Below are 49341 nucleotides of genomic sequence, written 5' to 3'. Positions count from 1 at the left end.
TTGAAGTCCGTGGACGACACGCCGCTGTCGATCGTGATCGCGCCGACCGCGATCACGTTGGAGGCCAGCGGGTCGGGTGCGCCGCCCGGCAGCGTGCCACCGCTCGGATCGACGATCACCTGCTGCACCGCCGAAGCCACGGCGATGTTGCCGGCCAGGTCGACCAGATCGGCCTGCAACTGGTACACGCCGCTGTCCAGCGTCGTGCCGGTGTAGTCGTAGGTCCACACGCCACCGACGACCGTGGTGTAGCCCAGGTGCACGCCATTGAGCAGCACGTCGACGTGGGAACCGTCGGGTGCGTTGCTGGTGCCGCTGAAGACCAGCGTCTGGTCGTTGGTGTTGAAGTCGTTGGTAAACACGCCGCTGTCGACCGAGATGGCGGCGATGCCGATGGCCTTAGTGGCCAATGGGTCGGGCGCACCGCCCGGCAGCGTGAAACCGCTGGGATCGACGATCACCTGCTGCACCGCCGAGGTCACGGCGATGTTGCCCGCGACGTCGACCAGGTCGGCCTGCACGTTGTAGATGCCGCTGTCCAGCGCGGTGGCGGTGTGGTCGTAGGTCCACACGCCACCGATGACGGTGGTGTAGCCCAGGTGCACGCCGTTGAGGAACACGTCGACATGGGAACCGTCGGCCGCGTTGCTGGTGCCGCTGAAGATCAACGTCTGGTCGCTGGTGTTGAAGTCGTTCGTGTACACGCCGGTGTCGAGCGTGACGGCGGTCACCGCGATGGTTTTCAGCGACACGGGGTCGATGCCGTCTGGACCCGGCAGCAGCTGGCCGCTGGTGTCGATGGTGACTTGCCGCACGTTCGACGACGCGGCGACGTTGCTGGCGTCGTCGAGGATGTCGGCACGGAAGTTGTAGTAGCCCGACGCCAGGGACACGCTGGTGTAGTCGAAGGTCCAGACGCCGCCCACCACGGTGGAGTAGCCGATGTGGACGCCGCCGAGCCGCAACTCGACCCTGCTGCCATCCGCCGCGCTGCTGGTGCCGCCGAGGACGAGGGTGGTGTCGAAGGTATTGAAGTCGTTGTCGTACACGCCGGTGTCGGCCGTGATGTGCGTGATGGCGATGGTGGCGAGCGACCTCGGGTCGACGCTGCCGTCCGGCATGAGCGCACCGCTGGTGTCGACGACGACGTTCCATGCGGCTGACGGCGCCGAGGACTTGCCGGCCGCGTCGGTCGCGGTGGCGGTGATCGGGTGCGTGCCGAGATTGAGCGCCGATTCAGGCGTGAAGACCCAGGTGCCCGTGGCGTCGGCCATGGTGGTGCCAAGGTACTTGCCGTCGTCGTAGAGCGTGATCTCGCTGCCCGGCGTCGACGTGCCCGAGATGGTCGGCGTGTTGTCGTCGAACGGTTGGCCGCTGGCGACGAGCCCTTGCGGCACGCCGACGTCGTCCTTGACGGACACGATGACCGGTGCATCGGGCCGCGACACCTCGTGGATCGGGAAGGCGGCCGTGGGCGCGCTCTCGCCGAGCGAGGTCGTGACGGTGGCCGTCAGGTTGTGCAGGCCCGGGAGCAGGCTGACCTGGACCGGGATGGTCCATTCGCCGGTGTGGACATCGGCGAAGGTAACGCCCAGCACCGTGCCGTCTCCGTCGTACAGCGTGACCATGCCGCCCGGCCTGGCCTTGCCGCTGACCACGGGGCTCGGGTCGTCGGTGTAGCCGTCGGGTTGCAGCGGGCCGGTGGTGTCACCGACCAGGTCCAGCACCTGGTTGATCGCGATCGGCACGTTGCTGGTGTCGACGGTGAAGTGCAACGCGCTGGTCGGCTGCGACGTGTTGCCGTCCGGATCGGTCGCCGTGGCGACGAACGAATGAGGGCCCGGCTCCAGTACCGGCGTGTAGCTCCAGTTGCCGTCCGCGTCCACCGACACGGTGGCGAGCTTGACGATGCCGTCGTACACGGTGACCGTTCCGTTGGGCACGGCCGTCCCCTTGAAGGTCGGCGTGGCGTCGTTCGTCGTACTGCCTTCCGTGATCGGGCCGACGTCGGCCTCGACGTTGTCGATCAGGGTTCCGAGCGGCGGTGCCGGCGGTGTGATGTCGATGCTGATCGTGTACGGGCCGGTCGGCGGAATGATGTCGCCGTTGGCCGCGATGGAGGTGGCGGTCAGCGTGTGCGTGCCTTCCGACAGCTCGGGCGTGGTGATGATCCAGCGACCGTCGGCGCCCGCCGTGGCGGTGCCCAGGATCTGATTGTTCTCGTCGAGCAGCGTGATGTGCGCGCCCGCCTGCGCGGTGCCGACGACCGTGGGCGTCTTGTCGTTGGTGCTGCCGTTGGGCTGGATCTCGGTGGCGTTCTCGCCGACGTCATCGATGACCGCCGTGATGGCCGTGGCCGTCGCGACACCGCCGGTGAACACCTGGAAGTCGAATTCGGCGGACGGCGTGCCGACGTTGCCCGACGCATCCACTGCGGTGGCGGTGATGGCATGACTGCCGTTGAGCAGCGGCTGCATGGGCGTGAAGACCCATTTGCCGTCGGCGTCCACGTCGGCCCGGCCGATCTCCACACCGTGGTCCTTGATGATCACCTTGCTGTTCTTCTCGGCCACGCCGTGGAACTCCGGCTGGCTGTCGTCGATGACGGTGCCCACGCCGCTGGCGAATTCGCCGTGCGTGAGGCCCTGGTCGTCGTACGCCGTCTTGATCTGCGTGGGTACGTCGGGCGCGGTGACGTCGACCACCACGTTCCAGACGTTCGAATCCAGCGATTTGTTGCCCGCCTCGTCGGTGGCTCTGGCAGTGAGCAGGTGCGACCCTTCCTTGAGCGGGCTGACGACCTGGAACACCCAGTTGCCCAGCTCGTCCGACATGACGCTGCCGAGGCGTGCGCTGCCTTCGTAGATGCTGATCTTGGTCTTCGCCGGCCCGGTGCCGTACAAGGTCGGCGTGGTGTCGTCGCTCGGAGCGCCGGAAGCCACGTAGCCCTTGATGTCGCCCGCGTCGTCCTTGTTCTTGACGATGACGGGCGCATCCGGCGCCGTCAGGTCGACGTGGATCAGGAAGGCCGCGGTCGTGGTGTCGCCGGTGGCGGTCGACACCTTGGCGCTCAGGCCGCGCAGGCCTTCGGCCAGGTCGACGGTGGGCAGGATGCTCCATTCGCCGGTGCTTGCATTCGCGAGGGCGGTGCCGAGCACCCGGCCCTGGTCATCGAACAAGGTGACGAGGCCGCCCGGCGTGGCAACGCCGCTGACGCGCGGACGCACGTCGTCCGTGTACCCGTTGGGCGACAGCAGCCCCTGCACGTCGCCGACCTTGTCCAGCACTTCGTAGATCGCCACCGCCACGTCGCGCGCGTCGACGGTGAAGTTCACGGCAACCGTGGACGGCCCGACCTCGCCAGCCACGCTGGTCGCCGTCGCGGTGATGGAATGCGGGCCGTCTTCGAGCGCACGTTGTGGCGTGAAATGCCAGTTGCCGTTCTCGTCCGCGGTGGCCGTGCCCAGCACGATGATGCCGTCGCGCACGGTGACCAGGGCGTTCGGATCGGTCTTGCCCGCGATGAGCGGTTTGGCGTCGTTCGTGGTGTCGCCGTCGAGGATCGGCCCGGTGCCCGGTGCCACGTCGTCGTCCAGACTGAGGGTGGTCACCGGCAGGTGGAGATCGATCTTGATCAGGTACGGCGTCGTGGGTTCACTGACATGACCGGTCGCCGGATCGGTCGCCGTGACGATCAGCGTGTGCTGGCCCTCCGGCAGGATCGGCGTGGTGATGCTCCACCATCCGTCGGCACCGGACGTGACGGTGCCGAGCACCTGGCCGTTCTCGTTGTACAGCGTGACGGTGTTGCCCGCCGGCGCCGTCCCCTTGACGGTGGGTGTCTGATCGTCGGTGGTGCCACCCGGGGGGATGTTGGTGATCGGCCCCACGTCGTCGAGCACGTTGGTGATGGCCACGCCCGTGGGCACGCCACCGACGAGCACCTTGAGGTCGAATGCGGCCGAGGGATTGCCGGCATTGCCGGCACTGTCCAGCGCGGTGGCCGTGATGTGATGGTCGCCGTTGATCAGCGGCTCCGTGGGCGTGAAGGACCAGATGCCGTTGCCGTCGGCCTTGGTCCGGCCGATTTCCACCGTGCCGTCCTTGATGATGACGGTGCTGCCAGCTTCGGCCACACCGTAGAAGTCGGGGTTGGGGTCGTTGGTGGGCGTGGCCGAGCCGCTGACCAGGAAGCCGGTGTCCGGCGCCTGGTCGTCGGCGACCAGGGTGATTCTGGTGGGCGGGACGTTGGGCGCCGTGACGTCGATGTTCACGATCCAGATGGCCGACGGAAGCGACGTGTTGCCGGCATCGTCGGTCGACGTCACCCTGATGTTGTGCGAACCTTCATTGAGCGGCGGGTTGGGCGTGAATTGCCAGTTGCCCAGCGCATCCGCCTTGACGGCACCGAGCCATAACGTGCCGTCGTAGATGTCGACGATGCTGTTCTTCTCGGCCGAGCCCGACAGGCCCGGCGTCGTGTCGTCGCTCGGGGTGTCGGAGGCGATGTAGCCCTGATAGACACCCACGTCGTCCTTGTCTTTCAGGATCACCGGCTGCAGCGGTGCGATGGTGTCGATCACGATCGTGAAAGACGCGCTTTGTGCGCTTTCTCCTCCGGCCGAGGTCGTGACCGTGGCGGTCAGGTCATGCGTGCCTTCCGTGAAGTCGTAGGCGGGCGTGAGCGTCCATTTGCCGGCGCTGGTGGCCACGGTCTGGCCGACGAGTGCATGGGTTTCGTCATAGACCTTGACCACGCCGTTGGGCGTGGCGGAGCCGCTGAAGGTCGGGCGCACGTCGTTGGAGTGCCCATCGCGCTCCAGCGGGCCGACGATGTTTTCGACGTTGTCGAACACCTCGTCGAGGGACACGACGAGCGCTCGGGTGTCGAGGGTGAAATTGATCGTGCTGGGATCGGACACGTTCCCGGCCCGGTCGGTCGCGATGGCGATGAACGAATGGGGGCCATCGTCCAGGCGCTCGGCGGGCGTGTAGCTCCACTTGCCATCGGCACCCACAGGCACGATGGCGAGCACCTCGATGCCATCCATCACGGTGACGGTGCCCAGAGGATCCGCCGTGCCGAAGAACCGGGGGGTCGGGTCGTCGGTGCTGTCGCCGTTCGCGATGAGACCTGTCTTGACGCCGACGTCGTCCTCCAGGGAAGCGACGGGTGCCGCCGGGATCTGCGTGTCGACGTTGATGAGGTACGGCGACGTCGGAGCGCTGACGTTGCCCGCCGAATTGGTCGCGGTGACGGTCAGCGTGTGCTGGCCGTCCGACAGGTGCGACGACGTGATGCTCCACAGGCCGTCCGCGCCAGCCGTGGCGGTGCCCAGCACCCCACCCTTCTCGTCGTAGAGCGTGACCAGCTCGGCCGGCTGCGCCGTGCCCTTGACAGTGGGCGTGTCGTCGTTGGTGTAGTCGCCGCGGCCGATGTTGGTGATGGCGCCGACGTCGTCGATGACCTCGGTGATGGCCGGCGCGGTGGGGAGCCCGCCCGTGACCAGCTGGAAGTCGAGGGCGGCCGAGGGCTGGCCCAGGTTGCCGGCCTCGTTCATCGCGATGGCGGTGATGTGGTGAATGCCGTTGTGCAACGGTTCCACCGGCACGAAGTGCCAGGTTCCGTCGGCAGCCACCTCTGCGGTGCCGAGCTGCTTCGTTCCGTCCTTGATGATCACGATCGTGCCCGGCTTGCTGTCGGCCGTGCCGTAGATGTCCGGGCGGGCGTCGTCCATGACGGGAACGACGTCGGGATCGCTGTAGTCGAGCGCCCCCTGCTTGGTGCCCTGGTGGTCCACGATGGAGGTGATCGTCGTGGGCGTGGCCGGCACGCTGGTGTCCACCGTCAAGGCCCATTCGGCCGATGGCAGCGACACGTTGCCTGCCGCGTCCGTGGCCTTGACCGTGAGCGGATGATCGCCGTCGTTGAGTGGCGATTTCGGCGTGAAGGACCAGTTGCCCAGCTCGTCTGCCTTGACGGTACCGATCGCGATGCCGCGGTCGTAGATGGTGACCTTCGCATTCCCTTCCGCCGTGCCGTACAGGCTGGGCGTGCTGTCGTCGGTGACCAGCTTGCCCGACGTGGTGATGCCCTCGATCGGGCCCACATCGTCGAGGACTTCCAGGATCGCCGGTCGAGGCGGCGGGACGTTGTCGACATGGATCGGGAAGACGTCCGTCGGCTCGCTCACACCGGCCGCCACGGTCGTGACGGTGGCCGTCAACTCATGGAGGCCTTGCGCCAGTTCGACAGGGATCTTGAGTGTCCATTGACCCGTGTGGATGTCGGCCGTGGTGATGCCCAGCACTTCCAGGCCCGCCCGGTCGTACACCGTGACCTGTCCGCCTGGCGTGGCGTAACCGCTGACCGTGGGGTGACGATCGTCCGTGTATCCGTCGGGCGACACCGGGCCCTGGATATCGCCATAGGCGTCCAGCACCTGGTGGATCACTACGTCGACGCCGCGCGTGTCGATGGTGAAGTTCACCGGGGACGTGGGCGAACCGACCACGCCGGCGACACTCGTGACCGTCGCGCTGATGGAGTGCGGCCCCGGGTCCAGGGCCTTCAGCGGCGTGTATTCCCAGTTGCCGTTCTCGTCTGCCTGCACGGTGGCCAGCACGATGATGCCGTCGCGCACGGTGACGGTGGCGTTCGGGTCCGTCTTGCCTGCAATGTAGGGCTCCTGGTCGTCCGTCTCGCCGCCGTTCAGGATCGGTCCGGTGGAAAGGCCGACGTCATCGGTCAACGTGAGGGTGGTCGACGGGCGATGGGTGTCGACGGTGATCACGTACGGCATCGTTGCATCGCTGACATCGCCTGTCGTCGGATCGGTCCCCCTGACGGTCAGGCCGATCTGGCCGTCATCCTGATGCGCCAGCGTGATGCTCCATTGGCCTTTCGAGTCCGCGGTCGCGCGGCCCAGCACTTCGCCCTTGTCGTTGTACAGCTCGACCACTTCGTTGGCTTGCGCCGTACCCTTGACGGTGGGCGTGTCGTCCTTGGTCGTGCCACCTCGGGTGATGCTGATGATTGCACCGGCATCGGTGTCGTCGAGCACGTTGGTGATGGCCGGTGCCGTGGGCACGCCGCCGGTCAGCAGCTCGAAGCTGAACGGGACCGATGTCGCGCTGAGGTTGCCCGCGGCATCCATGCCGGTCGCCGTGACATGGTGGATGCCGTTGAGCATCGGCTCGGCCGGCGTGAAGCTCCAGGTGCCGTCGGCACCGACCACCGTCCTGCCGAGTTCCACCTTGCCTTCCATGACGATGATGGTGATCCCTGCCGTGCCCGTTCCCTTGAATTCGAGGCGGGCGTCGTCTGTGGACGGAAGGGGGGTATCGGCGTTGTTCTTCAGCTCCGCGGTCTGACCCTGGTCGTCGTACGCCGAGCTGATCGCGGGGACCGCAGGCGCCTTGGTGTCGACCGTCACGCCCCACTCGGGAGAAGCTGCGGACTTGTTGCCGGCCTCGTCGGTGGCCTTGGCCGTGAGCAGATGATCGCCATCGTTGAGCGGCGTCGCCGGCGTGTACGTCCAGTTGCCCAGCTCATCCGCCTTGACGGTGCCAAGCAGCTGGCCCCGGTCGTAGATGCTGACGATGCTCTTGGGCTCGGCCGTGCCCGTCAGGGTGGGCGTGGTGTCGTCGCTCGAGTCGCCGGGCTTCAGGTCGCCCTGGATCGGGCCCGTGTCGTCCTTGACCGTCAGGATGACCGGTGCGTCCGGTGCGACGATGTCGACATTGATCGGGAAAACGGCCGTGGCTGCGCTTTGGCCGGCCGCGGCGGTCGTGACCGTGGCGGTGAGGTTGTGCAGACCCGCACCCAGCGTGGCCGTCGGCGTGATGCTCCATTCGCCGGTGTGCACGTCGGCTGTGGCGGTGCCCAGCACGGTGCCGTCACCATCGCGCAGCGTGACGAGTCCGCCTCGCGTGGCCTTGCCGCTGACCGTGGGATGCTGATCGTCCGTGTATCCGTTGTGCTGCAGCGGCCCGGTGATATCGCCGACCTTGTCCAGCACTTCGTTGATCTCCACCAGTACCTTGCTCGTGTCGACGGTGAAGTTCACCGCCGGCGTGGCCGGCCCCGTCTTGCCAGCTTCACTGGTCACAGTGGCAGTGAACGAATGCGGACCGTCGTCCAGTTCCGTCGGCGGCGTGTACGTCCAGTTGCCGTCCTTGTCCGCCCGCACGGTGGCCAACACGCTGATGCCATCGCGCACGGTGACGGTGGCGTTCGGGTCCGTCTTGCCTGCGAAGAGTGGTGTCGAATCGTCCGTGACGTCGCCGTCCAGGATCGGGGCAACCACACCGACGTCATCGGTCAGGCTGGCGGTGGTCGACGGAATGTGGAGATCGACCTTGATCAGATACGGGGCCGTCGGCGGGCTCACCACGCCGGTCGTCGGGTCGGTCGCCGTGACGCTCAATGTGTGCTGACCGTCCGCCAGTTTCGGCGTGGTGATGCTCCACTGTCCTTCCGCATCGGCTGTGGTGGTGCCAAGCACCACGCCCTTGTCGTCGTACAGCGTGACGCTGTTGCCCGCCGTTGCCGTGCCTTTGACGGTGGGCGTGTCGTCCTTGGTCGTGCCACCTCGGGTGATGCTGATGATTGCACCGGCATCGGTGTCGTCGAGCACGTTGGTGATGGCCGGTGCCGTAGGCACGCCGCCGGTCAGCAGCTTGAAGTTGAACGGAACCGATGCCTCGCTGAGGTTGCCCGCAGCATCCATGCCGGTCGCCGTGACATGGTGGATGCCGTTGAGCATCGGCTCGGCCGGCGTGAAGCTCCAGGTGCCATCGGCACCGACCACCGTCCTGCCGAGCTCCACCTTGCCTTCCATGACGATGATGGTGATCCCTGCAGTGCCCGTTCCCTTGAATTCGAGGCGGGCGTCGTCTGTGGACGGAAGGGGGGTATCGACGTTGTTCTTCAGCTCCGCAGTCTGGCCCTGGTCGTCGTACGCCGAGGTGATTGCGGGTACAGCGGGTGTCTTGGTGTCGACCGTCACGACCCACTCGGGAGAAGCTGCGGACTTGTTGCCGGCCTCGTCGGTGGCTTTGGCCGTGAGCAGATGATCGCCATCGTTGAGCGGCGTGGCCGGCGTATACGTCCAGTTGCCGAACTCGTCCGCCTTGACGGTGCCAAGCAGCTGGCCCCGGTCGTAGATGCTGACGATGCTCTTGGGCTCGGCCGTGCCCGTCAGGGTGGGCGTGGTGTCGTCGCTCGAGTCGCCCGGCTTCAGGTTGCCCTGGATCGGGCCCGTGTCGTCCTTGACCGTCAGGATGACCGGTGCGTCCGGCGCAATGACGTCGACATTGATCGGGAAGATGGCCGTAGCCGCACTCTGACCCTCGGCCGTGGTCGTGACGGTAGCGGTTAGGTCATGCAGGCCTTCCGCCAGTGCGATGGAAGGCGTGATGCTCCATTCACCGGTGTGCACGTCGGCCGTGGTGGTACCCAGCACGGTGCCATCACCATCGCGCAGCGTGACGAGTCCGCCCCGAGTGGCCTTGCCACTGACCGTGGGATGCAGGTCGTCCGTGTATCCGTTGTGCTGCAGCGGCCCGATGATGTCACCGACCTTGTCCAGCACCTCGTAGATCGCCACCAGTACCTTGCTCGTGTCGACGATGAAATTCACCGTGACAGGAGGCGGCAACGAAACGTTGCCCGCCGAATCGGTCACCGTCGCGGTCAGCGAATGACGGCCGTCGACCAGTTCGGAGGGCGGCGAAAAGCTCCAGTGACCGGTTGAATCCACCAGGACTTTGCCCAACTCGGAAACGCCGTCGGTCACCGTGACCGTGGTGCCGGCCGGTGCCGTGCCGGCAAAAACGGGGGTCGCATCGTCGGTGATCGTGCCTTCGGTGATGGGACCCGTGTTGGGGCCGACGTTGTCGGTCAGCGTGGCGGTCGCTGCCGCCGGCCGCTGGAGATCGACGGTGATCGGGTAGGGAGCGGTTGGCGGACTGACTTGACCCGTTGTCGGATTGGTTGCAGTGACGCTCAGCGTGTGATCCCCATCTGCCAATGTCGACGTCGTGATGCTCCATTGGCCATCTGCATCAGCCGTGCCCGTACCGAGCACGACGCCTTTCTCGTCATACAGCGTGACGATGCTGCCCGCGGGGGCCGTGCCCTTGACGGTAGGCGTCTGGTCGTCGGTGCTGCCACCCTTTGCAATGCTGGTGATCGGACCCACGTCGTCGAGCACGTTGGTGATGGCCGGTGCGGTGGGCACGCCTCCCGCAAGCACGTTGAAGTCGAACGCAGCAGATGGCTGGCTGACATTGCCAGGCGCATCCATTGCAAATGCCGTGATGTGATGCGCACCGTTGAGCAGGGGCGTCGTGGGCGTGAAGGTCCATGTGCCGTCATCGGCTACGACTGCCGTGCCGATCTGAACACCGCCGTCCTTGATGATGACGGTAGTCTTGGCTTCGGCCGTGCCGGCGAAGACCGGCCTGGCGTCATCGATTGCCGCGGCTGCGCCATTGGTTATCTCGCCCGTCGACGAACCCACGTGGTCCGTGACAGAAGAGATCACGGGCGCGTCGGGCGCGATGGAGTCCACCACGAAGCTGACCGACTGCGCTTTCGGGCCAGTGTTGCCAGCCCGGTCCGTGACGTTCACGTCCAGGACGTGCCGGCCATCGGCCAGCGTACCGGTCGGCTTGAACGACCAGTAGCCCTGTGCGTCGACGTCGACAGAACCCAGCACCGTCGTGCCATCGTAGACAGTCACCCGTGCGCCCGGTTCCGCCTTGCCAGCAATGGTAGGACTGACGTCATCGGTGACGGTGTCGGTGTTGATCTGACCCGTGATGGAGCCCTTGGTGTCCGTCAAGCTCTGGATAAGGGGCGCGAGAGGTGCAGTCGTGTCGACTGTGAATTCGATCGCCTCACTTTCCGGGCCGGTGTTGCCGGAACCATCGGTCACCTGCGCCGTGAAGGAATGGTCACCCTCATCGAGAGCGCTGCCCGGCTTGAAACTCCACTCGCCGGAAGCATCGGCGGTGGTGGTACCCAGGAACTTGCCACCGTCTCGCACGGTGACCAGACCTCCCGGCTCGGCAGTGCCTTTGTACTCAGGGGTCGGATCGTTCGTGAGACCCTTGTTGGTGCCGTCCCCGAGTATCGGCCCCTGCGAAATACCGACATGATCGATCACGCCTTCCACGACCGGTGCCAGCGGCGGCGTGAGATCGGTGACGCTCACATTTGTGGGAGGGCTGACGCCCCCGCCACCCGCCGTATCCGTGACGGTGGCACTCCATTCGCCCAGCGATTGGCTGGGCATGTCGATCTCGAGTGAAAAATGGCCGGTTGCATCCACCGTGACCGTGTGGAGTGCACCTGTCGGGTCCTTGATGGTGATCAAGCCACCAATCAGATCGGCTGTGCCCGAGATGTCGGGCTTGCCATCACCATCGATATCGGCAATCTTCAAGTTCTTCGGTGCCGAGGGAACGACCACTGCAGCAGCAGCGGCCGGCACGGCACTTCCGCCGCCGCTGTTGCTGCCGGCAATGAGTGCCGCAGTTCCCACGCCGAAGGCACCCAATATCCAAGACGTTCCGGCGTCACCTGCAAACAATGCCGGCACGCTCGTTGCGATCGGCATCGGATCGATGAGCGCCGCCGAGGCAGCAGCCGCGTCAGTCGACGCGTCGGCCAACACAATGCCGGTCGAATCACCATCTGCCAGCATGGCCACCAATCCGTCCATGTTTGCCTCGGCGGACGCGGCGTCGACATAGGGATCCTGCTCATCCAAACCCACCGTTGTCGCGCTCGGGTCCGCATCGACATCGCCATGGTCCGCAGCGTCATCGGTTTTTTGCCGTACCTGCGCTTTGAGCAGGCCTTTATTTTTGGCCATATCAACCGAATCGGCAGGATTGGTTGCCGGCGCGGTGAGCTTGTCGAGTACGTCGGGCCTGGTCGCCAATGGCTGGGTACCGGACTGGGTGCTGCTGGGCTTGGTGGAGGATTGTTGAGCCATGGTATGAACTGGTGAAAATGATGTGAACAAAAAAGATCGCGAATCAGAGGGTGTGGCGTGTCACAGCACAGGCCTGGCATCGCCATCGACAAAGCGACATTCGATGGCCACCTCGCCACCTTGTCGAACGGGTTGCGTGTCTGTCATGCTGTTGCATCGTTGTCTGGCGTTTTTCCATTTGGTCGATGTCGACTCGTGTTGCTCGAGCGCGTGCTCTGAAGGACCGCCTGCTCGGTGCCCCGGGCTGTATGAGGAAGTTGCCGGATTTCGAATGCATTGGCGACGACACGGTGCGATTCCTTGAAAGTTACGATGCGAGACCTTGCAGATACCTCTGCACAAACAAGTTTCAACTTGAGTGCACTGCAGTTGAAGAATCCGAACCCAATTCACGTGAATCGGGAACGAGCACCGGAAAAATCGAAACGAGCTCAGCGCGGGAAAATTTCAGACGGGTGATAGCTGCACAGACATGCAAGCAGTTCACAAATATCCAGAATTAATTCCAGACATCCGCTTTCGAATTCAAAATTCGTGTTGCAACGAGACAGATCCTCGGCTCCCGGTTCGATCGTTTTCGCCTTGATTCCATCGACCTGAGCTCGACTTTCTCGATAAAAAAAGCCCGTCTCGACGAGACGGGCTTCTCTTCATTTCACTTCTCTCAGCGAAATTGAACTGCAGAAATAGGATCTTCAGATCACGACCGTCACACCTTGAGTGACAAGCACCTCTGCAGGCATATGGGAGTACACATAGACGTTGTAATAGACACCTGCCACCACCGCGGTCGGGGTCACCGTGCTCACAGCCCATGTGCCTGTGTCGGTTCCGTTATCGTGCAGGCCAGATAGCACGACGACATCGCCAGCATTGCCATTCAGCAGCATCTGTGTGTTGGGATCTGCGATATGGGCCGTCGAATTGCCAAGATTCATCACATCATTCACCGAAAGACGCAGCGTGTTGTTCCCACTGCCTGTGATGTCGATGGACTCGATCCTTGAAATCTTCCATCCATCGCTGAACCCGGATATCGCGGCAAGATCCAGTACTTGCCCTGCACCTGTCAGCGTCAAGGCATTCGAACCCTTTCCGCCATGCAGTCCACTATTCGACAGATTGAAATACGACGTGTCGTCCAGTATGAAGTTGGTCCCTGCATCGCTCGCGTAATAGTTCGCGTTGACCGTCGCATCGACGTGCTGTACCGCCACATTCACAGTGCCCGTCGATCCAGACGCGTAGTTCGACGCATTCCCCGCGGCATCGACCAGGCTCGCGCCATAGGCAGCGGAAGGTAGCTCAGCCAGGTAAGTCGCCGGTATCGACACATGCACGACACCTGCGGTTATATCGGCCGCTGTCAGCACTTGCTCGATGCGGTGATCACCCCAAGCCACGTTGACAGTGTTTCCAACCACGACCCCTCCGGCCAGTGCAACGGACAAATCGCTGCCGACCAACGTTACGCTGCTCGGTGCATTAGGCGCGGTTTCATCGAGCGTGACCAATTGGCTCGAGGTGGAAACGTTACCCTCATGATCCATTACCCGGGTTTGAATGGCCCAAGTGCCGAAATGAACATTCGTGTCGATCAGACTCCAGTTGTTGCCGCTGATGACGGGCGCGCGCCAATTGGCACCGCCATCGGTCGTCACTTCCACGGTGTCACCGGCTTCCAGAGGAGCTGAAAAAGTACCGTAGATACCTCGACCCGCATCACGATTGTTTGTCGAGAAGTTCGTGGTATCGACACCGCTGTCCTTGCTGATGGCCGACACGATGGCCCTGGCCGCCGGAGCCGTTGCATCCACCGTGAAGCCGATGGGGTTCGTCGGACCACTCGCGTTACCGGCCGGATCGGTCGCGGTTGCCGTGTAGGAGTGAAGCCCATCGGCCAACGGAGAGGTCAGTGGCGGAGTAAAACTCCAATTTCCCGCGCCATCAACCAGGACCGTTCCAATAGGGATGCCGTTGTCGAGCACAGTGACGATATTGCCCGCATCGGCTGTTCCGGAGAAGATGGGCGTCGAGTCATCGGTGGCACTGCCATCGGTAATCGGACCCGTGATGAGCCCTCGGTCGTCGATCAGACTGGTGACCGTCGGCGTAGCTGGCGCGACCGTATCAATGACGAGCGATTGCACCGCCGAGGACTTGGCGATGCCGCCTGCCAAATCCACCAGGTCGGCGCGGATGCTGTAGGTGCTCGGTGCCAGCACCGTGCCGGTGTAGTCGAAGCTCCAGGTACCGCCGACGACGGTGGTGTAGCCAATGTGCGATCCGTTGAGCAGCACATCCACGTTGGAGCCATTGGCTGCATCGCTCGTGCCGCGAAACACCAAGGTCGTGTCGTTGGTAAGAAAGTCGCTGGCGCTCACGCCGGTATCCGTCGTGATGCCGGTCACGGCGATCGCATTGAGTGTCAGTGGGTCGACGCCGCCGCCGGGAGTCGTCGTGCCGCTCGTGTCGACGACGAGCGCCTGAACCGCCGAGGACTTGGCGATGCCGCCTGCCAAGTCCACCAGGTCGGCGCGGATGCTGTAGGTGTTCGGTGCCAGCACCGTGCCGGTGTAGTCGAAGGTCCATACGCCACCCACGACAGTGGTGTAGCCGATGTGCGATCCGTTGAGCAGCACGTCCACGTTCGAGCCGTTGGCCGCATCGCTCGTGCCTCTGAAGATCAGAGTCGTGTCGCTCGTGTTGAAGTCGCTGGCGCTCACGCCGGTGTCCGTCGTGATGCCGGTCACGGCGATCGCGTTGAGTGTCAGTGGGTCGACGCCACCGCCAGGAATCGTGGTGCCACTCGTGTCGACGACGAGCGCCTGAACCGCCGAGGACTTGGCGATGCCGCCTGCCAAGTCCACCAGGTCGGCGCGGATGCTGTAAGTGTTCGGTGCCAGCACCGTGCCGGTGTAGTCGAAGGTCCATACGCCACCCACGACAGTGGTGTAGCCGATGTGCGATCCGTTGAGCAGCACGTCCACGTTCGAGCCGTTGGCCGCATCGCTCGTGCCTCTGAAGATCAGGGTCGTGTCGCTCGTGTTGAAGTCGCTGGCGCTCACGCCGGTGTCCGTCGTGATGCCGGTCACGGCGATCGCGTTGAGTGTCAGTGGGTCGACGCCACCGCCAGGAATCGTGGTGCCACTCGTGTCGACGACGAGCGCCTGGACTACCGAGGACTTGGCGATGCCGCCTGCCAAATCCACTAAGTCGGCGCGGATGCTGTAAGTGTTCGGTGCCAGCACCGTGCCGGTGTAGTCGAAGCTCCATACGCCACCCACGACAGTGGTGTAGCCGATGTGCGATCCGTTGAGCAGCACGTCCACGTTGGAGCCGTTGGCCGCATCGCTCGTGCCGCGGAAGATCAGGGTCGTGTCGCTCGTGTTGAAGTCGCTGGCGCTCACGCCTGTGTCCGTCGTGATGCCGGTCACGGCGATCGCATTGAGTGTCAGTGGGTCGACGCCACCGCCGGGAATCGTCGTGCCGCTCGTATCGACGACGAGCGCCTGGACTGCCGAGGACTTCGCTACATTTCCGGAAGAATCGACCAGATCCGCGCGCAGATTGTGATTGCCAGCACTCAGCGCCGTACTGCTGTAGTCGTAACTCCATGTGCCACTGACGACTGTCGTATAGCCAATGTGTCTTCCATCCAGCAGCACGTCGACTTTCGATCCATTGGCTGCATCGCTGGTACCACGGAAGATTAGCGTCGTATCGCTTGTGTTGAAGTCCGTCGCGCTCACACCGGTATCGGTCGTGATGCCGGTCACAGCAATATTATTCAAAGAAATCGGATCTACCCCACCACCCGGCAAGAGAGAACCGCTGGTATCGACAACGACAGTCCATGGAAGTGACAGTTCAGATGGATTTCCCGCCGCGTCAGTCGCCATGACGGTGATGGGATGCGATCCCTGATTCAGCGGCGATCCAGGCGTGAATTGCCAGTTCCCCGCCGCATCAGTCTTGGCGGTACCGATCGCTTGACCGCCATCGAAAAAGGTGAGTTTGCTTCCGGGTTCGGCCGTGCCCGAGAGCGTGGGGGTACTGTCATCACTTGGAGTTCCACTGGTCAAAGGAACCTGGATGGGGCCGACGTCATCTTTGGCAGCCAGAACAACTGGAGCTGACGGTGGAATGGAATCAACCAGGATGGTGAAAGGCGCAGTGGGAGCGCTCTCACCACCGGCCGCAGTCGTGACCGTGCTGGTCAGGTTGTGCGTGCCCTGCCCCAGGTCGACCGTTGGCGTGATGCTCCAGTCGCCGGTATGACTGTCGGCAGTCACCGTCCCCAATACGGTTCCATCCTCCTTGTAGAGAGTGACCAATCCGCCGGGCGTGGCCTTGCCGCTGACAGTTGGGCGCAGATCATCCGTGTATGCGCCGACCTCCAACGGACCGGTGATGTTGCCGACGTTGTCCAACACTTCGTTGATTGCCACGGTCACGGCACTCGTGTCGACGAAGAAGTTCAGGGGCGCCGTGGGTTGTGAGACGTTGCCAGCGGGGTCGGTCACGGTTGCTGTCAGTGCGTGAGGCCCATTCACCAGCGCTGTCGTCGGTGTGAAGCTCCAATTTCCAGTTGGGTCGACCTGCACCGTACCCAATACCGACGTTCCATCGCGCACAGTAACTTCGCTGCCCGGCTCCGCAGTGCCAGCGAAAGTGGGGGTGGCATCATCCGTGGTTTTGCCTTCGGTGATCGGTCCGGTCAGTGGACCCACGTTATCAGTCAGGGCGCCAATGGCCGGCGCGGGCGCAAGCGCATCGACAACGATTGCATACGGACCAGTAGGTGCGATGACATCGCCATTGGGCGTGACTGCTGTTGCGGTCAATGTATGCGGGCCGTCTGGCAGAGCAACCGCCGGTGTGATACTCCAATGGCCATCGGCGCCAGCCGTTGCACTGCCCAATACGACATTGGTCTCGCTCAGCAATGTGACGATCGAACCCGGCTGCGCCGTGCCTCTGACCGTCGGAGTGGCATCGTTCGTGAGCCCGCCCGGTGCAATGTCGGCAACAGGCCCCACATCGTCGATGACGTCCGTGATAGCCGTCGCGGTGGGCAATCCGCCAGTGGCCAGCTGAAAATCGAATGCCGCGGAGGGAGCGCCGAAGTTGCCGACGGCGTCCATTGCAGTTGCCGTGATGTGGTGCGCGCCGTTGAGCAATGGCGTCGACGGCGTGAAGGTCCACGTGCCTGCCGCGCCTACCGTCGCGGTTCCGATCTGCGCCGTGCCGTCCTTGATAACGACGGTCGTATTGGGTTCAGCAGTCCCATTGAAGACAGGACGGGAATCATCAGTGGGCGTGACGGACCCATTGATCAGCGGCCCCGTGCTCGTACCCTGATCATCCACAACCGACGTGATCACGGTCGCTGTGGTTGGCCCTTGGGTATCAACCTCGAAATTGATCGGCACGGTTGGAGGGCTGGAGTTCCCGAACGGATCGATGACCGTTGCGGTCAGCGAGTGAGCTCCCTCTGCCAACTCCTTGCTTGGCGTGAATGACCAATAGCCCGACGGGCCAACCAGAACCGAACCCAATACGGCATCGCCATCGCGCACCACCACTGTAGTTCCTGGCGTAGCCTTACCCGCCAAGGTTGGCTCTTGATCATCGGTGATGGTGCCGTTGACGATCTGCCCCTGAATCGGGCCTACGTCATCGGTCAGGCTGTTGATGACGGCAGGTGCGAGGCTCACGGTCGTCGCGCTAGCGGGAGGGCTGACGTTACCGGCCGGATCGGTCACCGTGGCCGTCCACTCGCCAGCCGGCACTGCGGGCATGTCGATTTCAAGCTCGAAATGCCCTTCGGCATCCACCGTGGTGATATGGGTGGTCCCCGTGGGATCAGTGATGGTGACGGTGCCTCCTGGCTCTCCGGAGCCCGAAATATTCGGCTTGCCGTTACCGTCCGGATCAGTCACCGTGAATGCAGGAGCAGCCGGTGCGGTGGCGTCGATGGTCACCGCGAGCGTTGGACTTGACGGCGTGGTCCCGGCCGGATTGCTCCAGCCGTAACCCAGCGTATGCGATCCGTCGGCCAGCGGCGTCGTGGGCGTCAGTGTGCTCGTGGCCGCATCGTAGATAGCCGGCTTGATGACGCCATCCACATACAGCACCGCGGCAGTCACGCCTGCCGGGAGCGCACCGATGTGCAAGCCAGGCGTGTTGTCGTCCGTCAGCGGAGCGGTGCTGTTCGTGCTTTGTACGGGCCCCACATTGTCCAGATACCCGCTCGGCGCCTGCAGGGGCGTCGCCGGCATCACCACCGCAGATCCGCCACCGCCGCCACCACTGCCACCAGCGATCACCGCAGCAGCCCCAAGACCGATCGCTCCGATTGCCCATGGCGACAACGTACTGGCCAAGGCGACCGGGGCGAAACCATCCATCAGCAGCGGCGCCGCACAGGCACCAGGCGCAACCGTGATGTCGACCGGCAAACCTGTCAACGCCATGTGCGTTGTGTCGCCATCGATCAGGATCGCGATCGGATTGTCAGTGTCAGGCTGCGACGGTGCGTACTCGACGTATTGACCCTGGTCATTCAGGCCCAGCAACTGACAACCGACTTGAGGATAGTAGCCCTCCAGAACGATGTCGGTCGACTCACCGCCCTGACCCGAGTCGTCATCGACATGAAGCAAGAGGTCGTTTCCCTTGCGGCTGAGCAATACCTTCTTCGGACCTTTTCCCGTGAGTTGATCCACCAGTTCAACATGAATATCCGCCCCGACCGGAAATCTGTTGATCGCACCCGGCTTGGCAGCAAATGACGTAATGCCAGACTGAGTGTCGTGAAACTTGATGAAAAGCTGCTGGGCCATGGTATGAAATAGATGTGAGTTCGGACTAGAGAGACGTAATTCGGGGGCTTCGATGCCTCGCAACACAGGCCATGCGCCGTGATCGAACCTCTTGGCAACTGCGGTCGCGTCAACCACGAATGTCATTCATGGCTGCTTCCCGGCCATAGACGGCAATAGTGAAACCTGCCTGAAAGCCACAAAGCAAGAATCGGCACGGGCACCGACGCGGCCGAGTTTCAACTCAACGAATCGATCATCGAGCCCCCAGAACTCAATTCACAGAAAAAGGGAATAAGCACCCGAAAAACAGGGATGAGCTCACGAAAGATCGCCAAGAAGTGAAGGTCGGTGCGGAGTCGTCACCTGAATGGACTTCAGTACATGCGACTGGCTGGCATGCATTGCCTCATCAGGCTGAAGCCAAAATGCTCTCGTTTGTTGATTCGATCTCAATAATTGACGATTCAATCCTTGAAGGCTGCGACAGAAAGAGGCGTGCTTAACATTCGCCCCCTTCCGTCAATCACCCTCGGGGCAACAGCTTGGAACCCTTTCGACCGATACGACAGTGCCAACCGTCGTTCTCCTTGCGCGAGGGACTACCCCATCAGCCTTTTGGACGTCTGACTCTCAAACTCACCACGCTGGTAACGGCACTCTTCTTCTTCACGGGAGCAGAGGCGTTGACGCTTCCGGATCTTCTCCGCGCCGCCTCCGACACACATCCCACCATCCAGGCCGCACGCCAGGGAATCAATGCGGCCAACGAAGATCTTGACGCTGCACAGCGCCAGTATTGGCCGACGTTTTCTGCATCGGTCGAGTCCGGCCCCACCAACAGCACTGAAGCACCTGCGCGCCTACTTCGTGCCGAACAGACGCTTTGGGACTTCGGCCGAACAAAGGCCAATGTCAGTGTTTCCGAGCGCTCGGTCGATGTCGCCAGCGCAGCGCTTGAGGCGCAGCGGCAGACCATCGGTCTTCAGGTCATCGACGCCTGGCGCACGCTACAGGCAAGCTATGGGCGTATCAATGTCTCGCAGAACATGCTGAAGCAGTTGGCATCACACGAATCGATGATGCTGCGACGCGTTGCCGGAGAGCTTTCCACGCAGATCGACCTCGATCTGGTCCGTTCGCGAATACTGCAAGGTCGCGTGGAGTTGACCCAGGCGCAGACCAGCGTCCAGGTTTCCATCACGCGACTCCAGAACCTCACCGGCTTGCAGAACCTCGAAACGGCACTTTCTACGCCCCCGCCTCTGCCCTCGCGGGCCGACCTCGACAAGCAGTCGCAACTGCTCAATCAGGTCGACTGGGATGCCGCCGCCAATCGACAGCCAGCCGTGACGCGTGCCATCGAAGAAATGCACGTGGGCAATGAGCGCATCAACGCCAAAGCGGCAGAGTCGCGACCGCAGATTTATGCCCGGCTCGACCAGACCATCAACGGCCGAAAGGACACCGGTGCTTACATCGGGGTGCGATACACCCCGGGCGCAGGGTTTTCCACATGGGTCGAGGCACGTGCACTCGCCGCCCGTGCATTGGCCCTCGAAGAGAGCGCACAGGCCGCGCGGATCGAAGCGCGCCAGACGCTCGACCTCGACCGGGATGATCTGCGCGACAACGGCGTCAGAGCGCAGGCGCTGGATCTGGCAGTGCAAGGTGCGCAACGCGTCTTCGAGTCGTACGAGAGGCAATTCACGGCTGGCCGAAAGAGCTGGATCGACCTGATGAATGCGGTTCGCGAGGTGGCGCAGAACGCCTACACGCTGGTGGACACGCGCGCTGCACAAGCCTCTGCCCTGTATCGGCTTCAGTTGCGCGTGGATCCAGAAATGATCGGGGTTCCGGTCGATCTATCGCTTGAATCAACTCCCGGAGGTGACGGCACCAAGCCAGGATCGAAGGTTGTCGACGCGCCCGCGGAGATTGCATCGAGCCGGGCGGAGATTGTCAGCGAGACCACACCCGTGTTGAAGCCTGCCGACTTGCATGTCGAAGTGTTGCCTGCCATGGCCGATTCCGCCGCCGAAGCACCTCCTGCGCTCCCGCCTGTATCGAGCCTCTCCGAGGCGCCTATCGAGGTCACACAAAGCCGAGACGAGGTTCAGGCCGAAGCCATTCCCTCGTTGAGGGTCGCACGTTCAATCAGCTGGCCCACGTCAGCTCAGGTCCAAGCCGCAATCGCATCCCCTTGAAAGTTCAAAGTGCAAACGCCTCCCACCCCCTCTCCCAAGGCGGAAGCCAATGAAGGTCTTCGTTGGGCTCTTGATGCTGCGACGCGCACACACGGCATCGTCCTCGACTCCATGCGTTTGCAGGAAGGCTTGTCGAAAGTCGATGGACGTCAGGGTTTGGTGATTGTCAATCGTGTGATGGTGGCGCTGGGCTACGAGCCTGCGGTGCGCCACACTCATCCCGATCGATCCTGCCTTCCAATGCTGACCTACCTGCCCGAACTGGGTTGGGGCCTCGTTGTCGACCGCGAACCGGACGGATACTGGCAAGTTAATTTCCCATCAGACAGTCGCAAGCTGCCGAACGAGGCTTTACGCAATTGTTGCGTCGAACTGCGCCTTTCAAACGTGCTGCTCGATCAGGTTGGAGCCGATGCAACGGGCCGTGAACCCAAGACCTTCACGGCCGTGCTTTCCGCAGCCATGCGCCCCTATCACACCAGCATGGCGGAAGCGCTCGTGGCGTCCCTCTTCATCGGCATGCTTGCGCTGGTCACGTCACTTTTCTCAATGCAGGTCTATGACCGAGTGATTCCGACCAAAGGGGAATACACGCTGGTCGTTCTCAGCGTCGGCGTGACGCTCAGCATCCTGTTCGAACTGGTCATGAAATTTGCACGATCACACATCATGGATCATGTGGCCGTGGGCATGGACAACCGCCTTTCACCGGCGATCTTCCAGCGACTTTTGAACCTCCGTGTGGACCAGCTTCCACCTTCTGTCGGCAGTCTGGTCTCGCAACTCCGGGGATATGAACAGGTGCGCGGCTTCTACACCGCCAGTACCTTGTTCGCATTCGTGGACCTGCCCATCGGTCTCCTGTTCCTGGTCGTCATTGCACTCGTTGCCAGCCCGATCGTCGCGGTGGTTCCGCTGGTGATGGGCGGCATGGCACTCAGCGTCGGCATTCTGGGACGACGACGGATCATGAAGCTCGCCGCGCAAGGCGCACAGCTGAGCAACATGAAGACAGGTCTTCTCGTCGAAGCCGTGGAAGGTGTTGAAACCATCAAGGCCGGATCCGGTGGCTGGAAGTTTCTTTCACGATGGACGCGCATCAATGCGACCACCATTCATAACGATCTGAAACTCAAGACCGCTAACGAGAGCACTCACTTCTTCGCTGGAGCAATCCAACAGATTGGCTATACGGGCGTGATCGTAGTCGGGTCCGTGCTGGTCATGCGAGGCGACATGACGACAGGCTCCCTCATCGCGTGCTCCATCTTGAGCGGACGCATCATCGCTCCAATCCTGACGCTTCCGAGCATCATGGTCCAGTACGCACATGCACGTGCCGCGCTCGACGGCCTTAATCGCCTCTACGAGTTGAAAACCGACAACCACGGTGTGGAAAGGGTCCTCATTCCGGAACGCCTTCAGGGAAACTTCCGTCTCGATGGCGTTAAATTTTCTTACGGTGACAACCCACCTGCATTGATCGTACCGGGCCTGGACATTCAGGCCGGCGAGCGCGTGGGCATTCTCGGCCCCATCGGCTCGGGCAAGTCCACCTTGCTGCGCCTGTTGAGCGGGCTGTATGCACCGGTCGAAGGCAGGGTGCTGATCGATGGTCTCGACATTTCTCATGTGAGTCGCGAGGTCATTAATCGGCAGACGGGCTATCTGCAGCAGGAGCACCGACTCTTTCAAGGCACTCTGCGGGAGAACCTGTTGATCGGCATGCCCGACCCAGGTGATGAGATCTTCAGACGCGCGATGCAGCGAACCGGTATGGATCAGTTCGTCCAGAGTCACCCAAAAGGTCTCGACCGTCTGATCATGGAAGGAGGGAAAGGCCTGAGCGGTGGCCAGCGTCAATTGCTGGCATTCACCCGGCTGGTGCTGGCAGACACCCCCATTCTGCTGCTCGACGAGCCAACAGCCAACATGGACCAGGATCAGGAAAAGCGCTGTCTCGACGTGCTCACGCAGGAAGCTCAGGCCGGCAAGACCATCGTCATCGTCACGCACAAGCCCAGCTTGCTGCCACTCGTCAATCGGCTGATCGTGATCAATGGCAACCGCATCATGCTCGACGGCCCTCGCGACGAAGTACTGGCCAAATTCACTGCTCGCGCCCCCCTGCCAGCGTCCCCTCCCGTGAGCAGGCCAGTTGCCATCGCAACAACTGCTGCCTGAGATGAAAGCCAACGACATGTCCGCCGCTCCGTCCACCTCCGTCGTACTCAAGGACGATCTTCCTCGCCCTCGAAAATCCCGCATCGGCATCGCAATCATGGTCACGGGCCTGGTGGCTCTTCTCGTGTGGGCCGCATTCTCCAACATCGACCAGGTCACGCGCGCTCAGGCACGCGTCATCGCAGCCGAGCGCTCCCAGGTAATACAGGCGCCGGATGCAGGCGTGGTCACCAAGCTGCACGTGCGGGAGGGCGACAAGGTCAAGACCGGCCAGTTGCTTGTCACACTCGAGAAAGAGCGAGCCCAGGCGGGTGTGGATGACAGCAAGGCCAAGGTTGCTGCGTTGCGCATCACCGTGGCCCGTTTGCAGGCAGAGGTATACGGGAAACCTCTGCGATTCGACAGCGACCTGCAGGCTTATGGCGACTACATCCGCAATCAGACCGATCTCTACAACCGCCGCCAGACTGCATTCAGCGAAGACATCAGTTCACTGCAGCGCATTCTGAAGATCGCGAACCGGGAATTGCAGATCAACTCTCAACTGGTCACTTCCGGCGACGTCAGCGCCGCTGAAGTATTGCGCCTGGAACGCAGTGCCGCCGACATCAATGCGCAGATCGCAAACCGCCGCAACAAATACTTCCAGGATGCACAGACCGATATGACCAAAGCGCAGGAAGATCTGAATACGCAACAGGAGATGCTGCGCGATCGCAGCCAGTTGCTTGACCATACGGAACTCCTGGCGCCCACCAATGGCATCGTCAACAACATCCGCACCACGACGCTAGGGGCCGTGCTCAGGCCGGGCGACACCGTACTCGAAATTTCGCCCACCGATGGCGACCTGATCGCCGAGGCCAAAGTCAGCCCGTCGGATATCGCATTCGTCGAAGTGGGGCAAGCCGCATTCGTCAAGCTCGATGCCTACGACTCCTCCATATTCGGCTCATTGATGGGCCGAGTAAGCTACATCAGCCCTGACTCGCTGACGGAAGACACGCGTCAAGGCCCGACCAGCTACTACCGCGTGCATGTACTGGTGAAGGAGTCGGAGTTCAAAGGCAAAAAAGGACAAGAAATCCAGATGCGGCCGGGCTTGACTGCCACTGTCGAGATCAAGGCGCGAGAACGCACGGTTCTCAGCTACCTGACAAAACCCATCAGCAAGACGTTGAACAATTCCTTGGGAGAGCGATAGCGGGCATCGTCTACGCAGACGCGGGTGCAACAGGCGAACGTGCCAGCGCGATCCAGAACGACACCTGCCCCAGAACCGCGGCGCACAGCAGCACCGTCACGGCCGAGACCGCCGGGTTGCTGTGGCCCACGGCCGCCAGCGCAGTGCAGACCGCACCGACGGCCATTTGCATGAAGCCGTAGATGCCGGCCGCCGAGCCGACCCGCAGCGGATCGACGCTGACCGCCTTGGTCAAGGCAGCCGGGCTGCTCATGCCGGCGCCACAGGTGTAGAGAAACATCCAGGCCATGATCGACACCACCCCGATGTGCCCCAGCCACACGGTGGCTGCCAGGCCCGCGGCGCTGACGACGCTCACGGCGTTGCCGCCCAGCAGCAAGCGCTCGATCGACACCGTGCGGATCAACCGGCTGGTCAATGCATTGCCGACCGCCATGCCGGCCATCAGCATGCCGAGGTAGAAGCCGACCTCATGGAGCGGCCGATGCAACTGGGTCGCGAAGATGAACGGCGCGGCAGCGATGAAGGCGTAGAACGAGGTCGTCGTGCAGCCGCCACCCAGCGCGAATCCGACGAAGCGCCGCGAGCCGATCAGGCTGCGGTAGTCCTTCAGCAGGATGCCGACGCTGAACTGCCGGCTCGGCCGACCGGTTTCCGGCAGCATCCGCCAGGTCAGCAGCAGCGTGATGGCGCCGGCCGAAGCCAGCACCCAGAAGACCGGCCGCCAGCCGAAGGTCGATGAAATCAGGCCGCCGACGACCGGTGCCAGGCCGGGGCCCATCATCATCATCAGGTTCATCAGCGCGAGTTGCCGCACGGCCTTGTCCGACTGCGTGGTGTCCCGCACGATGGCGCGCCCCAGCACCAGGCCGGCACAGCCGCCGAGCGCCTGCATCAGGCGCGCGGCGACCAGCGCGTGAACGTCCGGCGCCAGCGCCGCCGCGATCCCTGCCGCGGTGTAGAGCGCAAGCCCTGCGAGCAGCGCCGGCCGGCGCCCCACCGCATCGGACAGCGGGCCGTAGAAGAGCTGGCCGGCAGCAAGGCCCAGGATGTAGAGGCTGATCGTGCGCTGCATCTCGCCGACGCTGGCGTGCAGGCCGAGTGTCGCGATCGGCAATGCCGGCACGAAGATGTGCATCGCCATGGTGCCGCTGAGCGTGATGATCACCAGCAGCCAGATCGGCGGCGCGCGCCGTGGAACAGGCATCCAGTTCATGCGGCGTGCTCCAGTGCGGGCTGCTGCAGCGCCTCGGAAATCCGGCTCATCACCCCGAACGCCGCTTCCAGCTCGTCCGCCGAAACCACCGCCAGGACGCGCTTGCGCGCATCGCGCGCGATGACCTCGACCTGCGCCACGATGTCCAGGCCGCGCGGCGTGAGGCCGATCGTCTTCGCCCGCCGGTCGACGTGCTCCATGCGCTCGACCAGGCCGCCCGACTCCAGCGTGTCGAGCAGCCGCACCACGGAGGAGCTGTCGAGCGACATCGACAGCGCCAGGTCTTTCTGGCGCATCGGCTCCGGTGCGCGCGCCAGGTGCAAAAGCGCGAGCCAGGTGGCTTCGGTCAATCCCAGGCCCAGCGGCTGCAGCTCGCGGTCGAGTAGGCGACGCCACTGGCGCGTCGATTGCGCCATCAGCGAGAAGAAGGTTTCGTGGATCTGGGATCGGGACGGAAGTGGCTGCGTCATTCAATCATGGTCTGCCAATTAGTGACATGCCATCTATTGATGATGCAACAAACTGCCAACCCGACGCGAATACAGGGTTTTGCCGGATGTCCGTTGCAGCGCCGGCGAGCCGGTATCGGCCGGCGCCAGCGAAACGGCGACGCAGCGGCGACTCAGTCGGTCGTGAAGACCGTGAGCACGCCCGTGTAGCCGTAGAGATGGTGGCGCGCAATCTCGCCGCCCGCGAAGAAGCCCACCAGCGGCACGTCGCCCAGCGCATGCCGGACGATCTGCAGCTCGGCGCTCGGCGCGCCGAAGTGCGGACCGCCTCGGCCGGAACAGCTCACATAGACCGCACCCGCGATGCGCCGGGCCGGATGCGGCGCCGATTCCGCCTCGCCCGCCGAGAGCGCACGGGCGGTTGCCAGCGTCTGCTCCTCCGGCTCGAGCTCCTCGCGGATCTCGGCGCAGATGCGCATCAGGTCGGTGCGCGCCGTCTGTGCATTGCGACGGCAGAAGCTCAGGCGCATGCCCGCCTCCGCGGTGTCGGCGATCGCCACGCCGCGACGCGTCGGATCGAGCCCGATGATGTGGCGCACCAGCACGTCGGCGCCCAGGTCGCCGGTGCGGCGGATGCCGTCGCTGCCGGCGTCCGACAGGCCGACCATCGTGGCGCGCACGGTTTCGATCGCCGGTTGCGGACGGTCGAGCGATATCTTGAGGTCGCGCAGCAACACGTCGAGCGCAGGTTCGCCGTCGATCCGCAGGATCAGGTTGCCATCGACCTCGGTGACCTCGTGCTCGACCGAGACCGGCTGGCAACCTTGCGTGATGCGCGAGACGAGCCGCACGCCCTCGCCGAAGACAACGCCAGACATCCCACCCGAAAACACGCCGCCCGCCGCACCTTGGCCACGGATGTTGCCGTTGCCGCCGACCGCGAACTGCAACGATCCGCCACGGCCCGACGACAGGCCGCCGAACAGGTAGCCGGTGTCGGTGCGGCCGGCCATCTCGGCGATCAATTCAGGCAGATCGGGCGTCGACGGGTCCGCGTGGATCAGCGCCGTGTGGGCCTCGAAGCCGCTCATCTCGGAGCTGCCGAGCGGCGCGACGCCGGAGAACACGCGGTACTGGTCGCTTGGCAAGGCGCAGAGCATCACGCTGAGCGCCGGTTCGTCGAAGTACTCGGCGTTGCTGGCCGCCACGCCGATGCCGACCGTGCCGGACCAGTCGGTCACCTCGGGGAGTTCGGAACTCAGGTGGTCGAGAAGCTGTTGCGCATCGGCCGCGTAATGGTCGGTGATGTAGAGCAGGCCCAGCGTCGGCGCGCTTTCGTGATCGGGAAGCGCCATCTGGGCGCGCAACTGGGCCAGCACGAGGCCGGCCGCCATGCGCCACTGCGGATGGGTCGCATGGCCGGAAGGAAAGAGTTTCATTCGAGAGATCTGTGGGTTATTCGGGGCGCCCGCCTGCGGCGCGACGGCGCGACGCGGTGGCGGCCTTCTTCGCTGCGGGCTTCTTGCGGGCGGCGGGCTTGCGCGGCGACGGCTTGCGCGCTGAGGCGCCTGCTGCTGCAGCGCCTGCAACCGTGGCCGCCTTCACCGCGCCGCTCATGGCCTGGCCGACCTGGTTCATGGCGTCCGCCATCGGCTGCGCCATGGCGGGCATCTTGAGATTCGACGCGTCCTGCAGCGCAGTCGTCGCGATCTGCTGGAACTGCTGTGTCAGGGCGCCCCACCACTGCATCGGATCGACCACGCCGGCGGCGGGCTGGTCCTCGCCGGCGGGTTGCGCTTCGGGTTCAGGCGTCGGACTGGCGGCAGGCTCGGGCGGCGCGGCATGCGGCGTGGTGGCGCGGGTGAACGCGTTGGCCAGGTCTTCCATCCGCACGTTCATGCCGCGCAGCGTGGAAAGCGTCATCTTCTGGACTTCGAGTGCCTGGATGGTGGCCTTCAGTGCGTGGCCGTTCTGCTCGAGCCAGTACTGCACCGTCTTCAGTTCCTGGATGCGCTTCTCGACCTCTTCCACGCTGAGCGTCGGTGCCACCCAGTTCGACATGCCGGGCATGCCGGGAACGGCGCCACCGGCCTTGGTGCTGGCCGACGCCAGGTTCTTGAGGAAGTCGAAGCCCGGGACGAACTGGCTGAAATCGAAAGAGGGGGGCGCGTCGCTCATGGAGTCTCTCCTGCGGGGATCTTCGGCGGAGCAGCTTACTCCACGGCAGGCGCGTTCATGTGTGCCGCGGGCCAATGGGTGATACCGATAATCCCGGTCATGCACAGCATCTTCCACCTCGCCTTCCACGTGCGCGACCTCGATGAAGCCCGGCGCTTCTACGGCGGCGTGCTCGGCTGCGCCGAAGGCCGCAGCACCGACACCTGGGTCGACTTCGACTTCTTCGGCCACCAGATCTCGCTGCACCTGGGCGAGCCCTTCGCCACCGCGCGCACCGGCCGCGTCGGCGACGCGATGGTGCCGATGCCGCATTTCGGCATCGTGCTCGAGCTGCCCGACTGGCAGGCGATGGCCGGCCGGCTGCAAGCCGCCGGCACCGACTTCGTGCTGAAGCCGCAGGTGCGCTTCGAGAACCAACCCGGCGAGCAGTGGACGATGTTCTTCTGCGACCCCTTCGGCAATCCGATCGAGGCCAAGGGCTTCCGCTCGCTGGCCACCGTCTACGACAAGTAACGGCAAGTGAGCTACACCTTCGCGTCCGCCACGGTGTTGCTGCTGCTGATCTGCGATCCGCTCGGCAACATCCCGATCTTCGCCAACGCGCTGCGCGGCGTGGCGCCCGAACGGCGCGCCCGCGTGATCCTTCGCGAGGTGCTGATCGCCTTCGGGCTGCTGCTGGGCTTCATGTTCGTCGGCGACAGCTTTCTGCGCGTGATGGGGCTCTCGGGGCTGTCGCTGCAGATCGCCGGGGCCGTCGTGCTGTTCCTGATCGCGCTGCGCATGATCTTCCCGAACCATGCGGCGTTCGAGACGGCAGACCAGCGCGAACCGCTGATCGTGCCGCTCGCGATCCCCGCGCTCGCGGGACCATCGGCGCTGGCGACGGTGATGCTGCTGGTGTCGCAGGCGCCCGAACGCCGGTTCGAATGGATCGCCGCGCTCAGCGTGACGATGGCGGTGTGCGCCATCGTTCTGGTGCTGGCCGAACGCATCCAGCGGCTGATCGGCGACCGCGTGGTGCTCGCACTCGAACGGCTGATGGGCCTGATCCTGGTCGCGGTGTCGGTCGAGATGATGATCCGCGGGATCAAGTTGCTGGCGGGGCAGATCGGGCGGTGAGTCGCGCTTGCGCGACGTCGCGGACTCAGCCGGCCGGCGCTCCCGGCGCCACCACTTCCTGATCGATCGCCCCGAACACCGACTGCCCGTCCGCGTTCTTCATCTCGATGCGGATCGTGTCGCCGAACCGCATGAACTCGGTCGTCGGCTGGCCGTCCTGGATGGTCTCGATGCAGCGCTTCTCGGCGATGCAGCTGTAGCCCTTGGGCCATTCCATGCGGCCCTTGGTCTCGACACCCTTGTTGCTGACCGTGCCGCTGCCGACGATGCTGCCGGCGCGCACGTTGCGCGTCTTGGCGACATGGGCAATCAGTTGGCCGAAATGGAAGGTCATCTCCTCGCCCGCGTCGCACAGGCCGACCCGGCGGCCGTTCCAGGTGCTTTGCAAAGGCAGGTGCAGCCGGCCACGCTGCCAGGCGTCGCCCAGTTCATCGAGCGTGACGGCGACCGGGCTGAAGGCGGTGGCCGGCTTGCTCTGGAAGAAGCCGAAGCCCTTGGCGAGCTCAGCCGGGATCAGGTTGCGCAGGCTCACGTCGTTGGCCAGCATCACGAGGCGGATGCCGTCGAGCGCCTGCTCGGGCGTGGCGCCCATCTTCACGTCGCCGGTGACGACCGCGATCTCGGCCTCGAAATCGATGCCGAAGGCTTCGCTGGGCACCACGATGCGGTCGCGCGGGCCGATGAAGTCGTCGCTGCCGCCCTGGTACATCAGCGGGTCGGTGTAGAAGCTCTCGGGCACTTCGGCGTTGCGCGCCTTGCGCACCAGCTCGACGTGGTTGATGTAGGCCGAACCGTCGGCCCACTGGTAGGCGCGCGGCAGCGGCGCCATGCAATGGGCCGCGTCGAAGGGGAAGGCGTGGCGGGCCCGGCCGGCATTGAGCTGGTCGTACAGGTCTTGCAGTTGCGGGCCGATGAAGCCCCAGTCGTCCAGCGCCTGCTGAAGCCGGTGCGCGATGCCGGTGGCGTAGTGGGCGCTGGCGAGGTCGCGCGACACGACGACGAGCTGGCCGTCGCGCGAGCCGTCCTTGAGGGTGGCGAGTTTCATGGGTGGCGGCGGATGCGCAGCGGCATCGCTACTAAACTGGTTGAACGGGCGGCAGTGTACCGAGGTGAACCTTGGCGCCGGCGTTCGATCCCACCTCGACGATGCCGACATCCGCCCTTCCCTCCACGTCCGCGCCAACCGCGCCGCGCCTGCCGTGGCGCGCGATTGCGGTGCTGACGGGCATCGTCGTGGCGGCGCACCTGGTGCTGCTGGGTGCGGTGCCGACCTCGTTCGGCCCGGCGGATTCACCGCTGTCGCAGCACTTCATCACCCGCACGATCGTGCTGGCGCCGGCAGCGCCGGCAACCGCGCCGACGCCGGAAGCCAGGCCGGCGCCATCGAAACCCGCTCCCCATCGGGAGCCGCGTGCACCGCACGAGCCGACGTCTGCACAGGCGGCCGCCACCCCAGCGCCACCCGCGCCGTCCGAGACGGTGATCACGCAGGCCGATCCCACGCCCGAGGCTGCAACCGCGGCGCCTTCGTCGTCGTCGCAGCCCGTGGATCCGTCCACCATTTCGGGGCCGCAGCCCGGCGGCGGCGCATCGGCGGGCACGCCGTCACCAGCCGCCGATGGCGCCACCGCGACGCCGGCCGAAGCGACGCCCGCGCCCCAGCCGGCCGTCGAAGCGCCGGTGCCGCTGCGCATCCCGGGCTCGGTCCGCCTGAAGTTCGCGGTGACCGGCCAGCAAGGCACGGCACCGATGCAGGGTGTGTTCGGCGAACTCAATTGGCTGCAGGACGGCAGCCATTACGACGCGACGCTGGCGCTCAGCTTCTTCTTCAAGACCTTGCGCCAGCAGCACAGCAGTGGTGCGATCGGCCCGACCGGCATCGAGCCCGACCGCTTCTCGGACACGCGCAAGGTCGAGGTGGCCTCGCACTTCGTGCGCGACCAGGGCACGGTGGTGTTCAGCAACAACGCACCCAGCGTGCCGCTGATGCCCGGTGCACAGGACCGGCTGAGCATCGTGATGCAACTGGGCGCATTGCTCGGCGGCGATCCGGCGCGCTACCCGGCCGGCAGCGTGATCGCCGTGCAGACCGTCGGCCCGCGCGACGCCGACATCTGGCTCTTCACGGTCGGCGACGTGGAGCCGCTGAGCCTGCCGGCCGGCCAGTTCACGGCGCGCAAGCTCACCCGGAGCGCGCGCAAGCCCTTCGACGACACGGTCGAGGTGTGGGTCGCGCCCGACATCGGCTACCTGCCGGTGCGCATCAAGCAGACGCAGCCCAACGGGGACTTTGCCGACATGCAGTTGCGCGAACAGCTTCCGCCGCGGACGCCGGGCTGAGCGAAACAATTGCGTCGCTGTCACCATCCAGTGCGATCGAGCGGCCGGTTCTTGAAACTGGCGCGTTGATTGCTATCTAACACCCATGAACGCCATCGACATCTTCACCGGGTCCGCCATGCACATGCTCTACGACTCCGAGTCCTATGTGGTCGTGCACGTACAGCCCACGGAAGGCGAGGCGCCGCTGGCGCCCCACCTGCCCGTGCTGGCACGCCACGGCTTCGAGATCGTCGACAAGCGCTCCGGCAAGGAGGTGTATCTCGACGGTTCCTGGGCCGAGCTGTTCCAGCAGCAGATCGCCGCCTGGCAACTGAACACGCCGACACAGGAAGAGGTCGAGGACACGCTCGAGGGCTACGCCGAACTGGCGCAGAACCCGGTCCTGGTGCACTAGCCGGCAAGCTCAGCGGGCGGCGGATCGCCGCTCGTAGAGCCAGCCGTACAGCGGCCCGACCAGCAGCAGCACCGCGATCAACCGGCAGACCTGAAAAGCCGTCACCACCGGCACGCCGAGCTGCAGCACCTTCGCGGTGATCGACATTTCCGCAATGCCGCCCGGCGAAGTCCCCAGAATCAGCGTGGCCGGATGCAGGCCGGTCGCCCACGACAGCAGCATCGCGAATGCCGCGCACAACAGCATCAGCCCGAAAGTCCCGAACACCGCAGTCGCGATCCAGCGCGGTGCCGTGTGCAGGAATTCGCGACTGAAGCGCACCCCGAGGCTGACGGCGATCACGAGTTGCGCCACGTTCGAAAACCCCGTGGGCACGGCCGACAGCTGCATGCCGCTGACCGTGAAACCCATCGCGACCAGCAGCGGGCCGATGAACCAGGGGTTGGTCCGGCCCGCGGCCTGCATCAGCAGGCCGCCAGCGCCGGTTGCCAGCGCCAGTAGGCTCAGGCCGCCCCACTTGACTTCGCGCACGCTCGGCGGATTGATCTCCAGGCCGTGCAGTCCGCTCCATTGCATGGCGAACGGGATGGTGATCGTCACCACCATGAGGCGCAGGCTGTGTGCGGCCGCGACCAGATCGGTGCGCGCGCCGACCCGTTCGGCCATCAGCGTCATCTCGGAAGCGCCGCCGATCGCGCCCGAGAAGTAAGCAGTGGCTCTCATGGCAGATGGTGACAGGGAAGGCATCCTGTCGACGTGCTGCCTCCGGAGCCAGAGCCCGAACAGCCAACCCATCGCCAGCGCGTAGACGATGGCCAACGCAATCGCCCACCAGATGCCGCCGACCAGCGCCATCACCTGCGGCGTGAAGTAAAGCCCGAGCGCCGAGCCGATCACCCATTGCCCGAGGTTGCGCAAGGGCGTGAAGCTGGCCGTCGACAGGCCTGCGATGGAGGCGACCGACACGGCCAGCAGCGGCCCGATCATCCAGGGAAGCGGCGTGTGCAAGGCGACGCAAACGGCAGCAGCGGCGGCGGCCAGCACCAGCGTGGCGAGCACGCGGAGAAGAAAAGACACGGACATCAGGCGGGTTCGGAAGATTCGGGAAGCGGGTCGCAGCAGCCCGGCATTCAAGAAGGACGCCGACCGGAACCTCCGACGGCGCGGCATAGTATCGGCGCATGAAAGCGCCTTCGCCCCTGCCCGACCGCACCACCTGGATACCTCGCCCGGCTCGCACATGGGCCCTCGCGCTCACGCTTGCAGCTGCACTCGGCGGCTGCGCCTCGACCGGCGTGCCATCGACCGACGAGGCCATCGCGAGCCGCATCGACCGCCTGCTGCCGGCCGACGTGCTGTTGATCGGCGAGCAGCACGATGCGCCGACGCACCACCAGATCGAGCGCGACGTCGTCGAGGCGCTGACCCGGAAGCAGCGGCTCGCCGCGCTGGCGCTGGAGATGGCCGAGTCGGGCAACGGCACCGCGCATCTGCCTGCCGACGCGACCGAAGCGCAGGTGAAGACCGCGCTGGGCTGGAACGACAAGGCCTGGCCCTGGGCGGACTACGGCCCGGCCGTGATGGCCGCCGTGCGTGCCGGCGTGCCCGTGCTCGGTGCCAACCTGCCGCGCGCCCGCATGAAGGACGCGATGGCCGACGTCTCGCTCGACGCGCAACTCGACGCGGCGGCGCTGCGGGTGCAGCGGGACGCGATCCGCAGCGGCCACTGCGACCTGCTGCCGGCTACGCAGATCGGTCCGATGACGCGCATCCAGATCGCCCGCGACCGCGAGATGGCACACACGCTGGCGCAGGCGCGCGTGCCGGGCCGCACGGTGGTGCTGGTGTCGGGCGCAGGCCACGCGGTGCCGGCGATCGGCGTGCCGCAGCACCTGCCGACCGACCTGCGGGTGCGCACCGTCAAGCTCAGCACCACGCCGGCCGCCGGTGCTGCGGCGGCGCAGGACGCGGACGGCTTCGACGCGGTCTGGTCGACGCCGCCGATGCCCGACAAGGACCACTGCGCCGAACTGCGCCAGTCCTTCGGAAAATGACCGGCTCGGGCCCCGGCCGAGCCGGCCGGGGCCGCCGGATCAGGCGAACTTGCGGATCGAATCCGCCAGCGTGTTGACCAGCGTGTCGATGTGCGACTTCTCGACGATGTAGGGCGGTGCGATCACCAGCACGTCGCCGGCCGGGCGCACCAGCGCACCGTGGTGATAGCAGTCCAGGAAGATGTCGTAGGCGCGCTTGCCCGGCAGGCCGGCGACCGGGGCCAGTTCCACCGCCGCGGCCAGGCCCAGGCTGCGGATGCCGATCACGTTCGGCAGGCCCTTGAAGGTGCTGTGGAAGGCATCGCCCAGCACCTTGCCCATTTCACCGGCGCGGCTGAACAGGTTTTCCTGCTGCATCAGGTCGAGCGTCGCGATCGCCGCGGCCGCGGCCACCGGATGGCCCGAGTAGGTGTAGCCATGGAAGAACTCGACCACGTGCTCGGGCGCGTCGGTCTTCATCATGGCGTCGTACAGCTTGTCGCGGCAGATCACGCCGCCCATCGGAATCACGCCGTTGGTGACGCACTTGGCGAAATTCAGCATGTCGGGCACCACGCCGAAGTAGTCGGCGCCGAAGTTCGTGCCCAGGCGGCCGAAGCCGGTGATGACCTCGTCGAAGATCAGCAGGATGCCGTGCTTGTCGCAGATGGCACGCAGCTTCTGCAGGTAGCCCTTGGGCGGCAGGTACCAGCCGGCCGAGCCGGCGATCGGCTCCACGATGATCGCGGCCACGTTGCTCGGGTCGTGCAGCGGCAGGATGCGCTGCTCCAGATCGGCCAGCGGATCGTCGGCCCAGACCGGCTCCTCGTTGTGGATGTAGGCATGGTTCACCGGATCGTGGATGAAGCGCATGTGGTCCACGCGCGGCAGGAAGGCCGAGCCGAACACCTTGCGGTTGCCCGGAATGCCACCCACCGACATGCCGCCGAAGCCGACGCCGTGGTAGCCCTTCTCGCGGCCGATGAACAGGTTGCGATGGCCTTCGCCACGCGCGCGGTGGTAGGCCAGTGCCACTTTCAACGATGTGTCGGCGGCCTCGCTGCCCGAATTGCAGAACAGCACCTTGTTCAGGTCGCCGGGCGCCAGCGCGGCGATCATCTCGGCGGCCTTGAAAGCCTTGTCGTTGCTCACCTGGAAGGCCGTCGCGTAGTCCAGCGTGTCGAGCTGCTTCTTGATCGCCTCGTTGATCGGCTTGCGGTTGTGGCCGGCACCGACGCACCAGAGCGACGAGATGCCGTCGATCACCTTCTTGCCATCGTGCGTGGTGAACTCCATGCCGTCGGCGGCCACGAAGACCCGCGGGTCCTTCTTGAAGTGACGGTTGGGCGTGAAGGGCAACCACTGGTTGTCCATCTGGAAGTCGTTGAAGGCCATGTCTCTGCTCCTGATTGGAAAGGGTCGGAAGGTGTCCGGATTCCGGCGACGGGGGTGAACAGGCATTTTGTTCCGCGCCGCCGGCCGCGTCGACTGCGGGGCATCCCCACGAAGCCGGGGCCGGCGGCGGGCTGCGACAATCGCGGCCGCCATGAATCCCGCCTACATCCTGACCCTCTCCTGCCCCGACCGCACGGGCATCGTGCATGCCGTGTCCGGCTTTCTCCTCGAACGCGGCGGCAACATCGAGGAAGCCGCACAGTTCAACGACCACGGCACCGGCCTGTTCTTCATGCGGGTGCGCTTCGCCTGCGGCGACCACAGCGAAGCCGCGCTGCGCGAGCAACTCGCCGACTTCACGCAGCCTTTCGGCATGAACTGGCAGCTGCACGCCGCCGCCGAGCCGATGAAGACCGTGATCCTGGTCAGCAAGGAAGGCCACTGCCTGAACGATCTGCTGTTCCGCTGGAAGAGCGGCCTGCTGGCGATCGACGTGCGCGCCATCATCTCGAACCATCGCGACTTCTATCAGCTGGCCGCGAGCTACAACGTGCCCTTCCACCACATCCCGGTGACGGCCGCGACCAAGACGCAGGCCGAGGCCAAGCAGTTGGAGATCATCCAGGCCGAAGGCTCCGAACTCGTGGTGCTCGCGCGCTACATGCAGATCCTGAGCAACGACCTGTGCGGCAAGCTCGCCGGCCGCGCGATCAACATCCATCACTCGTTCCTGCCGAGCTTCAAAGGCGCCAAGCCCTACTACCAGGCGCACGACCGCGGCGTGAAGCTGATCGGCGCGACCGCGCACTACGTGACGGCCGATCTCGACGAAGGCCCGATCATCGAGCAGGACGTGGCCCGCTCCGACCACACCGACACCGTCGAGGACCTGACCGCCCGCGGCCGCGACACCGAAAGCCAGGTGCTGGCCCGCGCCGTCAAGTGGCACAGCGAACACCGGGTGCTGATCAACGGGCACCGGACGGTCGTTTTCCGCTGACCCGGCTTCGCGCATCGTGCGCGTTGGCTTAGAGTCGATGCCATGAACGCACCCGTCCTTGCCGGGCAGCACGCGCTGCTGCAGAAATCCGAACGCCAGGCGCAGGTCGTGCGCGCATTGCAGCCGCTGCTGCCGGCGCACGCGCTGATCTGGCACGACGAAGACACCACGCCGTACGAATGCGACGGCCTCACGGCCTACCGGGCACGGCCGCTGGTGGTGGCGCTGCCGGAAACCGAGGCGCAGGTCGCCGCCGTGCTCAAGGCCTGCCACGGGCTCGGCGTTCCGGTGGTGGCGCGCGGGGCGGGCACCGGCCTGTCGGGCGGTGCGATGCCCGACACGATGGGCGTGACGCTCTCGCTGGCCAAGTTCAACAGGATCCTCAAGGTCGACCCGGTGAGCCGCACCGCCGTCGTGCAGTGCGGTGTGCGCAACCTCGCGATCAGCGAAGCCGCGGCGCCCTTCAGCCTCTACTACGCGCCCGACCCGTCGAGCCAGATCGCCTGCACCATCGGCGGCAACGTGGCCGAGAACTCGGGCGGCGTGCACTGCCTGAAGTACGGGCTGACGCTGCACAACGTGCTGCGCGTGCGCGGCTTCACCGCCGACGGCGAGCCGATCGAGTTCGGCGGCGAGGCACTCGATGCGCCGGGCCTCGACCTGCTCGCGCTGGTCGTCGGCAGCGAGGGCATGCTGGCGGTGACGACCGAAGTCACGGTCAAGCTCGTGCCCAAGCCGCAGCTCGCGCGCTGCATCATGGCCAGCTTCGACGACGTCCGGAAGGCCGGCGACGCGGTCGCGGCGGTGATCGCGGCCGGCATCATCCCGGCCGGCCTCGAGATGATGGACAAGCCCATGACCGCCGCGGTCGAGGACTTCGTCCATGCCGGCTACGACCTCGACGCCGCCGCCATCCTGCTGTGCGAATCCGACGGCACCACCGAAGAGGTCGAGGAAGAGATCGGCCGCATGACCGCGGTGCTGACCGGTTGCGGCGCGACCGCCATCTCCGTGAGCAACAGCGAGGACGAGCGGCTGCGCTTCTGGAGCGGCCGCAAGAACGCGTTCCCGGCCTCGGGCCGCATCAGCCCCGACTACATGTGCCTCGACTCGACCATCCCGCGCAAGCGGCTGGCCGACATCCTGCTGGCGATCCAGCAGATGGAGATCAAATACGACCTGCGCTGCTGCAACGTGTTCCACGCGGGCGACGGCAACCTGCATCCGCTGGTGCTGTTCGACGCCAACGACCCCGACGAACTGCATCGCTGCGAGCTCTTCGGCGCCGACATCCTCGAGACCAGCGTGGCGATGGGCGGCACGGTGTCGGGCGAGCACGGTGTGGGGGTCGAGAAGCTCAACAGCATGTGCGTGCAGTTCACCGCGGCCGAGAACGAGCAGATGTTCGCCATCAAGCGCGCCTTCGATCCGGCCGGACTGCTCAATCCGGGCAAGGTGATCCCGACGCTGCAGCGCTGCGCGGAGTACGGCAAGCAGGTGATGCGCGGCGGCAGGACGCTGCCCTTTGCCGACCTGCCGCGCTTCTAGGCTTTCCAGATGAAGGGCCTGCGCGGGCTGGCATGGCTGCTGGTCTTCCAATCGATCGGCGAGCTGATCTCGCGGGGCTTCTCGCTGCCCCTGCCCGGGCCCGTCGTGGGGCTCGTGCTGTTGCTGATCGGGCTGCGCTTCGAGCCTGTGCGCGAGCCGGTCGGCGAATGCGCCAGCTTCCTCCTGTCGCATCTGTCGCTGCTGTTCATCCCGGTCGGTGTCGGCGTGATGACGCATCTCGCGCTGCTCAGCGAATACGGTGGCCGCATGCTGGTCGTGATCGTGCTGTCGACCTGGATCGGGCTGGCCGTGACGGCGCTCGTGCTGTATGGGCTGCCGGGCCGCAAGAAGAACGACATGAAGGACTGACGCGATGCCGCACTTCGTCCAGCTCTGGGTCTACCTCACCGCCTCGCCGCTGTTCGGGCTCACGGCCACGCTGGTCGTGTACCTGCTGGCGCAGGCTGCCTACACGCGGCTGGGCAATGCGCCGTGGGCGAACCCGGTGCTGTGGTCGGTGGTGGTGATCGCCGGCGGGCTGTTGACCACGCACGTCGACTATCCGACGTACTTCGCGGGTGCGCAGTTCATCCACTTCCTGCTCGGGCCGGCGGTGGTCGCGCTGGCCTGGCCGCTGTGGCAGCGGCGCGCGGAACTGCGCGCGCGTTTCGGGCGAATTCTTCTCGCATCGCTGTTGGGCGGCGCGGCGGCCAGCGGTTCTGCACTGGCGCTCGCCTGGGCTTTCGGGCTGCCGCATGACGTGCTGCTGTCGCTGGCGCCCAAGTCGGTGACGGCGCCGGTCGCCATGGGCATTGCCGAGAAGATCGGCGGCATTCCGGCCTTGTCCGCGGTGTTCGCGGTGCTGACCGGCATGGTCGGCGCGCTGTCGGGCAAGTACCTGTTCGACGCCTTGCGCATCGGCACCACGCCGGCAGGCTGGGCCGCACGCGGCTTTGCGCTCGGCACCTCCGCCCATGGCATCGGCGCAGCGCGTGCGCTGCACGTCAACGCCGATGCGGGCGCCTATGCCGGGCTCGCGCTGGGCCTGCAGGTCGTGCTGGCCGCGCTGCTCATGCCCCTGGTGTTCCGCCTGTTCTGAGGCGGCGGCGCGAGCGGCCGGTTCGGCGGCGCGCTCACCCGGGCAAAACCGTCAGGAACGATCAGGAACGATTGGGGTTGTTCGGGCGACGGTCGAAGCGGTTCGGCACACCATCGCCATCGCGGTCCCAGCCGCCGCGGTTGTATTCCCAGCGGCCGTCGCGCTGATGCCAATCCGGCGCGCGGTAGGCGTAGCCCGGACGGGCCCGCAGATATTCACCGCGCACCCAGACATGACGGCCACCACGCCACTCGTAGTGGCCCGGTGCCCAGACATAGCCGCGGCGCGGCGGCGGCATGCGTTCCACGCGCGGCGGCGGAGGCGGCGTCTGGATGATGATGGCCGGCTGCGCCTGTGCAGTGGCGGGCGCCATGACGGCGGCGCCGATGGGCAGCATGGCCGCGAAAGCGGTGGCGAGCGTGACAGCAAGGGTCTTCTTCATGGGGTGCTCCTCATGAGTGGTTGGAGCCTTCATGCTGAGCCGGCTCTGTGAAGCGCGTGTAAGGCGCGCGCGAAATCTTGTGTAGAGCTGTTTCTCGGAAAATCGGCCCTTTGCGCACGCATCGGCAGTGCACCGCAAGCGGCTACCAGGTGTCGACGTAGGACGTCACCGCGCCGGGCTCGGCCGACGCCGATGCCAGCCCGCGCACCAGCCAGTCACGCGTCTGCGCAGGGTCGATGACGGCATCGATCTCCAGCGTCTGCGCGATGTGCACCGCTTCGCCGTTCGCGTATTGCTGCGCGACCAGCCGCTGGAACAGCGCATCGCGCTCGGCGCCTTCAGTCACGGCTTCGAGCTCTTTGCGGTAGCCCAGCCGCACCGCGCCTTCCAGGCCCATGGCGCCGAATTCCCCGGTGGGCCAGGCCACGGTGAACACGGGCGCGTCGAAGCCACCGGCCGCCATCGCCTGAGCGCCCAGGCCGTAGCCCTTGCGCAACACGACGGTGAAGTACGGCACGCGCAGGTGCGACGCGACCATGAACATCCGGCAGACATGGCGCACCTGCGCCTGCGCCTCGACCTCCGGCCCGACCATGAAACCCGGCGTGTCGCACAGCGCGACCAGCGGCAGCCCGTGCACGTTGCACAGCTGCATGAAGCGCGCCGCCTTGTCGGCCGCCTCGACATCGATCGCGCCGCCCAGATGCTGCGGGTTGTTCGCCATCAGCCCGACCGGACGGCCTTCGATCCGCGCCAGCGCAGTGACCATGCCGGCGCCGAAGCCGGCGCGCAGTTCGAGCAGCGAGCCGGTGTCGGCGATGCCGCGCATGGCGGCGCGCACGTCGTACACGCGCAGCCGGTTCTCGGGCACCGCATGGCGCAGTTCGCGCGGATCGGCGCACTGCCAGCCGGTGGTCGCGCCCTGGAAATACGACAGGTACTGCCGCGCCGCAGCCACCGCCGCAGCCTCGTCGTCCACCAGGATGTCGATCACGCCATTGCGCGACTGCACACCGCTCGGCCCGATCTGCTCCGGCGCGAACGTGCCCAGGCCGCCGCCCTCGATCATGGCCGGCCCGCTCATGCCGATGTTGCTGCCGCGGGTCGCGATGATCACGTCGCTGCAGCCCAGCAGCGCCGCGTTGCCCGCGAAGCAGCGACCGTGCACGATGCCGACCACCGGCACCTTGCCCGACAGCGCCGCGAACTGGCTGAAGGTGTGGTTGTTCAGGCCGGCCACGATGGGCATGTCGGTGTCGCCCGGCCGGCCGCCGCCGCCTTCGGCGAACAGCACGACCGGAAGCCGCAACTGGTGCGCGACGCGCAGCATGCGGTCGGTCTTCTGATGGTTGCGCCAGCCCTGCGTGCCGGCGAGCACGGTGTAGTCGTAGGCCATCACCACGCAGCGCGATTTCTCGGGGCCGAACTGCCCGGCATTGACGCTGCCGATGCCGGTGACCATGCCGTCGGCCGGCGTGTTCGCGATCAGGTCGTCGATGGCACGCCGGCGCGTCTGCGCGGCGATCGCCAGGGCGCCGTATTCGATGAAGCTGCCGGGATCGGCGTCGAGCGCGCAGAGATCCGCGATGTTGGCGCGCGCGGTGCGGCCGCCCTGCGCGTGGCGCTTGGCCACGGCGGCGCCGCGGTTGACGTCGAGCGTCGGCGCATGGCGGTCGATCACCTTTTGCAGATCCGGGCGGATCGCATCGAGGTCGATGGCGGCCTGCGCCTGTGCGGTGATCGCCTCGGCCTCGACGGCTTCGAGCTGCACCAGCGGCTGGCCGTCGACCAGATAGTCGCCCGGCGCGGCCAGCAACGCGAGCACGCGGCCGGCGACGGGTGCGTGCAGCAGATGTTCCATCTTCATCGCCTCCAGCACGCCGACCTGCGCGCCCGCCGGCAGCACATCGCCGACCGCGACGTCGAACTGCACCAGGCGTGCCGGCATCGGCGCGCGGACCCAGAGCCCGGCGTCGCCATCCGTCTCGGCAAGACCGGACGACGCAGACGCAGACGCCGCGGTCAGCGCCTGCGCAGGCGGCGCGTCGGCCTTCGCCGCGTCGATCTGCCGCGCGGCATCGAGCAGCTCGGCCAGGTGCGCCTCGACGAAGCGCGTGTGCACCGACTGCCGCACGAACTCCGGCCGCGCAGCGATCGCGCGCAGCAGCGACAGGTTGGTCGCCACGCCGTCGATGCGGCATTCCTCCAGCGCGCGCACCGAACGCCGCAGCGCGTCCGCGAAATGCGGCGATGCCGCATGCACGACGAGCTTGGCCAGCAAGGTGTCGTAGTGCGGCGAGGGTGCAAGGCCGGCATAGCCGTGCGTGTCCACGCGGACGCCCGGACCGGCCGGCATCTCGAAGCGCTGCAGCGTGCCGCTCGCCGGACGCGCCTGGCCGTCGGCATCGAGCGTCTCGGCGTTGATGCGCCACTGCACCGCAAAGCCGCGCTGCACTGCAGTGCGTCCCGGCGCGATGCCGATCGCCTCCAGCGGCTGTCCTGTCGCCACGGCCAGTTGCAGCTGAACCAGGTCGAGCCCGGTCACCGCCTCGGTCACGGTGTGTTCGACCTGCAGCCGCGGATTGGCCTCGATGAAGACGAAGGGCAGATCGGTCGAGCTCTCATCGACCAGGAATTCGAAGGTGCCGAGGCTGCGATAGCCGACGGCGCGCGCCATGCGCAGCGCCGCCGCAGTGACCTGGTCGCGCAGCGCCGCCGACAGCGACGGACTCGGCGCGATCTCGACCAGCTTCTGGAAGCGCCGCTGCAGCGTGCATTCGCGCTCGCCCAGGCTGGCCACCACCGCGCCGTCGCCGAGCACCTGCACCTCGATGTGGCGCGCGTTGCGCATCAGGCGCTCGACATAGACGCCTTCGACGCCGAACGCGGCCTTGGCTTCGGACATGCAGCGCGCGTAGGCCTCGGGCAGGTCGCCGGCCGCGAGCACGGCTCGCATGCCGCGCCCACCGCCACCACCGATGGCCTTGACCATGACGCCCGCACCGGCAGCCTGCTGCGCATCGAAGAAGGCCTGCGCCTCGGCCAGCGTGACGGCGCCCGCGCTGCCGGGCATCACCGGCACGTCGCACTGCGCGGCCAGCGCGCGGGCGCGGGCCTTGTCGCCGAACAGCGCGAGTTGCTCCGGGCTCGGCCCGATGAAGACCAGGCCCGCATCGGCACAGGCCTGCGCGAAGTCCGCGCGCTCGCTGAGGAAGCCGTAGCCCGGATGCACAGCATCGCAACCCTGTGCACGCGCAACGCCGATCAGCGCCGCGATGTCGAGATACGCCGCGGGGCCGCTGGCCGCCAGCGCCACCGCCACGTCGGCCAGCCGCACATGCAGCGCCTGCGCGTCGTCGCGCGCATGCACGGCGACGCTGGCCACGCCGAGGTCCTGCAGTGCACGCACCAGCCGCACGGCGATCTCGCCGCGGTTCGCAATCAATACCTTCTTGAACACGTTCGACCTTTCAGGTGGGATCCTTGAGCAGCCGGCGCAACACCTTGCCGGCGCCCGTCGTGGGCAGCGCGTCGATGAAGCTCACTTGGCGCGGCGCCTTGTAGTTCGCCATGTGCTCGCGCGACCAGGCGACGAGCTCATCGGCCGCGAGCGCAGCGCCGGCCTTCTTCACGATGAAGGCATGCACGACCTCGCCCTTGGCCGCATCGGGCTGCGCGATGACCGCCGCCTGCGCCACCGCCGGATGGCGCAGCAGGATGGTCTCGACCTCTTCCGGGAACACGCTGTAGCCCGAGACCTTGATCATTTCCTTGAAGCGGCCGAGAAAGCTGAGATAGCCATCGGCATCGAGCCGCCCGATGTCGCCGGTGTGCACCCAGCCGTCGCGCAGCGTGGCGGCCGTGGCCTCGGGCTTGTTCCAGTAGCCCTTGAAGTTGCCGGGGCTGCGCAGCACGATCTCGCCGCTGTCGCCGGTCGCGCAATCGGCGCCGCTCTCGGGGTCGACGATGCGGATCGTCACGCCCGGCACCGCCACGCCCTGCGTGCCCCAGCGCGGCGCATCGTGCGGCGTGTAGGTGTCGCAGGTGTGGGTCTCGCTCAGGCCATAGGCGGCTTCGAAGGAACTGCAGGCCGGCGCGTGGCCGCGCCACTGCGTTGCCAGCGCTTCGGTGAAGGTGATGCCGAAGCTGGTCACCGGATTCATGCGCAGGCTCGACAGGTCGAAGCGACCGATGTCGGGCAACTGCATCACGGCCACGTTCATCGGCGCGATGCTGTACCACCAGCTGACCCGATGGGCTTCGATCGCCTGCGGCACGGCCTGCGGGTCGAATCGGTACAGCAGCACCGACGCGGCGCCGGTCAACACCGGCACGTCGATGCCCATCAGCATGCCGGCGATGTGATACAGCGGCGCGATCGACAGCAGCACGTCCTCGCTGCCGACGCCATTGCAGTCGGCTGCAGCGCGGGTCTTGAAGAGCGCATTGCCATAGCTGAGCATCGCGCCCTTGGGCAGGCCGGTGGTGCCCGAGGTGTAGGTCATGAGCGCGACGTCGTCGAGCGCAATGTCGACCGGCTCCGGTGTGGCGTCGCTGCGCATCACCTGCAGGAAGTCCTCGCAACCGCCGGCGATCTCGCGCGGCTGGTCGCGCAGCGCCAGCAGGTCGGCCGGCAACGACGGCACCGCCGCATCCGTTGCAGGCAGCAGGTCGCCGTAGTGCACGACGAACACGTGCGACAGCGTGCTGTCGGGCTGCACCTGTCGCACCACCGGCATCAGCGTGGCAGCCGCCACGATGACGCGTGCCCGCAGGTCGTCGAGCTGGTAGGCGAGTTCGTGCGCCTTGTTCAGCGGGCCGCTCGGGCAGACGATGGCTCCGATCTTCTGGATGCCGAAGTGCGCCACCAGGTACTGCGGGCAGTTGTTGAGGAACAGCACCACGGGTTCGCCCTTGCGCACACCGATGGCCTGCAGCCGCGCGGCGAAGGCGTCGCTCGCGCGGTCGAGTTCGGCCCAGCTCATGGGCTCGCCGTACCAGAGGCAGGCGGCGCGTTCTCCGCGTTCGCGCGCATGCGCGCGCAGGTATTCGTGCAACGGCCGCTGCGGACGTTCGCGCAGCGCGGCAGAATGAGGGGATGGCCTGGTGCTTGTCTCCATGGCGTCACTCTTTGAGGGTTATCGATAGCCATTGCAGCACCTTGCGTGCTTGCCAATGGCGACATCGTGCAACAACAATCCTACCCATGGGTAGAACATCGGAGACACCGGGCAAACCTCACTTGCCCGCCGGCACGGGCCGACAACGCGCCGCAACGGAATCGACGGACGTGCAGCGCGAGCGCATCCTTCAGGCGGCCGCGACGCTGTTCGCCAGCCAGGGCTATGCCAACACGACGATGGCGCAGGTCGTTCGGGCACTCGGCGTGACCAAGCCTTTCGTCTATTACTACTTCCGCGACAAGCAGGAGATCTTCGAGACGCTGTCGTGGCGCCCCACGGTCGATTGCTTCACCTCGATGGATTTCGCGCCGGACGACAAGCGCCCGGCACGCGTCAAGGTCACCGAAGGCATCGAGCGGCTCATCCGCGCGACCATCGCGCACCACCCCTGCGCCGTCTTCCCTTACCGCGAACCCCAGGTGTACCGGCCCGAATACCTCGCAGCACAGAAGAAGCTCGCGCACCACTTCTATGACCGGCTCTGTCGGCTGCTCGAGGAAGGCCGGCGCGACGGCGACTTCGACTTCGGCGAGACCCGCATCACCGCGCTGGCGGCCTGCAGCCTGCCCGGTTTTCTGTATACGTGGTATCGGCCGGACGGCCGCTTGCCGCCGGACGCGATCGTGGCCGAGCTCTCGCGGCTGGCCTGGCGCGTGCTCGGCCTGCGCGAACGCCGGTAACGAAAGCAGGCCGGCGCCGCGCCACGGCGTGCGCTGTTACGCCTGGTCGCGAAACTGCCGTCGTCCTGCGCTTAAGCTCGTCCGACACACGGAGAGACTCGCACGATGACCACATCCCTCCAATTGATCGGTGCGCCGACCGACGTCGGCGCCAGCGTCCGCGGTGCCGGCATGGGGCCGGACGCACTGCGCGTGGCCGACATCGCCGGCGTGCTGTCGCGGCTCGGCCTGCAGGTGACCGACATCGGCAATCTCGCCGGACCGGCGACGCCGTGGCATGCGCCGGCCAACGGCCTGCGTCATCTCGACGAGGTCGTGGCCTGGAACCGCACGGTGTACGACGCGGTCGATGCCGCGCTGGGTGCGCGCCAGGTGCCACTGATGATGGGCGGCGACCATTGCCTCGCGATCGGCTCGATCAGCGCCGTCGCCTGGCACGTGCGGCAGCGCGGACAGAAACTGCGTGTGCTGTGGCTCGACGCGCACACCGACGTCAACACCGACAGCACCAGCCCGAGCGGCAACATCCACGGCATGCCGGTGGCCTGCCTGCTGGGCCATGGCCCGGCCGCGCTGACCGGCTGGAGCGGCGAACGCGCCGCCTTGACACACGACGCCATCCGCTTCATCGGCATCCGCAGCGTCGACGCGGACGAGAAGCAGGCGATTCGCGAGCGCGGCCTGAGCGTGTTCGACATGCGCCACATCGACGAGTACGGCATGCGCACGACGCTCACCGAAGCGTTGCAGGACATCGACGACGACACGCACCTGCACGTCAGCTTCGATCTCGACTGCCTCGATCCGGACTACGCGCCCGGCGTCGGCACCGGCGTGCGCGGCGGGCCGACCTACCGCGAGATGCAGTTGTGCATGGAAATGATCGCCGACACCGGCCGCCTCGGTTCGCTCGACGTGGTCGAGCTGAACCCCGCGCTGGACGTGCGCAACCGAACCGCGGAGATCGCGGTGGAACTCATCGAGAGCCTGTTCGGCAAGTCGACGCTGGTGCGTTGAACGACGCGGAGGGGATGAATGGGCGTACTTCCTACGTGGATACGTGCGCTGCCGGAAGCACGCCGCGCGGCGCCGCAGCGTAAATTGGCCCTTTCAATCGAACAAAAACCATGGCCACCACAGCGAAGCCGCCGTCCGGCGCGTCCGATGAGCATGAAGCAGATCAGCCGTTGCGCATCCTCGTCGTGGAAGACGATCCGGCGGCACTCGCTGCAACCGTGGACATGCTCGAGGCCCTCGGCCATTGGACGGCGGGCGTCAAGAGCGCCGAAGTGGCACGCGACCGCTTCATCGATGGCGCCTTCGATGTACTGATGACCGACGTCGGACTGCCCGCCCTGTCGGGGCTGGACCTGGTCGAGATCCTGCAAGCCGACGAGAAGCTGCAGGTGATCTTCGCCACCGGCCGGCCGCGTCCCGAAAGCCCACCCGTCGGTTCGGTCTGGTTGCAGAAGCCCTTCGGTGTCGACGAACTCATGGCCGTCCTGCGCGGGATCAAGCGGGCCAGTTGAAGCCGCCGAACCCCGTACGCTGAACGCCGAAGGCGGCGAAACGACCGATCAGCCCCGGTCGGCCGCAGGCGAAACCGATTCCTGGGGAAGCAGCCCGAGCGGCTGCATCTCTGCTTTGCCCGGCAATGAGACGGGAGACGTCGCAGGCGGCGGCGGTGCCGGCTCGTCCGCTTTTTCGTCGGGCGCATTCGGCACCACCAGATATCGGTTGAGCAAGGTGAAGAAACGCTCGTAGAAGCGCTCGTCGGTCAGCGTCTCGCTGGCCACCTTGACCATCGCATCGTCACTCGACGAGAACGGCAGCGACAGAGAGCCGATCACCCCGACGCCGACGCTCGCGGAGTTGTTGACCTTCTTGATGCCGTAGCGGTCCTGCAGCGCGGTGACGAATGCGATCGTGCTGCGCTGCTCGCCCTTGCGCGCGTGCGTATCGGCTGCGCAGACCACGCGGAACTCGACTTCCACATGGACTTCGGCTGCGGGCTGGAAACTCTTGCGGCCGGTGACGAGATCCGCGTTGGCCGCGGTGATCAGGTAGCCCTGGCTCAGCAGCGCACGCCGGGCCGCCTCGCAGGTCTGCGCCTCCGTCGCCCCATAGCTGCGCGAATGGGTGGTCGTGGAATCGAATTCCTCCGGCTCGTACGAAACGCGCTTGGGTGCGGTCGCTCCGCAGGCGGCAAGCACCAGCGGAAGCAGCACGGCGGCGGCGCGGGAAGCGCGCGAAGCAGGAAAGGCGCGAATGGGCGAAGGCATGGCGTGCATCGGAAACCGGAATGAGCGAGATGCTACCGGCACCGCGCCGGGCTCTCGCAGCTTCGAGCCGTATGCCGTCGCCATGTTCCCGCCTTCACACGTCTTTTCACGGCGAGCACGCCGTGAAGGCCGGAATCAGGGATACAGGCCGCGCTCCTGGCGTGCGGTGAGGATGCGCTCGCAGGCCACGGCGTAGGTCGCGGTGCGCAGCGTGATCTTGTGCTTGTCGGCCGTGTCCCAGATCTGATTGAGCGCGTTCATCATGATGCGGTCGAGCCGCACGTTGATCTCGTCCTCGTCCCAGAAGAAGGACGAGAAGTCCTGCACCCATTCGAAATAGCTGACCGTCACGCCGCCGGCATTGCAGATCACGTCGGGCACGACCAGCACGCCGCGCTCGGCCAGGATGTCGTCGGCGCTCGGCACGGTCGGTCCGTTGGCGCCTTCGAGCACCAGCTTCGCCGTGGTCTTCTGCGCGCGTTCGGCAGTGATCTGGCCTTCGAGTGCCGCGGGAATCAGGATGTCGCAGGCCACGTCCCAGAACGATTCGTTCTCGACAACGTCGCCGCCCTTGAAGGCGACCACGCCGTCGGTACGCGACACCGGGATCAGCGCGGCCAGGTCGAGGCCCTGGTCGTTCACGATGGTGCCGGTGTGGTCCTGCACGGCGACGACCTTGGCACCGGCTTCGACGAACAGTTCGGCCGCGACCGAGCCCACGTTGCCGAAGCCCTGCACCGCGACGCGCGCACCGCGCAGGTCGAGGCCGAGGCGTCGTGCCGCCTCGCGGCCGGTCACGAACACGCCGCGGCCGGTGGCCTTCACGCGACCCAGCGAGCCGCCCAGGTGCAGCGGCTTGCCGGTGACGACGCCGGTGGCGGTGCCGCCGACGTTCATCGAGTAGGTGTCCATCATCCAGGCCATGATCTGGCCGTTGGTGTTGACGTCGGGCGCCGGAATGTCCTGCTGCGGGCCGATGATGATGCCGATCTCGCTGGTGTAGCGGCGCGTGACCTTCTCCAGCTCCTTCAGCGACAGCTTCTTCGGGTCGACGCGGATGCCGCCCTTGGCACCGCCATACGGCAGGTTGACTGCCGCCGTCTTGACCGTCATCCAGGCCGACAGCGCCATCACTTCTTCCAGCGTGACGTCGGGGTGGAAACGCACGCCGCCCTTGCCCGGCCCGCGCGACATGTTGTGCTGCACTCGGTAGCCCTCGAAGTGGGCGATGGTGCCGTTGTCCATCTCGATCGGCACGTCGACGATCAGCGCGCGCTTGGGGCGCTTGAGCGTCTCGGCCCACTTGGCGAGGCCGCCGAGATAGGGAACGACGCGATCGACCTGCTGCAGGTAGGTGCCCCACGGGCTGTTCGGCGTGGGGTGGACGAAGGACAGTTTTTCGCTCATGAGAGATACCTCGGTGGATGAACTGGCCGGACGATAGCCGCGCGGCGTGACACGCGCCACTGCCTATGCACGCGGCGATCGTGGTTATGCGCTTGCGGCAAAGCATGCCCTCTGAAGGGGCGCCGATGCCTTGAATTAATTTC

Annotated in this window: 30 protein-coding genes and 1 pseudogene; 16 read left to right on the top strand and 15 right to left on the bottom strand. The window is 65.7% G+C overall.

The features are described from left to right. The coding region (locus AC07PZ_RS24300) for an Ig-like domain-containing protein (protein ID WP_495297790.1) at window positions 1-11222 on the bottom strand (11222 nt) is incomplete at its 3' end. Window positions 11223-11267: 45 nt separating this feature from the next. Continuing rightward, window positions 11268-11627, bottom strand: a pseudogene (locus AC07PZ_RS24295) (hypothetical protein); the annotation flags it as partial. 192 nt (window positions 11628-11819) lie between these two features. Here AC07PZ_RS24295 and AC07PZ_RS24290 point away from each other — a divergent pair. Further along, entirely contained in the window at window positions 11820-12023 is a 204-nt protein-coding gene (locus tag AC07PZ_RS24290) for a hypothetical protein (RefSeq protein ID WP_495297715.1), read from the top strand. A gap of 680 nt (window positions 12024-12703) precedes the next feature. On the opposite strand, the gene AC07PZ_RS24285 is transcribed toward AC07PZ_RS24290, so the two are convergent. After that, window positions 12704-18982, bottom strand: coding sequence for an Ig-like domain-containing protein (locus tag AC07PZ_RS24285; protein WP_495297714.1), 6279 nt, complete (start codon window positions 18980-18982; stop codon window positions 12704-12706). Between the two features lie 539 nt (window positions 18983-19521). On the opposite strand from AC07PZ_RS24285, the gene AC07PZ_RS24280 reads away from it, so the two are divergent. The 3 genes from AC07PZ_RS24280 to AC07PZ_RS24270 are packed head-to-tail and all read left to right on the top strand — an operon-like array spanning window position 19522 to window position 24430. After that, on the top strand, window positions 19522-21042 hold the full coding sequence (locus AC07PZ_RS24280) for a TolC family protein (RefSeq protein WP_495297713.1): 1521 nt from the start codon (window positions 19522-19524) through the stop codon (window positions 21040-21042). 9 nt (window positions 21043-21051) lie between these two features. Then, window positions 21052-23226: an ATP-binding cassette domain-containing protein gene (locus tag AC07PZ_RS24275; protein ID WP_495297712.1), complete on the top strand. Its 2175-nt coding sequence runs from the start codon at window positions 21052-21054 to the stop codon at window positions 23224-23226. Between the two features lies 1 nt (window position 23227). After that, window positions 23228-24430 carry a beta-barrel domain-containing protein gene (locus AC07PZ_RS24270; RefSeq protein ID WP_495297711.1) on the top strand — a complete coding sequence of 401 codons (1203 nt, stop codon included), beginning with the start codon at window positions 23228-23230 and terminating at the stop codon, window positions 24428-24430. Window positions 24431-24440: 10 nt separating this feature from the next. Here the strand turns inward: AC07PZ_RS24270 and AC07PZ_RS24265 are convergent, their stop codons facing one another. The 4 genes from AC07PZ_RS24265 to AC07PZ_RS24250 form a co-directional block, all read right to left on the bottom strand. Beyond that, window positions 24441-25646: a multidrug effflux MFS transporter gene (locus AC07PZ_RS24265; RefSeq protein WP_495297710.1), complete on the bottom strand. Its 1206-nt coding sequence runs from the start codon at window positions 25644-25646 to the stop codon at window positions 24441-24443. Then, complete coding sequence (locus tag AC07PZ_RS24260) at window positions 25643-26116, bottom strand: MarR family winged helix-turn-helix transcriptional regulator (RefSeq protein ID WP_495297709.1); 474 nt, start codon at window positions 26114-26116, stop codon at window positions 25643-25645. The genes AC07PZ_RS24265 and AC07PZ_RS24260 overlap by 4 nt, the downstream gene beginning before the upstream one ends. Before the next feature lie 152 nt (window positions 26117-26268). Then, a complete protein-coding gene (locus tag AC07PZ_RS24255; protein ID WP_495297708.1) occupies window positions 26269-27534 on the bottom strand; it encodes an FIST signal transduction protein in 1266 nt (421 codons plus the stop codon). Between the two features lie 16 nt (window positions 27535-27550). Next, window positions 27551-28273: a PhaM family polyhydroxyalkanoate granule multifunctional regulatory protein gene (locus tag AC07PZ_RS24250; protein WP_495297707.1), complete on the bottom strand. Its 723-nt coding sequence runs from the start codon at window positions 28271-28273 to the stop codon at window positions 27551-27553. A 99-nt stretch (window positions 28274-28372) separates the two neighbouring features. On the opposite strand from AC07PZ_RS24250, the gene AC07PZ_RS24245 reads away from it, so the two are divergent. Continuing rightward, entirely contained in the window at window positions 28373-28786 is a 414-nt protein-coding gene (locus tag AC07PZ_RS24245) for a VOC family protein (protein WP_495297706.1), read from the top strand. 6 nt (window positions 28787-28792) lie between these two features. After that, window positions 28793-29392, top strand: a complete 600-nt coding sequence (locus AC07PZ_RS24240) for a MarC family protein (RefSeq protein WP_495297705.1) — start codon at window positions 28793-28795, stop codon at window positions 29390-29392. A gap of 25 nt (window positions 29393-29417) precedes the next feature. On the opposite strand, the gene AC07PZ_RS24235 is transcribed toward AC07PZ_RS24240, so the two are convergent. Further along, window positions 29418-30437, bottom strand: a complete 1020-nt coding sequence (locus AC07PZ_RS24235) for a fumarylacetoacetate hydrolase family protein (protein ID WP_495297704.1) — start codon at window positions 30435-30437, stop codon at window positions 29418-29420. A gap of 101 nt (window positions 30438-30538) precedes the next feature. On the opposite strand from AC07PZ_RS24235, the gene AC07PZ_RS24230 reads away from it, so the two are divergent. Together AC07PZ_RS24230 and AC07PZ_RS24225 are read left to right on the top strand one after the other, a co-directional pair. Then, on the top strand, window positions 30539-31732 hold the full coding sequence (locus AC07PZ_RS24230; RefSeq protein ID WP_495297703.1) for a DUF3108 domain-containing protein: 1194 nt from the start codon (window positions 30539-30541) through the stop codon (window positions 31730-31732). Between the two features lie 118 nt (window positions 31733-31850). Beyond that, window positions 31851-32129, top strand: coding sequence for a BTH_I0359 family protein (locus AC07PZ_RS24225; protein ID WP_495297789.1), 279 nt, complete (start codon window positions 31851-31853; stop codon window positions 32127-32129). Between the two features lie 9 nt (window positions 32130-32138). Here AC07PZ_RS24225 and AC07PZ_RS24220 read toward each other — a convergent pair whose 3' ends face one another. Beyond that, complete coding sequence (locus AC07PZ_RS24220; protein WP_495297702.1) at window positions 32139-33212, bottom strand: AbrB family transcriptional regulator; 1074 nt, start codon at window positions 33210-33212, stop codon at window positions 32139-32141. A gap of 98 nt (window positions 33213-33310) precedes the next feature. Here AC07PZ_RS24220 and AC07PZ_RS24215 point away from each other — a divergent pair, with 98 nt between their 5' ends. After that, the gene (locus AC07PZ_RS24215; protein WP_495297701.1) at window positions 33311-34183 is read left to right on the top strand and encodes a ChaN family lipoprotein; all 873 of its coding nucleotides are present in this window, start codon (window positions 33311-33313) and stop codon (window positions 34181-34183) included. Between the two features lie 39 nt (window positions 34184-34222). On the opposite strand, the gene aptA is transcribed toward AC07PZ_RS24215, so the two are convergent. Beyond that, on the bottom strand, window positions 34223-35557 hold the full coding sequence (gene aptA, locus AC07PZ_RS24210) for an omega-aminotransferase AptA (RefSeq protein ID WP_495297700.1): 1335 nt from the start codon (window positions 35555-35557) through the stop codon (window positions 34223-34225). A 151-nt stretch (window positions 35558-35708) separates the two neighbouring features. Here aptA and purU point away from each other — a divergent pair, with 151 nt between their 5' ends. From purU to AC07PZ_RS24190, 4 genes are read left to right on the top strand one after another with little or no spacing between them, the layout of a single operon-like run. Next, window positions 35709-36557, top strand: coding sequence for a formyltetrahydrofolate deformylase (gene purU, locus AC07PZ_RS24205; RefSeq protein ID WP_495297699.1), 849 nt, complete (start codon window positions 35709-35711; stop codon window positions 36555-36557). 42 nt (window positions 36558-36599) lie between these two features. Beyond that, complete coding sequence (locus tag AC07PZ_RS24200; RefSeq protein ID WP_495297698.1) at window positions 36600-38105, top strand: FAD-linked oxidase C-terminal domain-containing protein; 1506 nt, start codon at window positions 36600-36602, stop codon at window positions 38103-38105. 9 nt (window positions 38106-38114) lie between these two features. Next, window positions 38115-38474 (top strand): CidA/LrgA family protein, encoded by a 360-nt coding sequence (locus AC07PZ_RS24195; RefSeq protein WP_495297697.1) that lies wholly within the window; start codon window positions 38115-38117, stop codon window positions 38472-38474. Window positions 38475-38478: 4 nt separating this feature from the next. After that, window positions 38479-39204 carry an LrgB family protein gene (locus AC07PZ_RS24190; protein WP_495297696.1) on the top strand — a complete coding sequence of 242 codons (726 nt, stop codon included), beginning with the start codon at window positions 38479-38481 and terminating at the stop codon, window positions 39202-39204. A gap of 61 nt (window positions 39205-39265) precedes the next feature. Here AC07PZ_RS24190 and AC07PZ_RS24185 read toward each other — a convergent pair whose 3' ends face one another. The 3 genes from AC07PZ_RS24185 to AC07PZ_RS24175 all read right to left on the bottom strand — a co-directional run bounded on the left by AC07PZ_RS24185 (window position 39266) and on the right by AC07PZ_RS24175 (window position 44766). Next, the gene (locus AC07PZ_RS24185) at window positions 39266-39646 is read right to left on the bottom strand and encodes a YXWGXW repeat-containing protein (RefSeq protein ID WP_495297695.1); all 381 of its coding nucleotides are present in this window, start codon (window positions 39644-39646) and stop codon (window positions 39266-39268) included. A gap of 142 nt (window positions 39647-39788) precedes the next feature. Beyond that, window positions 39789-43106 carry a carboxyl transferase domain-containing protein gene (locus AC07PZ_RS24180; RefSeq protein ID WP_495297694.1) on the bottom strand — a complete coding sequence of 1106 codons (3318 nt, stop codon included), beginning with the start codon at window positions 43104-43106 and terminating at the stop codon, window positions 39789-39791. Window positions 43107-43116: 10 nt separating this feature from the next. Further along, complete coding sequence (locus AC07PZ_RS24175) at window positions 43117-44766, bottom strand: AMP-binding protein (RefSeq protein WP_495297693.1); 1650 nt, start codon at window positions 44764-44766, stop codon at window positions 43117-43119. Between the two features lie 86 nt (window positions 44767-44852). On the opposite strand from AC07PZ_RS24175, the gene AC07PZ_RS24170 reads away from it, so the two are divergent. The 3 genes from AC07PZ_RS24170 to AC07PZ_RS24160 all read left to right on the top strand — a co-directional run bounded on the left by AC07PZ_RS24170 (window position 44853) and on the right by AC07PZ_RS24160 (window position 47038). Then, the gene (locus AC07PZ_RS24170; protein ID WP_495297692.1) at window positions 44853-45509 is read left to right on the top strand and encodes a TetR/AcrR family transcriptional regulator; all 657 of its coding nucleotides are present in this window, start codon (window positions 44853-44855) and stop codon (window positions 45507-45509) included. Window positions 45510-45614: 105 nt separating this feature from the next. Further along, complete coding sequence (gene rocF / locus AC07PZ_RS24165) at window positions 45615-46526, top strand: arginase (protein ID WP_495297691.1); 912 nt, start codon at window positions 45615-45617, stop codon at window positions 46524-46526. Window positions 46527-46636: 110 nt separating this feature from the next. Beyond that, window positions 46637-47038, top strand: coding sequence for a response regulator transcription factor (locus AC07PZ_RS24160; protein WP_495297690.1), 402 nt, complete (start codon window positions 46637-46639; stop codon window positions 47036-47038). 48 nt (window positions 47039-47086) lie between these two features. On the opposite strand, the gene AC07PZ_RS24155 is transcribed toward AC07PZ_RS24160, so the two are convergent. Next, entirely contained in the window at window positions 47087-47791 is a 705-nt protein-coding gene (locus AC07PZ_RS24155) for a DUF2242 domain-containing protein (protein WP_495297788.1), read from the bottom strand. 135 nt (window positions 47792-47926) lie between these two features. After that, window positions 47927-49198: a Glu/Leu/Phe/Val family dehydrogenase gene (locus tag AC07PZ_RS24150; RefSeq protein ID WP_495297689.1), complete on the bottom strand. Its 1272-nt coding sequence runs from the start codon at window positions 49196-49198 to the stop codon at window positions 47927-47929. Between the last annotated feature and the right edge of the window lie 143 nt (window positions 49199-49341).

Source organism: Variovorax sp. GW821-FHT10B04, assembly GCF_059415645.1.
The sequence above is the reverse complement of the archived record's forward strand: the minus strand, read 5'-3'. Positions and strand labels throughout refer to the sequence as shown.

Excerpts from the sequence above, each read along its gene's own strand:
- AC07PZ_RS24290 (WP_495297715.1), top strand. The coding sequence starts at position 11,820 with ATGGTCCGCAGCGTCATCGGTTTTTTGCCGTACCTGCGCTTTGAGCAG.
- AC07PZ_RS24215 (WP_495297701.1), top strand. The coding sequence starts at position 33,311 with ATGAAAGCGCCTTCGCCCCTGCCCGACCGCACCACCTGGATACCTCGC.
- AC07PZ_RS24255 (WP_495297708.1), bottom strand. The coding sequence starts at position 27,534 with ATGAAACTCTTTCCTTCCGGCCATGCGACCCATCCGCAGTGGCGCATG.
- AC07PZ_RS24155 (WP_495297788.1), bottom strand. The coding sequence starts at position 47,791 with ATGCCTTCGCCCATTCGCGCCTTTCCTGCTTCGCGCGCTTCCCGCGCC.
- AC07PZ_RS24175 (WP_495297693.1), bottom strand. The coding sequence starts at position 44,766 with ATGGAGACAAGCACCAGGCCATCCCCTCATTCTGCCGCGCTGCGCGAA.
- AC07PZ_RS24185 (WP_495297695.1), bottom strand. The coding sequence starts at position 39,646 with ATGAAGAAGACCCTTGCTGTCACGCTCGCCACCGCTTTCGCGGCCATG.
- AC07PZ_RS24270 (WP_495297711.1), top strand. The coding sequence starts at position 23,228 with ATGAAAGCCAACGACATGTCCGCCGCTCCGTCCACCTCCGTCGTACTC.
- AC07PZ_RS24220 (WP_495297702.1), bottom strand. The coding sequence starts at position 33,212 with ATGTCCGTGTCTTTTCTTCTCCGCGTGCTCGCCACGCTGGTGCTGGCC.
- AC07PZ_RS24250 (WP_495297707.1), bottom strand. The coding sequence starts at position 28,273 with ATGAGCGACGCGCCCCCCTCTTTCGATTTCAGCCAGTTCGTCCCGGGC.
- AC07PZ_RS24195 (WP_495297697.1), top strand. The coding sequence starts at position 38,115 with ATGAAGGGCCTGCGCGGGCTGGCATGGCTGCTGGTCTTCCAATCGATC.
- rocF (WP_495297691.1), top strand. The coding sequence starts at position 45,615 with ATGACCACATCCCTCCAATTGATCGGTGCGCCGACCGACGTCGGCGCC.
- AC07PZ_RS24285 (WP_495297714.1), bottom strand. The coding sequence starts at position 18,982 with ATGACATTCGTGGTTGACGCGACCGCAGTTGCCAAGAGGTTCGATCAC.
- AC07PZ_RS24235 (WP_495297704.1), bottom strand. The coding sequence starts at position 30,437 with ATGAAACTCGCCACCCTCAAGGACGGCTCGCGCGACGGCCAGCTCGTC.
- purU (WP_495297699.1), top strand. The coding sequence starts at position 35,709 with ATGAATCCCGCCTACATCCTGACCCTCTCCTGCCCCGACCGCACGGGC.
- AC07PZ_RS24265 (WP_495297710.1), bottom strand. The coding sequence starts at position 25,646 with ATGAACTGGATGCCTGTTCCACGGCGCGCGCCGCCGATCTGGCTGCTG.
- AC07PZ_RS24160 (WP_495297690.1), top strand. The coding sequence starts at position 46,637 with ATGGCCACCACAGCGAAGCCGCCGTCCGGCGCGTCCGATGAGCATGAA.
- AC07PZ_RS24150 (WP_495297689.1), bottom strand. The coding sequence starts at position 49,198 with ATGAGCGAAAAACTGTCCTTCGTCCACCCCACGCCGAACAGCCCGTGG.
- AC07PZ_RS24260 (WP_495297709.1), bottom strand. The coding sequence starts at position 26,116 with ATGACGCAGCCACTTCCGTCCCGATCCCAGATCCACGAAACCTTCTTC.
- AC07PZ_RS24190 (WP_495297696.1), top strand. The coding sequence starts at position 38,479 with ATGCCGCACTTCGTCCAGCTCTGGGTCTACCTCACCGCCTCGCCGCTG.
- aptA (WP_495297700.1), bottom strand. The coding sequence starts at position 35,557 with ATGGCCTTCAACGACTTCCAGATGGACAACCAGTGGTTGCCCTTCACG.
- AC07PZ_RS24225 (WP_495297789.1), top strand. The coding sequence starts at position 31,851 with ATGCACATGCTCTACGACTCCGAGTCCTATGTGGTCGTGCACGTACAG.
- AC07PZ_RS24170 (WP_495297692.1), top strand. The coding sequence starts at position 44,853 with ATGGGTAGAACATCGGAGACACCGGGCAAACCTCACTTGCCCGCCGGC.
- AC07PZ_RS24245 (WP_495297706.1), top strand. The coding sequence starts at position 28,373 with ATGCACAGCATCTTCCACCTCGCCTTCCACGTGCGCGACCTCGATGAA.
- AC07PZ_RS24200 (WP_495297698.1), top strand. The coding sequence starts at position 36,600 with ATGAACGCACCCGTCCTTGCCGGGCAGCACGCGCTGCTGCAGAAATCC.
- AC07PZ_RS24230 (WP_495297703.1), top strand. The coding sequence starts at position 30,539 with ATGCCGACATCCGCCCTTCCCTCCACGTCCGCGCCAACCGCGCCGCGC.